Here is a 57,671-nt window from a genome sequence, read left to right on the forward strand (position 1 = left end):
CAAAACGCGCACCCTTTCAAGATCTTTATCCTGGGCTGGCAAATACGCAGGTGCAGCACTGTAGTAATAATCAGATATTTTTTGCCACTCCAGCGAGTCTAAGACCGGATCTTTGGGAAAGCGAGAAGAATCAACATCTTTCATGCGAAGATATTCCACCCCTTTGAAAGAATTGATGCCGAATAAGGGACCCATGGTAGGAAGCACACCAGCTATCCAGACATCCTTTGAAAGTAATGCAGGATCTGGTAAACCGTGGCATGATCTGCAGTACTTCTCTGCAAGTTGCTTACCTACTCTGGCATTCGATAAAAACTGTTCTTCGGGTGTTTTATTGTCGAATACAAAGTGCAGGACTAAAGCAGCATTGGCTATTGCCAATACCACCAGGATGAATCTGTTTCTAACTTTTTTATCTAATAGCACTTAAAAGTCATTACAATGAAAAATAGCCGGTCGTAAAATCACAACCGGCCATATAAAAATAATATCGATTTTACTTGAGCTGTAATGCATTCACGTCGATAATCACAATTACCTTTTTTGTTTTATCATTAAGGGTATACCGGGTAGTGTTTGCCAGTGAGATGCAGGCAGCAACCTTTTTGCCAGCAAAAGTTTTTAATGTAGGCTTATCTATCACCATGTTAAAGTTAGCGGTAGACTCACCAGCTCCCAAAGAAACACTTGCCGGGATGCTAAATGCAGATGTGGGTAAAAGTACCAGATTTGAACCACCTGCAATGATTTGATTTATGGTATCGGTTCTGCTGGTAATGTTAACTGTAAAGGCCTGTGTTTCTGCTTTTCCGGATTTGGAAACCCCAAGATAAATCAAGACCTTATTGGCCTGTTCATCATCCTTGAAATTTTTCGCAGCTCCATAATTAATGGTACCGGGCACTGCATAATTATTGTCTGTGGTACTGGCAGAAATTGATTGAGGTATAAAAACATTCTCAATACCAACCTCTTCCTCACTGATATCCTTCTCACAAGATAGAAAAGTTGCTATAATTAGCAGAACAAGTAAACTATTTAGTCGGTTAAACTGATTTTTCATATTCATATTTAAATAAAATTAATAACCCGGGTTTTGAACCAATGTGCCATTAGAATTCACAATCTCTGTTCTGGTGAATGGATAACGATAATTAGCAGCTGGATTAAATCTTCTGGTCGCAACGCTCACCTTCTGATAGGTCCAGACATTTGGGTTAGAAGAAACTTTAGTCACCTTAACACCAATAATGGGCTGATTTAATACCACTTCCCCGTCTTTCCACCTCAATAAATCCCAGTAACGATGGCCCTCAAATGCAAGCTCGATTCGTCTTTCGTGCTTTACGGCCGTTCTAAATCCATCCTTCGATGAAGATATGGCCAGACTTACTGCCGGCATCGCGGAACGGGTCCTAACCTCATTCATTGCCTGCCTGGCAGTTTTTGCATAGCCATTGGTGTTATCTGGACCATAAGCTTCATTCATCGCCTCTGCATAATTCAACAAAACCTCTGCATACCTAAACACTACCCAATTGTGTTGTGCGGTTTCATTTTGAACCAGATTTAAATTATCATTCAAGAATTTCTTCAAAAAATAACCTGTTTTACTACCATTGGCCTTGTTCATGTCATCAATACCCCCAGGTGAAAAATCCATAACCCGGTTGTTCCAGGTTGAACCATTTGTTGCCACCGTATTTGCCAGACGTGAATCGCGGTTGGCATAAGGATCTACAGGATTTGGTGTGCCGGTATATTCATAATCCGCAACCAGGTTATCTGATGGTGAAATGGCACCTACACCACCTGGTGTAGGGACAGGGAAGTTCTGTCTTTCAATGGTATTATTGGCCGGCCTTCTGATTGCGAAGATCGTTTCTGCACTGGTAAGCGGTGCTGCACCTCTAAAATAAGAACCATAAAACTGATTAAGCGCTAAGCCTAACCCTGGTGTAGTCATCAACTCATTACAGGCTGCTGCTGCCCTCCTCCATTTCTCTACATCGTTGGTGGGATTATTCAATGGACTTGCAGCATAAAGTAATACGCGGGCTTTCAATGCCAAGGCAACACCCAATGTAAATCTTCCATCATTTCCAGCAAAAGCTGATGTTTTCCAATTTACCTGTAAATTGGCCTTGTTCTCCTCGATCTCCTTTAGAATGTACTCTACTACCTGGTCATAAGTCGACCGGGGTATGTTAACTTTTCCTGACTGTTCAAGTGTCTGGTTAACAATGGGAACCCCTCCATACCTTTTGATCAGCTCTGCATAATAATATGCCTTTGCAATGTGTGATTCTGCTTTAAACCAGGCAATGTTCTGCTTATCTTGCGCAATTGCATTGGCATCGGCAACCGGATCCCTGCCAATCAAGATGTAACGATCGGCATCTTTTGCATAGTCGATAAAATTATTTGCAGCTCTGATACCTTCATAATATGTCTTGTAAATGCCTGATTCTGGATTTATAGTCTCGCTGATTAAAGCCTGATTATAATATAATGCGTTATAAGTAGGCAAATTATTCTGTGCCTCGTCACTTACAGTAGCGAAAAGATTATTGTCAATTTCCGTGAATCCATCTCTCAGCGGGGTGTAAAAAGCCCATGCAAAGCCATTAAGTCCACCTGCTCCAGATGCGATTGTTTCTGGTGTTTGCTGGGTATCTAATTTGGTATCCAGAAAATCTTTCTGACAAGAGTCCAACAACAGACACGTGATAATTGATATGGTGAAAATATATTTAAATTTCATATTCCTCATTTTAAATTAATGATTAAAAAGTAGCGATTAAACCAAACGTGTATGACTTGATTGGTGGGTATCCTGTCGTAAATTCAGGATCTATGTTGAAATCATCTTTTAATTTGCTCCAGGTAATAGGATTAACGGCATTCATAAAAAGTCTAAGTTTTTGCAGTTTTAGTTTAGAAACAACTTGATTGCTGAAATTGTAACCTAACTCTGCATTTCTGATGCGCAGAAAATCACCATCCTTTACCCAAAAAGAACTGGTAGCATAATTGTTCTGGTTTGCAGTAGTGGTCAGACGTGGGTAAGTAGCAGTAGCTCTGGTATCAATACCTTGCGCAGGATAGTATGCCCAGGCACCCTCGGCAATTGCATAAGCATTGGTATTGTTAACGAAAGCAATGTTCTGAGCTCTTAAATAAGAGTTTCCAATTAAATCCACCGAATTACCAGCAACTCCCTGGAACAAGACCGATAAGTCAAAACCTTTATAATCAATGGTACCACCAAATGAGAAATTGGTTGTAGGTAGAAATGAGTTTCCGATTTGGGTGACGTCCAGTGCATCGATCTTTCCATTACCATCCAAATCTTTATATTTCAAATCGCCTGGTTGTATCGCACCAAATAAAGGAGTCGAAAGACCTGCTCTAAGCGACCCATCTGGGTTAAAATCCTCCAGCTGGTAAAAGCCATCAGATACCAATCCGATAATCGAGCCAAATTGTCTTCCCGTTCTGGCGTTGTAATCAAATGCGGGAGCCAGTTCAGACTGAAAATCGATTTTATTTTTATTCAATGATAGCATACCGAACAGTTGGTAACCTACCTGGTTTACCTTACCATTGTATGATGCAGAGATCTCTAAACCTTTGTTTGTCATCTCACCGATATTAGCCAGGTAGGTGAAATTCCCAAAACTCCCTGGGAAAGAATTATCCTCTGTTAAAATATTTGTGCGTTTATCAATGTAAGCGTCAAGGGTAATGTTCAGGTTTTTGAAAAATGTTAAATCAGCACCTACGTTATACTTCATACTTTCCTCTGGTCCAACGTTTGGATTGGCTAAAAATAATTGTGTTAGGCCTCCATTTGCTGCAGGTGTTCCGTTCCCGATATAGTAGTTGCCACTGTTACCAAAAAACTGCTGGTATAGGTAACGTCCCCCTGAGGCGTATCTTTCAGGCGATATTGCCCTATCATTACCTGATTTACCGACTGAAGCTCGCAATTTAAACTCATTAATAGCTTTATTACCTTTCAGGAAATCTTCGTTAGAAACAATCCATGCACCAGAAACTGATGGATAAAAATGAAAGCGATTTCCATCTGCATAAGCATCAGAACCAAAGTAAGAAAACCCGAACTCAGCAACATAACGCTCATCAAAATTATAGTTAACCCTACCACTAATATTTTGATAATTTACTTCATAACCGAAAATGCCTTCACCAGTAGAGGTTGACTGATGATAATTAATTGCAGAATTTAAAGCACTTTTTCCAAAACTGGCCTTGTATCCGATAGTTGCCAATAACTGACGCCAATCCTGTTGTCCGGCACCACTTAATCTAGATGAGGCAAGTGTTGTATTTTGGTTTGTTGTAGTTGTTACTCCATTGATATATCTTGCGTAATCTCTTGTTTTATTATAGGTACTTAAATCATAACTATTAAACGAATAAGTTTGACTGGCATAAAGACCTTTGGCGATAAAATCCAGTTTCTCCTTCAAAGTAAAGTTTCCCTGCAAAAATCGCGAACGGTTAGACTGCCAGCCTAAATTATTAACCGAACCAACCGGATTGTTGGGAAAGAGTGGAGTACCAGATAATCTGAGTTGGCTTGCACCATCATATACAGGATAAATATTAGATGGATAATTATATAAATCTGTCCAAAGTCTTCCGGTAGAATAGCCCGTAGCATAATTTGGTGATCTTCTATCCTCCAACCTGCCGTTTAGGTCAACACTGGCTTCAAATATGTTACCCAGGTCAAAATCTAGATTTGCCCTTAAATTATAACGCCCGAAGCTTTGATTGGAAGTGCTATCTGTATTGTTAACGTTATACAAACCTTGTTTATTTAGATAATCGAAAACGATATTGTACTTAGATCGGTTATCACCACCAGAAAAAATCAAATTCGCATCGGTATATGGCGCACTGTCTTTTAATGTTTGATCAAACCAATCTACATTTGTACCAGTACCATTCTGATAGGCAGAGAGTTGAGCCGGAGAATATGCCGGCGTCCAAATCCGGCCATTGTCATTACTAATGGCCTGATTATAAAGGTTAGAGAAACCAAAAGAATTCAACGGTTTATTAATATCTATTGCACTTTGAGTAGACCTTCGTAGTTTAAATGTAATGGTAGACTTTCCCTCTACCCCACGCTTGGTAGTCACCCATATCACACCGTTTGCAGCTTTCATGCCAAATGTAGCCAGGGCCGCAGCGTCTTTGAGTACAGAAATGCTTTGTATCTCTGAGGCCGATAGATAGTTAAAGTATCTTGAGCTCACCTCAAGACCATCTACAAAGATAGCTTGTGTGTTATATCCGTTACCATTGGTAAAACCATAGGTTCCAATTCCCCGGATATTCAAGTTCGCCGCTTCAAAACCCGGCTCTCCCGAGGTTTGCTGTACATTTAAGCCAGGCAAAACTCCAAATAGCGAATTGGTGGAACTTAGAGATGGTGTTCTGTAGAGTACATCTGTAGTTACCGTTGATATTGCTGAAGTTGATGTCGCCTTATTATCGTTAAAATAACGGTTAGGAACATTTCCCTTTTTTAAGGAGTCAGCAGAGCTGTTTTGCTTATCTTTTTTATTTGCTACTTCCTGTGCCTTTGCATTTATGGTAATAATGGTTAAGGCAGAACAGATCGCAGCAAATAAAAATTTATTTAATTTATACATTTATCTTTCTTGGTTAAGTGAAATAATCAGATACAATTAATATCCGGGGTTTTGAATAACAGCATTTTTATTTACCTCCGCCTGCGGAAAAGGTTCTAAATGCATCTTATCATTCCAATATGCAGTATAGGTTTTTGCCATGTAATAATTAATCATCGTAGATGGTAAACTTTTATTACTGGCTGAGGTCATCTGAAACTGGAACTCTATGATATCACCACCGATAATGCCATTGCCGATAGCAGGAAGTCTCCAGTGTTTCACATCGAAGTATCGTTTATTTTCATCATAAAATTCCACTGCCCACTCTCGCTGAATGGCTGCTCTTAATCTAACCTTGTCCGTTTCCACAATAGAAGGTAATCCTGCCCTATTGTGAACGATATTTAGGTTAGATAACGCCAATGCAGTTTGACCGGCTTCATTATATGCTTCTGCGAGATTCAGGTATAGCTCTGCAGCCCTGAAAACAGGAAATTCATACCATAACCTACCACCAGCCATGTAAAAGAATTTGGTGGGCCAGGCCACCCCTTGCCCGTAATCGCTTGCATTGGGAAAGTTATTGGCTGTACCATAATTACTGGTATGTACACCCCATCCCGGAGTATTAAAGCCCCACCTACTGTCGTTGGGATTATTAGCTGCCTGAATACCGGGCCCGGCAAAATCTGCCCTAAAACGAGGTTCCATCTGACCAAAACGAGTAATATAGTCCGTAGCCACCCTTGGTGCGGCATCTCCGATTTTTGGCCAATTTTGTTCCGTACCATCTGCCTTCTGATAATTAGACAAGAAGTTTCCCAACAAACCCCCTCTTTGATTATTAAATTTGGTATCGGTCCAAAATCCGGACAGATTACGGAACCTGGCTGCCTCCATATCCTGATTTTGGTGCGCCAGAATAACCTCACGATTACCTGGTGTTGAGGTTGCGGTACCATAATCCGCAAGAGCATTCGCATTAGGGGCGTTCGTGCCTCCGCCGGTGTTAATGATATCATTACCATTTGCCTTCGCTTCTGTAAGTGCGGCATTGGTGGCAGCAATTGCATCCAACCATCTCTGCTCGCTGTAAGCGCCATAGCTGATCAGGTTGTTGTTTGCTCCCAAACTCAGATAGGGCGTCGAAGAATTGAATAGTGGTCGAGCGGCAAACATTAAAGTCTGTGCCTTGATTGCCATAACTGCACTCTTTGTCAATCTTCCTTTTTGAGCCGCCGGCCATGTGCTTGGCAAAGCTGCTGTCGCCTCATCACACAACTCAACAATATATTTAACGGTTTCATCCACTGATGCTCTAGGTGCGCTCAGGTCATCAGAGGCAGATAAAGCCCGTTTCACAAGAGGAATCCCTCCATATGCCTTTAAACCGTACATATACATATAAGCGATTAGGCCTTTTGTCTCACCTTTAACAGTTGCCTTTAAAGCTGCGTCCATATCAGGAACTTTATCAATATTTTCATTTACAATCCACTGTGACCTAACAATAGTATAGATGTTATTGTAATTTAATACTGTTAGGTTAGAGGTTGTACCACCATTTGAAATGGCATAAGTAGGATGCCAGCTCCATCCCCTACCTCTTTCTCCTCCAACGCTACCCAAGGTTCCGTATTGCAGGTTATATTCTCCATTATTGCCATACCCCAAGGCTCTCCTGTACCCACTGAACAAAGCGGCTTCTGCATTGAGTTTTGTGGAGAATACTTTTTCAAGATCCACATTGCCTGTAGTTAAGGGAACCTGAAGAAATTCTTTTTGGCAGGCGTGCAATACAAGCAATGCAAAACTTATTGCTAAAAAATATATTATCTTTTTCATGTTGTTAATTATTTAAAATTGAACGTTTAATCCAAAATTATAAACCCTAGTAATTGGGAAAAAATATCCCTGATTGTTACCATAACCACTATTATTAGTATCTGCAGTTTCTGGATCAAGACCAAATTCCTTTAGATCATTTTTGAGCGTAAAAAGATTGTTTCCATTTGCGAAAACCCTGATAGAGCTTACTTGTAGCGATCTTAAAATATTGATGTCCCGCAATGTATAGCCCAATTCTATGTTTTTAATCTTTATAAAATCAGATGATCTTAACCAAAAATCACTTTTTACAAAATTTGAATTACTCGTATTGGTATTGATTTCCATACGTGGATAGGTAATCTTTTCGCCGCTGGCGACTTTTTCCGGGGTCCATGCTCCATCTAACTGCCATTGGTATAGATTTCCGTAATCTTTAAAAAATACACCTACCATATTCTGTGGAATGTAAAAAGACCCTTTTGCCGTTCCATTCATCAATATACTGGCATCAAAACCTTTGTAAGAGACATTTATCCTGGTATTGAAGGCATATTGAGGAAGATTTGAATAACCGATACGACTTTGATCCAACTGATCAATGATGTTATCTCCATTTAAATCTTTATATCTGATATCCCCTAAAGTATTTCTGTTACTATTAAAGGAATTGAAAGGTCTGTTGGCCAACTCTTCCGGGGTATTAAAAAATCCATCACTAGTAAGTCCAAAGTACTGGCCTATGGGTGCGCCGGTTAAATTTTGCCATTCAAATGGATTGGGGGCTTCGGATCTAAAAATCACCTTGTTCTTGGCATAACTCACCGCACCATTGATGCTATAATTAAATTCACCAATATTGTTTCTATAGCCCAGTGAAATCTCATAACCTCTGTTCTCGGTAACACCGACATTTACAGGAGGGATATTATTACCAGCTACTCCAAAAGTTGCCGGAATTACGCCAAGTGTAGATAGAATATTGTCCCTTTTTTCTTTAAATAAATCAACTGTTAAAGATAATTTATCGGCAAAGAAACGAGCCTCCAAACCAAGGTCTGTTTTAATCGAACGTTCCCATGTTACTAAAGGGTTGCCTAAAGTAGCTTCATTCGTTACCGGGAATAAACTTGTCCTATCAACGCCGTTTGAAGTACCAAAATAATAATTACCCTGGTTTTGATTGAACGTACTTGGCAAAAACAAATATCTTCTGCCTAAGATCTGATCATTACCCACCTCGCCGTATGATCCTCTTATTTTTAGAAAAGTTACGTATTTGTTTTTTGGAAAAAATGCTTCGCTAGATGGAACCCAACCAGCAGAATAGGCAGGAAAGAAACCGAATCGATTACCATCGATGAAGTTCTCTGTTCCGTTATAACCAAGGTTAAATTCAGCCTGATATCTTTCCTTGTAATTATAGGTAATCCTGCTCACTAGTCCCATAATACCTGAAGGAGTGTTAAAGGCATCATCAGGCATACTATATCGATTTGCCTTACCCAATAACAAAGCTGTTATATTACTTCCGCCAATACTGGTTACATAGTCTAAGCCTAAATCAAAATAAAGCTTATTCCATGTGCCGGTAAAAGTATCACCGTTGAAGCTAACTGTAGGAATGCCACCACCAAAAAACTCCAGTTCATTAGGATTAAGTGGGTTTCTCCTTACCTCATATGAGGGAATGGTATTTCCGATAGTGATGAACTTATTATATGAATCATCGTAATTGGCAGTACCTCTCAAGGAAAGTCCTTTTATCAAATAATCCATCGAATGTTGAAGCTTAATACTAGAGCTTAACAGGGTTGTATTATAAATGCCCAAACCTGATTGCAACAGTATGGCCTGAGAGGTATTTTCATAGGTTTGTTTATCTCCCAGGGGATTTACCGGAGTTCTTCCCCCACGTCTACCCTGTACCTGAGAAATCAGTCTTCCATCTATTACCCCCGGCACCATGAATGTATTTCCCTCTTGAAGGTATTGCATCATTTGTTTATACCTGAATGTATTGTCGAAAGGATTGGTACCAAATGCAGGACCTTCTGTAGAACCAAACTGTCCCGCTATGTTGACCGATATGGTTGTATTTTTGATGGGGAAGATATCAAAATTAGATCTAAAGTTGGTACGGTTATATCTAGAGCCAGTATGTGAACCCTGCAAGCTAAAATCTTCCAAAATACTACCCTGGTCAAAATAACCGAATGAGGTGTAATACTTCACTTTCTCATTTCCTCCCCTAATGCCTAAATTATATTGTTGCTGTTTTCCAGTGTTATCGAACTGGTCTCTGTAGTAATCTTTGCTGCCATAATATAGTGCAGGTGATTGGTTTAGACTGGCCTTTTGTTCGGGAGTTAAAAAAGTCATGGCCGCCACTTCTGCAGGCGTATAATCTCTATTATTCTGAAACTTCCACAAGTCGTCATCGGTGAAAATCCTGGGATTGAAGCTTGGATTATTTTCATTTTCGTTGTATGCCTTTATCGCCCGGTTTCTTGCCAGTGCAAAATCATAGGAACTTGCCGACTCCATCAAGTTTGTAGCCTTCGTTCCCGCGAAATTTGCAGAAAAACTTATTGATGGCTTTCCCGATATGCCCCGTTTTGTGGTAACAATAATTACCCCATTTGCTCCTCTTATACCATACACTGCTGTACTTGATGCATCCTTGAGAATACTTAAGCTCTCAATCTCATTGGCATCCATGGCATTCAACTGTTCGTAACTTCTTTCAGCAGGTTGCTCTACTCCATCAATTACGATTAAGGGGTCTGAACTCCCTCCGTAGGTGGCAACACCCCTAACAAAAATTTTTGTTCCGTTACGCCCCGGTTCACCACTTGTCTGTAAACCACTGATTCCAGGTGCATTACCGACTAATGCATTGGTAATATTTCCTACTGCAGAGGCCACCAAATTCTTGGCATCAACGGTAGCTACCGCACCAGTGACGTTCACACGTTTTTGGACCCCAAATGCAGTAATCACAACCTGGGTTAACGATGTTGCACTTGGTGTTAGTTTAATGTTCAGATTCGTAGTGGCATTGCTAACCTTCACACTGTAGGTGTTATAGCCTACAAACATAAAACTTAGCGTCCCTCCACCATCAGGAACTGATAATGAAAACTTACCATCCGGACCGGTCACAACTCCAACACTGGTACCCTGTAAAAGTACACTTACTGATGGCATGGGCTGACCGGTTTCATCAACAACTGTCCCTCTCACGGGGAAGTTGACCGCTGCCATTTTAGAATTTGTGGATTCAAAAGGTGAGCTAATCCCTGCTTTTGCGATGGTAAAGGTCAGGGTCGTTAAAGTTAAAGTTGCCAATAGTACTGCACACTGCTGGCAAATTTTCTGCATGCTTCTAAAAAGAGCAAAAAACTTCATATTTTTAATATTTTAAGATTTAATATTTGGTTGGTTTCCAATAGCGCATTGGTGGCAAAATTGGGATGATTTTACATCAGATGAAAAATCGTAAGTATAGGGTGATAAGTAGAATGTAGATTTCAAAACATCAAGAGGCTCCTTTCATTTCTAAGTTTAATATTTGGTTATGTTTAAAATCGATAAGAACTGAATTTTTGTCTAATCGATTGAACTAAATTATGCATTGTGCAGGTTCTGATGAGGCTACATTTGTACTTAAATAAGACGTTATTTGTACCAAAAGACGTGTTTTTAATGCGCTGAAGTACTTTTAAGACGTTTTTCACCGTCCTGGTGATAATTTGTATTATCACTCACAATAAATCGTTGTTACAAAAACCTTAATTATTGCCGGTACTTTGGTCAAAGCCTTTTGGAGAGTTTATAATGCTGATAAATGACTGATAAAAATCTGCTTTAAAGCTTTTAAAGCTATAGATAGAATTGATATAGCCATCAAAATTAAGGCTAGGTGTTTTTTCTAAAATATCAAGTTGGTGATGACTTTATCAAATTAGAACCTTTACTTTATCCGGTATTAATTCGCAAAAACAACTAACCTGAATGCTAAAGATTTAACGGTATTTTGATAGACCACTTTTAATCCGTTTTAGATTAAGACTATGAGAGGTTATAGCAATATGCACTCTTTTTTAAATTCTATTTTTTTAAGACTCCAATAAGATCCAAAAATTATCAGCCGTAAGATTGCTGGGGTAATCAGTTTCTGAATTTCAATAGATTTTATGATGGTATCATCAGATTTTAAGGTAAATTTTATTTAAAAAAATGTAATTTTTGGTGCCTTTTGCGCTTCCTCGTCAGATATAGAATAGGTATAGGTTTTCAATAATTTGCCTTTACCACTAAAGACGAACATTTGGGTAGATGATGGTTTAATCTCTGATTTGACACTAGCTTTTTTACCAGCATCAACCACTATTGATAAACGATTTGGGTCTGACTGGTTCATTTTGGAATCCAAATTTAAAACATAACTGAAATTCTTGATTTTGCTTTTATTTAAAACCATAACTGCAACGCCCGTTTTGTCCCCCATTGGTATAACTTTCAGATCTGCCTGCCCGTTGCTGTAGCTTAGATAATGTTGTTTAAGATTTTGGGAAAGCATCTGGGTATGATAGTAATTAGAACGTGGAATAAATTTTCCATTCTTTAAATCGAACATGCTAAGATCGGTACCTTCCCTATCAGCTCCGCCCTCTAAAATGCTCCATGGACATATGGTAAAAGCTCCTTCTCGCATACCTAAATCATACATTTCAGCAAAGATTTGCCCATTGTGAAAATTGTAGGGTAAAAAATCCTCGCCTAAACGCTCATCCACAATCCAATGGGAGTTGAACTCTGTTATTGCCCAACCAATATGATTATTTTTATCCCTTGTGGCGTTTAACAAAGCTAATCGTTGTTTTAAGCTTTTTACATCTTTTTCAAAACCACTAATATCTTTAAATCTGTAGTTGTGAAATGCTACGATATCTAAGTAATGATATTTTTGATTGGGCACTTTTTTGGTTACATCTAAATCCCCTCCCAAAAGCCTGGTGAGGTAACTCTCTTTATATGAGGACAGATCGAAGCCCATAATTTTAGCTGTGGGATCGTAACTTTTAATTTGCGCAGCTATCTTGGTAAAGTAATCAAATACCTCTTCTGGAGATGCCAGCTGATTATGGTGATCCGGTTCGTTGCCAATACTCCAAAATTTGATATTTTTACCTAACTCGCCATTCAAATATTTTATAGCTTTTAACGCACCATCATTATCTTTTAGTTGCCTAGGCATTTGTACAATAGGCTCTGCACCAACCTCGCGCGCATAATCAATATATCTGACCACATCTTTATTTATGAAATTGCCATTTTCATAACCATTGCCCCCGATACGAATGGTTTGGTATTGAACAGCTTTGATATCTGCGGTAACTTTAAATATATCACCTCTTCCCCAGGCATTCTGACCGATTAAATACTTACTAATCTGTATTTGAGCTACTGAATTGCTTGAAACAAGACCACATCCGATTAGAATGATGATTTGCGCAATTTTAAAATTTAACTTTTGCATTATCGAGTAATATTAATTTCACCGTTTAACCTTATGTCTTCACTAGAAGAGCCAACTTTAATTTGATAAGTGCCTGGCTCGACATTCCAGTTCATGTTGGAATCTAATTTTTCCAACGCAGTGGGCTGAATCACAAATTCCACTTTTTTGGTTTCACCAGCCAAGAGACTAATTCTTTCAAACCCCCGTAAAACCGATTCATAGGTAGTTACGCTACTTACCAATTCTTTAATGTATAACTGCACCACTTCATCACCTTTAATTTTACCTGTATTACTTAGCTCAAAACTCACTGTGAAACTGCCCTGGTGAGTTTGCGTATCCGGAGTTATTTTTAGGTTTTTGTAGGCAAAAGTGGTGTAGCTTAACCCATAACCAAATGGATATAGAGCCCCTACAACGGCGGTGTTGCCATAACCATTCGGCCCATCACCTGGTTGGCCATTGTGCGAACCTTTTTTATATGGAAAGTTAAGTTCTATTTGTCCGGTACTTTTTGGAAAAGTAACTGAAAGTTTGCCACCAGGATTATATTCACCGAATAGCGCTTGGGCTATTGCTTTTCCAGCTTGTGCACCGGGAAACCATGCTTCTAAAATTGCATCAACATATTTGTTCTCCCAATTTATCGTTAATGGCTGTCCATTAATTAAAACCAATATGACAGGTTTTTTAGTAGCGACTAAAGCTTGTATCAAATTCAGCTGCCTGCCCGGTAAACCTAAGCCAGTTCTGGATAAGCTTTCGCCCACTCTTTTTTCATCTTCACCTACTACTGCAATTATAACATCAGCTTTCATTGCTTTTGCAACAGCCTCATCGATTGATGCCTGCTCATCAGCACTCAGTGTTGTAGATATAATTTCGCTTTCTGGCCAGGTTTTATCAACAATATCGCATCCTTTTGCAAAATCAACGGTAACATCCTTCCCCAAAAAAGTTTTAATACCCTGCAAAACAGAAACGGTCTGATTATTAGATGGGCCATATCTGCTCAATTGATAATTACTTACCGAAGCTAAGGGGCCAGTTATCAGCACATTTTTTAATTTAGACTTTTGAAGTGGCAAGATCTGATTTGCATTTTTTAACAGCACTAATGATTCTCTATTGAGCTGATCAGAGAATTCCTGATCAGCTTTTGTATGTACAATTTCATCTGCCGCGGCAGGATCTTTAACGTAAGGAGAGTCAAATAATCCAATCTGGAATTTTACGCGTAAAACATCTGCTACGCGACTATCTAGCATCTCGGTGCTAATTTTTCCTTCTTTTACCAACTCCCTTAAAGGCAATATATAATCAGCAGGCGATGTAAAGTTGGTTCTAACATTCAGACCTGCTAAAAATGCCAGTCTAACCGCATCTTTGGCATCTTTGGCCACATGATGTTTGGTAAATAAAAATTCTACAGCTTCACTATCTGAAACTACATAACCCTTAAAGCCATACTGCTTTCTCAACAATTCTGTTAAAAAATAGCTGCTTCCGGTAACCGGCAAACCATCCCAATCATTATAACTGCTCATTACCCCCATAGGTGCTGCTTCCTGTATTACCCTTTTGAAAGGATACAAATGAACTTCATGTAATTCCCGCGGTGCGATATGTGGGTCGGTTCTTGCGTTCCCATCTCTGCCACCTTTTGGCATACTATAGGCTGCAAAATGCTTTAAGGTAGATGCAATACCATTTTCCTGTATACCCAGAACCATCTGCTTGCCCATTTCTGCAATTAAAAATGGGTCCTCGCCATAGGTTTCTAAAACCCTGCCCCAACGTGGGTCGCGGGCTAAATCCAGAATTGGGGCATAAATATTTGTATAACCTAAAGCCTTTCCTTCCCGCCCTACCATCAACCCAGCTTTATAGACCATGTTTTTATTCCAGGTACTTCCCATATTTATTGGCGCGGGTAAGGGTGTTGCACGGTCGTGATTTAGCCCATGTATTCCTTCATTTGTAAAATCAACAGGAATACCCATTCTTGTTTCTTCAATAAACCATTTTTGGATGGTATTGATAGCATTGGCATGTTTGCTAAAAGGATAAGAATATTGTGATTTGACATTTGGGTGGAAGGGTAAGCTATTTAATTGTTCGTCAATGTTTGCAATGCCATCCTTCCATATTTCATTTTTCCATTTCGGTGTGGGTAATTCGTCTTGCAAAACCCTTTTGTAGCCATATAAAGTGGCTAGTTGATTGGTTTTTTCTTCAAGGGTCATCAAAGAAATCAAATTTGTAACTCTTTTTGAAATTGGCTGCTGTTGATCTTCATAAATATCCTTAACTCCATTTTTGTTAAAATCTATCCAGCCGTTTTTATAAATGGTTGATTTTTGCGCATGAGAAAATTGATAAATCAATAGTAAAATTGGGATAAAAAATAACTTGCTTCTGGCAACTGAAACTTTGTTCATTGAAGTATTGGTTTTAATTTAATTAAACAGCATGTATGTAAGCCTAATTTTTCACAAATATCTAAAGCCAAAGCTGGTAAGCAGATGTCATTTATACTTTTTAAAGGGTTCATTTATCCCTTCACCCAATTTTAACCTCTTTTTAAGGCACTGTAGTTTAATGTGATGCTTATTAAAATATATAAAGTAATAAGCAGTGGATGTGAATGTTAACAGAATTTAGCTTTTAGAGATACCTTATGGCTCTTTGTGAGCTTTAACGTATTCTGATGGGGTGAGCGCATAATGTTTTTTAAACTCTTTACTAAAATGCTTTCTATCACTAAACCCTACCATAAATGAAATTTCTGATACATTGAAAGATGTTGATTTTAGCAAATTTGCAGCTCTCTTTAACCGCATTTGCTTAATTAGGTCTGCCACAGGGAAATTAGTGAGGGTCTGAACCTTTTTGTAGAGAACTGTTCTACTCATGCCTATTTCATTTACAAGATAGTTCACATCAAATAAAGGGTCCTCCATATGCTTGTCTATAATTTCCATTAATTTATGGATGAACTTTTCTTCCGGCGTTGTGATCACCATTTTGGCTGGCTCTAAAACTATCCTTTGAGAAAACTTAGTTCTCAGGATATGCTGAGCCTTTAATAAATTTTTAATGTGCTGTGCTAGGATCTGGAAATTAAAAGGCTTGGAAATATAGGCATCAGCACCTATCGATAAACCATCCAGCTGGTTTTCGACAGCAGCCCTAGCTGTGAGTAAGATGAGCGGAATGTGATTGGTTGCATCGGTCGATTTTACCCTTTTACAAAAGGCCAAACCATCCAGTCCAGGCATCATAATATCGCTAACAATCAGATCAGGCATTTCATTTTCCAAAGCATCTAACGCAGTCTGACCATTAGAATATTGTACGATTCGGTAAATGTGCCGTAAACTGTCGCTGATAAAATCCCTTAGTTCATCATTGTCCTCTACCAGCATAACCTTATAATCAGATGTCTCTGGCTCTAAGAAGTTGTAGGTTTCAGTTTCCTCTGAAATTCCAGTGGCTCTTTTTGCTTCATCATTTTCGATGGTAACCTCTTTTAGGGCATCCATTTCTGGCATATTCTCATTTGCCTTGGGAAGCAAAACGGTAAATGTCGTTTGAGCAATGTTCGAAGTATCACTTTCGACCTTTATACTTCCTTGGTGCAGTTCAACTATATTTTTGGACAATGCTAAACCAATTCCACTGCCTATATTTTGCCTGCCTCTTCCATCTACCTGGAAAAAACTCGTGAATAACTTATCTTTGACTTCCTCAGGTATCCCAATACCGTTATCCGAAACCGAAATCTTTACAAATTCCGTGTTATCGGCTAAAAAACTAATTGTTAAGGAAATCTGACCGCCATCTGCGGTAAACTTAAAAGCATTAGAGAGCAAGTTGAAGATCACTTTTTCGAGTTGATTCTCATCAAATTTTAAAATGATCGGATTGCTGGGGGCTTTAAATTGATAATCGATGTTTCTTGAAAATGCTGAATTCTCAAAAAAATAAAAAATGTCTGCACAAAATTTCACAATATCATTATCCCTGCATTGAAGCTTCAAATGACCCTCTTCTGCTTTTCTAAAATCAAGCAATTCGGTCACCAACTTCATCAACCGATCTGCACTGTTCTTAATAAGACCCAATGATTTAGATATATTGCTGTTCTCTTTGTCATCAATTAACTTTTCTAATGGTCCAAGTATCAATGTTAAGGGTGTCCTGATTTCATGAGATATATTTGTGAAAAAATTAAGTTTCATTTTATAAAGCTCATCCTGCCTTTGATTGTGCAAATGCTCCATGTAGAGATCCCGTTTTAAATTAGCCCTGATTCTTAAAAAACGGTTTATGCTCATCAAAACTCCAACAGCACAGCCAAAATACAGGAGATAAGCCCACCATGATGCCCACCATGGTGCCAATACCCTAATTTTCAAGGTTCTGTAATCATCTCCCCAAACGCCATCATTATTAGAAGCCCTAACTTTGAAGGTATATGATCCAGGAGACAGATTAGCAAAATTAACGGTTCGCTGGGTACCAATTTCTTTCCATTCGGTATCTGTAACTAAGCCTTCCAGTTTATATGCATATTCGTTATTTTCCTGACTTATAAAATTTAATGCCGAAAAAGTAAAGCTCAAATTAGCATAGTCATGAGGCACTACTATAGTGTTTGATTCCACAATTGAGCTAGTCAGTGGAGAATTATTTTCAGAAATTGGTACTGCTTTGTTATTTAATAATACCTGTGTGATGGCAACCCTCGGCACTAAACTGTTTTTAATTATTTTCTCAGGATAAAAAGTAGAAATCCCATTCATCCCTCCAAATAAAAGTTCACCATTCTGCAGTTTAGCCGCTGCATTATTGGAAAACTGATTGCTTATCAGACCATCACCCGCCGAATAGCCTGTAATTTCCAAGCTGTTTCTTGTAAATGGGAGATTATTTGATCGGAAGGCAATTTTAAAAATCCCCAAATCAGTGCTGACCCATAAATGACCTTGATGATCTTCAACAATGGAATGAACTACATCATCTCCCAGACCTAAAGGCTTACTTATAGCATAAAATCTTCCTGATTTTTGATTATAATGATTTAGCCCCCCTCCTTCGGTGCCGATCCATAATCGTTGCTTACCATCAATAAATAGATTGGTGATATTGCTATTATTAATTTGATATGGCCTCTGCCTAATTTTTCTGAAGACTTTTGTGATTAAGCCCTGTTTTTTATCGAAGTAATTTAAACCATTTTGCGTCCCAATCCATAAATTGCCTTTCGGGTCTTTAACAAAAGCCGATATAAAATTATCGCTCAATGCTAAGCCCTTGGTTATGGTATCTTCCTTTCTGATAGAAACCTTTATGGTGCCATTTTTTAAAATATACCTAAGACCTCCACCATTGGTTCCGATCCATGCACCATCACCATCTGGTAAAATTGCATTAATTAGATTTTCACTTAGCTTTCCATCTTTTACCTGTATGTCATAGTTTTTAAAAGCTTTAGTATTTTTATTAAAAAGATATAAACCATCTAAAGATCCCACCCATAGGCTTTCCTTTCCATCGTCTGCTAAAGATTTAATTCCATTTTTTGTATTAATCTGATCTTTGGTTTTAATCGTATAATGTTCATTCTTTTTTTGATCTGAACTGATGTGCGTTAGCCCACCACCAAATGTTCCGATCCACCAAGATCCATCTGCATCTTCAGCTACAGCGTTGACCAATGAATGGTTTAGGCCAACACTACCACCAATACTTTCTCCAATATTTTTAAAATTAGCATTTCCTTTGTAGTAAAAATTAATCCCCCCGGCAAAAGTCCCGACCCAAACGCAGCCAGCTTTGTCTTTCAAAAAACTCCATATAGAATTATCGCTCAAACTATTAAGATTGGCTGGATCATGTCTATAATTAGAGAATTTATTTGCGTTGATATCTAAAATACTAATGCCGTTTCGTGTAGCAAACCATAAATGGTTGTCATCATACGCCAAAATATCTTTTACCCAGTTAGAGGTGATGGTGGTCGGATCGCTATTGTTTGACTGGTATCTAGTAACAAGATTTTCCTTTTCCTTAAAACTGAAAACCCCTCCGGTTTCTGTACCAAACCAATAGGTGCCGTATACATCCTGCCTTGTAACCAACACCCTCAATTCATTAACAGCTTTGAACGAATTTGGAATTGGCAACTGTTTGCCGGTTTTAACATTAAACTTTTGAAGACCAGCAATTGTACCTGCCCAAATGTTTTGCTTGTTATCTAAAAATAATGAAAATATTGGTCCGCTTGATAAAACCTGATCACTTACTGAGGAAAAAACATCTTCAAGTTTAAATGTTTTACGATTGAGTTTTCTTACACCACCAAATGTACCAACCCATAGGTTACCTTCTGCGTCTTCCGTGATGGAAGAGATGTAGTTTCTACCACCTTTTATCTCAAGAATATCAATACGCTTGAAGTTTTCTTTGTCTTTTTGATAGAGGTTTAATCCGTTTGCAGTAGCAATCCAAATGTTTTTCTTCTGGTCTTGATAGATTACATTTACCCGATTACTGCTTAAGCTTTGGGGATTGTTTTCGTCAAAAATGAACGATTTGAATTCATATCCATCATATCTGGTTAATCCCTTTAGATTACCAATCCACAAAAATCCCTTATCATCTTGCAGGAAGCTGGAAATTGTACTTTGTACCAGACCTTCCTTATATGAAATATGCTTAAAATTGAGTGTTTGCGCTTTTACAAAAACAGAAGTGAAAAGGAAAAACACAAAATAGCAATACCTATTAAAAGACATCAAAGTTAAATATTTGGTTATGGGAGGTTAAAGCAACACATTTAAAAACATAATTCAAAAACGTTTCGGTCAATTTAACGATACACTAGATTTACAGTAATTCACAAATAGAAAACCTAACCAGCTATCGGTGGCAGTGGTGGCTGAAATCTCCAGACCAATAAATCGAGCATTCAAAAAATCTTTAAGCCATAAAAAAAGTTTTTTTTTATGGCTTTTGCATAATGCTATTGGTTAAAGGAACAAATAACCCCCCTTATCAGCACATACCTATACCTATAACTTCTAGATATCTTTTGATGTTTGTTAAGTGATTTAAGACCTTGACCCAAATCAAACTAAAATTCCTCTGAGAGATAATTTTAGGAACTGCAACATCAGGGCCGCAATGCTTTTTACTTATTATATGCAATATAAAATATAGAACAATTAAAAATTATGAAAAATAACATCAACCAAATCAATTGTCTTTTGATATTCCTCGTTCTACTATTGGGCGTCAGATACGCCAATGCCCAAAACAAAACAAATGGTCAGACTGCTTTTGAGCAGAATAAAAAAATGGGTAGAGGTGTAAATATCATTGGATATGACCCAATCTGGAATGATATGGATAAAGCTAGAATGAAGAGTAAACATTTTAAGCAGATAAAAGAGGCAGGATTTAATCATGTAAGGATAAAAATCAGTCCTTTTCGTTTTGCCCAAGGCGATACGGGCTATACCATCAAACCTTCCTTTTTTAAAACCTTGGACTGGATTATTAAACATAGCTTAGACAATAAGCTTATGGCTATCATTGACTTCCATGAACACGGCGCCATGGAAAAAGATCCGACCGGAACAAAACCCATGCTTTTGGCTCAATGGAAACAAATTGCAGAATATTATAAAAACTATGGTAATGAAGTTGTTTTTGAAATAGCCAACGAACCAAATATGGACCCCAAATTATGGAATACAATCCACCAGGAAGCCTATCAAATCATCAGAAAATCCAACCCAAGTAGAACGCTATTGATTGGTACCGTTTATGGCAATCAAATTCAATATTTAAAGGACTTGGTTTTGCCTGAGCAGGATAGAAACATTATTGTTGCCATCCATTACTACAGCCCTATACAGTTTACCCATCAAGGTGCACCATGGTCTGTTAAAAACAAAAATCTAAGTGGCATCACCTGGACAAAGACAGAAGATCAACAAAAAGCGGTGCAGAAAGATTTTGATTTTGCAGCCAATTGGGCTAAAGAGCATTACCGACCTTTAACTCTTGGAGAATTTGGTGCTTATGAAAAGGCAGATATTGCATCCAGGGCATTATGGACAGATTATATCGCCCGACAGGCTGAATTGAGAGGATGGAGCTGGAGCTATTGGCAGTTCGACTCTGATTTTATATTGTATGACATTGATGAGGATAAATGGGTTGATCAAATAAAAAACGCATTGATTCCCCAATGATACCTGTGAAAGATCAAAAGACAGCTAATACCCTAAAATTAGCTGTCTAGAAAATTTATGCTATTCGTTTAAGCCCTTATAGAAATTGGTATAAGCACTTTTCTTAGCATATGTATTGGGTGCATACAAAGTGGCGGCTACAGCGGTCCCTTGCCAATTATCTGAATCGCCCACATTCCATAGCGTAATGCCCCAACGTTGGGCAGAAGGAACCAATGTCCTGTATAACTTGGGGATATTGTACCACCGGTAATCCTGATCGCCGACTGTACCACCGCTTAATCGGATGTCAAGCTCGGATATGTGTACCAAAAGACCCGTAGCGGCCATTTTATTGATACCATATTCAATACTATTGGTATTGCCTGTTACCGTCCTTGTATTAGAGGTGTGCATCTGTAGACCTACACCATCAATAATTGGTTTATTATTAGACTTGATAACCTTAAGCGCATTAACCATATTAAAAATAGCATCGGCTTTGGCATTTGAATATTCATGACCATAGTCATTGTAAAATAACTTGAGGTTAGTATCCCCCAGATCATCTGCAATTTGTCTCGCGTATAAAAATGCAAGCCTAACTGCATCATAGGCGCCAAGCTCTTTTGCCCATACATTTGTTTCGTTTGATCTGTAGGTTCCATTATCATTAAACGCTTCGTTAGCTACATCCCAAGATTTAACCAGAGGATTGCCATTCGAATCTTTCTGAGTATAATAAAAACTAAACACGTTATAGATGTGATTGTATAAAATCGATCGGTATATCTGCTTTCTGGTTTCGCCTGTTGCATTGCCTCCTGCGTTATTAACCCAGGCTGGCACCCCATTGTACCACATAATGGCATGTCCATGAACTCTATTGATTCCGTTATTTTTAGCAAAGTTAGTCACATCGGTTCCAAAGGTGTATGAATTTTGACTCGCCTGTATTTCACCAAACTTCATCTGGTTTTCCGCAGTGATACTATTATACTGCGTTTTGACCAAGTTTGTGTAGAGCGAATTGCCAAACCTGCCCTCATTTATAGCAACTCCAATTTCGAAGTCTGTATTGGCATTTTTCAGAATTGGATTGTAAGGATTATAGGGCGTATTGGACACCTTGTTGTTAAGTTTGATGGAAGGCATATCAACTTCCTGCTGATTGCCTGTCGCGGTTTTCTTGCATGAGGCGACACTTGCGGCGATGCAGAAAACTAAGATTAGTTTTTTCATAAAATAAAATTTAAATAAATACTTGGTTAGCATTAGCTGTCAATAGGGATTTACAGCCTTAGCTAAAGTTCTGCACATTTACGCATACTATAGGACTGTGAACATTCCTTTAAAGGGGTTATTTTGTCCTAACAGCATTTAATTTAAATTCATCAAAGCAGCTCAATACACCACCAGACGGGTAATATCGGTACAAATCACTACGTAAATAAGCACATTTATCCCCTACCTAAAAACTCTCCTGTAATTATTTTTGTGTGGAATTGATTCAACACAGATCAAATCAACTTAACCAATAATTTAAATGTTATGAACCACCCACAAATAGCGATGTTAAAAATTTCATTCAAAGCTAGCTGGCTAGCAATGATACTTGCTATTATCTCTTTGCAAGCCTGCTCAAAAAATACAAACACAGCTACGCCCATTCCTCCAGTTGTAGTTTTACCTCCCCCTGTAAGTACGGAGGTGCCGCAAATTAATATCAACGCTACCACTGCAAAGGAAATAATTTTGGATATGGGTACAGGTTTTAATCTTGGAAACACCTTCGAAAGTAATTTTGCGTCAAATCCACCGATTCTTGCAAGCGTAAAACCAATCATAGACACCTACTATAATGCAGGGATGAGGCACATTAGAATTCCGGTAACCTGGATGCAAGGCTATACCAACAATATTGCTGATGGAAATGGTATGATCAATCCCACCCATCCCAGATTACTGGAGCTGAAAGCAATTATTGAATATGCACTGGCAAAAAAAATGTATGTAGAAATCAATGCACACCATGAACACTGGTTGAAGGATTTTTATGATGGCTCTGCAGGATTTGACAATAAATTTAAAACCTTATGGACAGGCATAGCCAACTATTTCAAGGACCAGCCAAAACAACTGATTTTTGATGTCCTGAACGAGCCAGAAGGAAAAATGGGACAATGGTCAAGCCCTGGTAATCCATTGCCAACCGACCCAAGCGCAATTGCCTTAACGCGTCAAATTTTAAAAGTTGACTATGATGCAATTAGAGCAACAGGCGGAAATAATTCCACAAGAATTATAATGATTGAGCCAAATGGACAAGGCAATCAGGGACAGATTGAAGAAGTATTTAGCGCAAAGGCTAACTTGCCAGGTGGTGGTAACGATGCATATATAGCCATACAGGTACATAGCTACGATCCCTGGGCTTTTTGCGGGCAAACAGGTGCCAATTCTGCATTTCCCGGAAATAGTACATTCACTTCGGCAATTCAAAAGGTAGCAAGTCATTCGGCAATTATCGATGTGCCTGTTAATTATGGTGAATTTGGTGTAGGCAGAACCAGTGGAAATGAAAGAAATACGGATCTGGTACGTGGATATTACAGATTAATGAAGCAAACTATAATAGCTCAAAAAATGTCTTGTACGGTTTGGGATGATAAAGGCTGGTTCGGCTTGACTTCTTTGACTGGTTCAACACCTACTTTCAGTAATAATATTGTACCATTTATGATGAACCCTTAATCTCAAATTATTCAACGAGTTTTAACCAGTCAACAGCCATTAACTCAAAGCAAGAGTGAACAGAATCCAAGTCAAAAACAGCCTGGATCAAGCGGTTTTTAAAACAAACCAAATAAACATTATTAGCAATTTTACCAACTTCCTGGCGGCGGACATTAAATTAATTGGGTGCAGAAAAAAACAAATCCAATGCCTTAAAAACATCATTTGCTAATTTGGCACTGGATTTATCTGTAGTGATGATATGGATTTTAATTTTATTAGACAGGCTTGCTTATACAAAAACATCCTGCCTTGACCGGCTTACCAGTTGTTAACCGTTACCTCATCGTATGAGATCCACCCATCTGATCCCGATTCATATCCATCATTAGCCGCACCACCTCTAAAAGTATCGCACATCAACTGGGTCACTGTTCTGTTAGCCCCTGAAGCCCAGTTGATATTTGTCCTTTCAACCCTTTTGTAAGTGGCTAGTTTGTTATCCGTTTCCCATACGTCAAAAATATATTTTCCATTTGCGGTACCTTCGGAGTTCATGTTGATCTGCATGTACACCGTATACCATACACCCGACTGGATTTCACCAGACCCTGCCGGATATTCGCTTGAGGATGCCTCACCACCGAAATCTCCGGTCATCGACTGGAAATAGGCATAAGGCTTGAACTTAAACTTGCCACTTTGTGTACCTACATTAGTCCACATCAGTCTATAACTACCACCTGCACCAGATCTTGCTTTAGCTCCTTCGCCACCTGCAGCAACTTGGCCAACCCCAAAACCGAAGCCAGCTTTACCTCCTTTTTGGAAATTGAAACCAGAACTGAATTTGATGTTGAATTTAACTTCATAGTTGGCAGCATTCGGAATATCAGAATAGGCAACAAGTCCGCCTTGCCAATTAACCATATTGGCCAGCAGCTTTACCACGAAATTACCGTTCTCGATTTTGCATCGGCTGGTTGACCAGTTGCCAGACTTAGCATTTCCCGTACCACCGTGATCACTAACAAATTCTGTACTGACATAAGGGCCGTTTGGTCTTGAACCATAGGATTGCACAAAAACGGCGTTCGAAGCGCTTGGAGACTGCTGAGCTTGGATATCTACCTTTCTTGTAGCCTGTAGATCCTGACGCTCTGCTGAATCTTTTTCACAAGAAAATAATAGGGTTGAACAAACTGCTGCACATAGCAGTTTTTTGAATCGAAGATTTAAATAATTCATAAAATTTCAAATATTGGTTAGCGGTATTTAATTCCTAAGTTGAAAACTGTTAATGAACATTTCATATGTTTGTTCAATAACAAAAGACCAATTTAAGATTGCTAAACAATCAATGTGAACTATATCGGTACCGAAAAGCAATTACATTGGTGCATAAATATTTTTAAATCCCATATCGAAAGCAAACTAATAAATATTTGATATCCTGTTGAAACAAAAACAGTTTTAATTCCTGTACTTAGCTCATATTTCTATTCCAGCTTTTTCAACTTAAGGTTGTCCAAGAAGATATAACCAGTATTATCAGTCTTCCAGTCATCGCTGTTACCTCCTCTAAATGTGTCATTGGAAAGCTTATTGATAAATCTCTTGGCATCGTTGGCCGTCCATCTGATGGGTTGCTCAAGAACTACGTCCTCATCAATACTAACTTTTACCCTGCCGTCCTTTTGATCTGCATTATTGCTTTTGACATAAATCTTTATATGATACCACTTATCTTTTACAATACTTCCCTGTTTTGGGTAGAAGGCATTGGGCACCATGTTGTCTCCGCAGTTCCCCTTCATGTCAAAATAATACATGTATGGCTTAAACTTTGTAATCCCTTTGTCTGTATACCACATTACCCTAGCGCTACCTCCATTTCCGTCATCAGCCTTATCACATCCGGTGTTACCATCGCCAACCCGTAACCCAAAACCCACTTTCCCGCCTCTGCCAAAATCAAAGTCCTTGTCAAATTTTACATCGTAAGAAACCTCATAGGCTGTTGCTTCCTCAATCCATGATTTCGCCACTAAACCTCCGCTACCAGAGAGTAAATTCGGCAGAAGAGATACCCTAAAAGCACCACCCACAATGTCTGTACGTGATGGCGCCCAGTCTATTATTGATCCAAAATCCTTTACTGCACTGTCATATGAATAAGAGCCCGGTCTATTCTTGTTCCAGTTTAAATCCAGTTTAGATTTTGCCCTTCCATTATCTTGTTTTGACTGTGCTACCACCTGGTTTTCATATAGACATATAGCGATTAAAAGCAATCCTATCCTACTTAACATTCTATGCGTTTTTTTCATTTATCCTGGGTTTTTAAATAATTAATCTTCTTCGGTCTCTTCCTCTGTTTTTGCGAAACCTGTCGGGGTATAACCAAACTCCTCTTTAAAACACTTCCTAAAGTAGGTTACGTTTTGAAATCCCACCATGTAGGAAACCTCATTGATATACATTTTGTGCTGCTTAAGCAATTGAGCAGCTCTTTTTAACCGAATGTAACGAATAAACTCGACTGGACTTTTGCTGGTCAGCACTTTTAGCTTTCTATAAAGATTGCCTCTGCTCATTCCGATGTAGCTGCTCAAATCCTCTACGTTCAGCGATTCTTCGGCTATATTATCCTCAATATACTTCATTACACTTGCCAAAAACTTGTCATCAAAGGTTGATATGGTGGTATTGGTAGGTTGAAGGGTGATCTCCTTTTGATATCTTAGTTTCATTTTCTGACGATTCTCTAGCAGATTCCATACCTTAGCCTCGAGCAAATCGAAATTAAAAGGCTTAGTCACATATTCATCAGCCCCATTCTCCAAACCCTCTAGTTTAAAGATCATTGGACTTCTGGCTGTCAACAAAACCACGGGGATGTGACTGGTTATGATATTGGATTTCAGTTTGTTGCATAACTCTATCCCATCCATTACGGGCATCATTACATCGCTAATGATAATATCCGGCATACGTTCTAACGCTTCCTTTAGGCCTGTAGAACCATCAAAGCCTTTGATGATATCAAAATCATCCTCAAAACTATCGGCTAAGAAATCGATGACGTCCGGATTATCTTCTACCAGCAACATGGTAAACCGCTCATTATGATTGGCCATCTTTATGGCTTTTTTTCGTTCCCTGAAACTACTTTGCTGTTTTATGGCAATTGATTTGTAATTGCTGATATCCTCTGAAACAAGGTATTCGTTATCGAGTTCATCAGCCCCCAGATAGGTAGCTCCCAAAGGAATTTTAACTGAAAATTTAGTATATCCTCTATTTTCGATACTGGCTTCTTTGCTTTCAACCTCAATTCTTCCATGGTGCAGTTCGATGAGCTCTTTAGCGAAGGCCAATCCTACACCTGTTCCTTTAATGTGGTTATTTGAAACATCCATAGGCTTAAAAGGCTGAAATAGATCTGGTAAACGATCTTGGGATATACCAACACCATTGTCGATTATTTCGATAGCTGCGTTTTTCCCTATCTCATCTTCTCTAACTAAAACTTCAATTTTACCGTAATCTGGGGTATATTTTACCGCATTTGAGATGATATTGTAAAGAATTTTTTCCAGCTTATCCCTATCAAACCATAATTCAAGCTTATCTTTTTTAGCATTAAAAGTCAGCTCCAGGTTTTTCGATTTAGCTAGGCCTCCAAATACAATCACGATTTCCTTGGTAAACCTTACCAAATTCCCCTTAGCGGCTTTTAACGGTACGGCATGCCCATCGAGCTTTCTCAAATCAAGCAATTGATCTACTAGATTGAGTAACCTCTGCCCACTTCTATTCATCAGATCCAGATAATTCGAAGTCTTGGTATTGCCCTCATGCATCTTAAGTAACTTCTGCAAAGGACCCATGATAATTGTTATTGGCGTTTTGATCTCATGGGAAATGTTAATGATAAAACTTAACTTCTTTTGAGAGAGTTCCTGCTCCTTTTGGTATAGTTCTGTCTCATAGCGAATGGTATTCTTCAATCTTTCGGTATATTTTGTATAATGATTAAAAAGATAAAGCAAAACCAAACCAAGTAAGGTATACATCAGGTAAGCCCAATTTGTCTTCCACCAGGGAGGAAGTACGGTGATTTTGAGTTGACGGGGTAAATTGTTCCAGATTCCACTATTATTAGCCGCCTTTACCAGAAATGTATATTCTCCAGGTTCAAGACCAGTGTAAGTTACCTCCCTCTGGTTTTTTACGTAATGCCAATTATCCATGCTAAGGCCATCTAATTTATAGGCATAACTATTTCTTTCGGGAAAAATATAATTTAATGCTGCATATTTTATCGTAAAATAACTTTCGTCATATTGCAGGACGATTTCCTTTTGAAAATCAACCATCTTTTGATTAACACTATCATTCAAATCAACCTTTTCTCTGTTAAGAATTTTAAAATCGGTAAATATGATATTCGGAATTTCCCTATTATAGGCGATCTTTTCTGGCATAAAGCTACTTAACCCATTTATCCCACCAAAAAAGATCTCGCCGTTTTTATTTTTAAATGACGAGCCACTTATGAACTGATTGCTCTGCAAACCATCTAAAACCGTATAATTAGTCACCTCGATGTCTTTATCTGCCAGAGGGAATTTGTTGTTTTTAAGTAGGATTTTAAAAATACCCTTGTTGGTACTGACCCAAAGCGCACCCTGGCTATCTTCCTCTATGGCATGGATAGTATTGTTGGCAAGTCCGTTCTGCGAATTGATGGGGTAAAACCTTTTGGTCTTCTCATCAAAAAAATTGATGCCTCCGCCGTTTGTGCCGATCCACAACCTATTCTTAGAATCGTTAAATAAGCAGGATACAGAGTTATTGCTCAAACTGTGTAGATCTTTTTTATCAAATGCGTAAGAGCTGATTCTCCCTGTGGTGAGCTCTATCCTGCTCAGTCCAGATAGCAGGTAGCCTGCCCATAAATTATTTCCCTGCAACAACAGACAAGAGATATTATTTGAGACCAGCTTCTTGTTTGCCAAGGTATAGGATTTGACCACTATGTTGTTTTTGATCAGGTGCAAACCATTGTAGTTTGTAGCAACCCATAAACCGTACTTCGAATTCAAAAACTTGTAATCATGGTTGAATTCTACATTGAGACCCTTTTGAATATCCTTAAATTCTTTAAATTTTTTACTGTTTTTGTCAAACACCAAAATTCCTGCAGAACTTCCTATCCAAAGTTTGTTGCTGTCCAGTAGATCTACTGCAACATCTTTTATAAAATGATACAGGACGTTGTCGTTATCATATTTATACACCTCAACGTTATCTACAGCTTTATTCCAGCAATTTAATCCCCCACCATCTGTTGCTATCCAGAATTTTTTGTTTCCATCACCAAGAATTGCATTTACTTCTTTATTGGAAAATGGCTCTTGATCACCCTGTGCTATGCCCTTATTAGAGAAAATCTTCGAGAAGTTATAAATCAGGTTGATACCACCTGAATAAGTGCCAAGCCAGATATTGCCTGAACGGTCTCGAAATATACACTTTACAGATGGATGACTCAGGGAATTTTCCAAACTCAATTTTGGTGCATAACTATGACCGGTAATTTTACCAGAGGCAAGATTGAGGATATTCAAACCCATTTTTGTTGCCATCCATATATGCTGGTCATCCTTAATAAAAATATCCCTCACTGTATTACTGAGAATCCCATTACTTTTATTGTAACTTAAAATGGTATTTTCCTTTTGATGATAGGAAAAAACTCCATCGTTTTCCGTAGCGAACCAAAAGTCATTGTTCTTGGTCTGTTTGATTGATTGTATCCATGAGCTGCTTAGACGTGCCTGCAAGTTTCTTGGCCCCTGTACCGCCTTTTGTTTGCTAACATCGTAAATTTTGAAGCCTTTGGCCAGGCCTATCCACAAAAGCCCTTTATCATCTTCGTAAATACTTTGTACCCGTTTGTTGATATTAGTAATGTTCAGGTCAACATCTTCAACGCGATTTTTTTTTCTATTTAAACGTTTCAGGCCCTGTGCAGTTCCAAGCCAAATATTTCCTGCTCTATCCTGAGTAACACAATAAACAAAATATCGCTGGTTTGCAGCATCGGGTATGTGATTGAAACTATCATCGCTAGGATTATAAAAATTCAGGCCATCATCTGTACCAATCCATACATTACCATCTTTGTCTATGAAAACCACATTAACCCTATTGTGGCTAATGGATTTACTGTCTCTTTCATTATGGGTAAAGACCGTAAAATCGTAACCATTGAATTTATTAAGTCCACCTAATGTACCCACCCAAATAATTCCATTTTTATCTTGGGCAATAGAATTTACCGTATTTTGGGATAATCCGTTATCTATAGAAATATGCCTGAATTCCAGAACCTGGGCATGAGCATTTTGCACGAAAAACAATAATAGGATTAAAGATTGTATAAATCTGTTCATTGGGATGATTTGGATAATACCGGTTAGAGTTACAAAATAACAAAAAGCATTAAGTATAACTTCCTAATTTTTAAGTTTCCCTGATTTTAACTTGGTAAGCCCTTTTAAGGATATGGTGAAGTATCTAAATCTCATTTCCAGATTTTTGAGAGGGTCCTGCATTGATTAACAAGTATTTGTTTGGTATTTAGCATCAGGATTGATTAGTAAAATGGGATTTTAACCTGAATGGTTTGACCCCTGTTTACGGATGATGGCATTAATGTTACTTGTGTTTTGCCTGCAATTTTCCAATTTACATTTGTCAGCTTCTGTGTAGGATCGGCAATAGAGGCTAGCCAATGATCCTCTTTTCTTTCCAGAATATAAATCCCTGGGTTTTCAAAACTTAAAGTAGGAAAAGACTTGGCTTTTATAATGGTGGGCTGGTAAACCACCATCATCAAGATTGCATCAGTTTTTCCGGCAATAACTTGAGCTTTTTTATCATTTTCAATTATCACAAAATCAGGTTTGAATGCTTTAAAACCTTCTAAATCTAAGTTTGGAACTACTAGGTAAGCATAACTACCATTTTTTGCGGAAAGATCATGCGTAAGCTCCATTGTAAATACCTCTCCCGTAGTTGGCTTTTCTTTATCATAAACAAAAGCGATATCCCCCCAGCTTCCGGATTATTTTTTCGATGAAAGCGTGAGATCAGCTGGCTGCAGGTTATAATAGCCGATTTTGTCGTGATAAGCCCAATTGATCATTTTGGAATGGTAGATAGTATCTTTTAGTTCCCTCAACCTTCCATCATGAAAAAAAACTGGACCTCTTAACTTTACCTGATTAATAGTGGTAAAAACTGGTAATTTTAGTTCACTTGCGACTTCTGCTCCCAGGCATATCAGATTTTCTTTGTAATAAAAATAAGCTTTGTTAGCACTTAGCGAGTCACGATTTAGCTTAAATGCCGTTACCCCATTGTTTTCACTTACCGCTCCGCCTGTAAAATCACCCTTATTTCTAAAACCAGCATAACCTAAAACTTTCAGGGGATCTTTCGTCTGGAAGTTAGTTACTCCTGGTAGTTTTTTCCAATTAAGATAAGGAAACATCCCTTCATATTCATCGCCTCTCACATGCAGAAAATAATTACCATCGCCTACAAAATATCCTTTCAGGTTTTCTTTGTTTACTACCTCGGTGGCTTGAACGCGATCAGAAGACAGTTTTACCGTAAAAAACCAGTTTGGAGACCTGTGAACTGTCATATCAGAACGCCAAAAATGTTTAGTACCGATTAATTGTGGCAAATAACTTTGTGAATAATTTCTGGTAATAAAAGCTTCATATTGAGCTGAATATTTTGGGTCCACAATGCTCATATCGAGCATGGAGTAGGCCGTGGCTAAGGCTTTACTTTTGTCCACGCTTTTGAAAAAATGCCTACCCAATGAATTGATATCAAAATATCCTTTCCACGTTATCCAACTGTAACCTTCCAACATTAAATCTCTCAATAAGGACAAACGATCATTATCAATTTCCAACGGAGTATCAACACATACCCTAGCCCAAAAACTAAGCGTATTTACAAAAGATAACCCATAGTTACCAAACTGCTGTTGAGGTCCATGCTGGTGAAAACTGTAATCTGCCTGAATACCTTCTGAACCAGAAACTTTAAGCTCTGAAAATATCGTATCCCTTGCCATTTTAGCCAAACTTTCATCCTGAGTAAGAATTGCCTTGAATAAAACATTTCCCGCAAGCCATACCTTGTTCTGTCCTGTCATTTTGATCCTAGAATGGTTTAATACTAAAACGCCTTTCTTCATTTCATCAGCAGTTAGCTCATCCCTTAACATAATAAAAACCGGTCCCAATGTTTTTGGTACTCCAATCTCATTATACCACCAGTTCTTACAGATCAAATTTGCATCAAACCAGAATTTTAATGCCCGATGTAACAGGACATTCAGTTTTTGCTGTTTATAATAAACAGATTGCCTATTTGAGTACAATCCGGTTAACAATAATATTCGCTCGGTGTGTATTTTCGGATCCCAAGCAGACTCCCGACGGTCATCATAATTTAGATCACTCCATTGCCCAGTATTTAAGTTGAAAGTAAGCATAAGTTGATCTACCCGATAAGGTAGCAGTTCCTTTTTCTGGTAAACTTCTTTGGTTACCATATCTACCGCATCAGGATCTTGTTGAAGTTTAGCGATAATGCTATCCAGTTTAATGTATGTTGACCCATCTTTTTGATAATAATCGGAGATATTTTTATCCAAAGTTTCAATGAATGACTGTGCATAGCAATCACATACAAGAAATATAAAAAATGACGTAGTCATTAATTTGATGTATCTCATTTATCTAAACTTAATAGCGTTCTTTGAGGTGATTATCCTGGCTTCTGATTAATGCTTCCAAATAATAATAATCGGCGTAAATTATAGGAGCGTCAATTTCACTATTATATGGCTTATGGCCAGTACTATGAAGCAGTAAAAAGCCTTTATCTTCATTTTTATTCGCCTTATAACGCTTGCTCAAACTTTTCAAAATTTGCTGTGCTTTTTGTTTGTAATAGTCATCCTGGGTATGTACTGCCAGTTCAAATAAAGCAGAGGCAGTTATCGCAGCAGCCGACACATCTTTAGGAGATAGAGGAATGGCCGGATCATCATAGTCCCAATAAGGAACCATATCTTTAGGTATTTTTGGATTATTGAGTATAAACTTTGCAATATGCCTAGCCAGATTTAAATAAGCAGTATCGCCAGTTTCTCTAAAACACATGGTAAAACCGTAAAGTCCCCACGCCTGACCCCTAGCCCATGATGATTCATCGGCAAAACCTTGATGGGTTGTCTTTTTAATTACAGAACCGTCTTTTGGATCATAATCAATGACATGGTAGCTACTGTAATCTTTTCGAAAGGCGTTTTTTAAAGTTAAATCTGCATGTTTAACAGCAATTTTATAAAACGAAGAATCCCCCGTTATTTTACTGGCCTCAAAAAGCAGCTCAAGGTTCATCATATTATCTATGATTACCGGATAGGTGAACTGCGGAAGATGTTCCCAGGATTGAATCAATCCAGGTACTTGATGAAATCTTGTAGAAAGAGATTTGGCTGCATTAACAAGCACTGTTCGGTAGCTACTATCGTTTGTAAGTTTATAACCATGACCGAAACTTCCATAAATCATGAATCCCAAATCATGGGTACCTTTATTGTATTGCTGACCTTTTAGGTAATTGGTAAATCTTTGCGCCTCAATCTTCCATCTATCATCTCCGGTAAATTCGTATAAATACCATAACATCCCAGGAAAAAATCCACTAGTCCAATTTCCAGCATCTGTCATTTTTAGCCGACCATTCTCTATGGTCCTAGGGGAAACCAGTTTACCAGCAGATATTTGATCAATTTCATTCAGCATTAAGCTTAGCTGCCCTTGAGCAAACTGAAATTCGTCCTTTACATTAACTTTTTGAGATTTGGCTTTTAAGCAGCTTACTACTATTAACACTACGATGATGAAGAATTTTTGCATTTAAAATTTGGGTAAAATGTTCATGTTTAAATTTTATACCGAAAGAGATCTAAACAGTCAATCAAGTTGCTAAAATAAGCTCGCCAGCTCATTGGTTTAGATCACATTTGTACCATTAATACATTACAATTGAACACCAAAAGAACTTTTAAACATAAAGTGGACAAATCAATTCATTTGACCCCTTGTCGCCAATTTACTAACCTGCAGACTAGCAAAACTTTACAGTAATTTTATTTCCGGCGAGATGGGGTCAAACTACTCTGGTTTATCCATGTATTAACGACTACAAATTCGTTTTTGCAAATCTCGAACCTCTCCAAAATCACCAAAGTGTAGAAACTTTCCCCAGCAGTACGTGGAGTAAAATACACACCTTGTACAAACAAACATTTGTTTCAAAAAAACCCATTTCGCAGCAAACTATAGCATTAACCCAAAAAAGTATATTTTTTACTCTTCTATTTTGCCGGATGATTATACAATTAACGCTACTATTCATTACATGAAGGCAATTTTTTATTGCGCCATAATTTATACTAAATTTTATTTACCCCTAATTACTAGCATGTTATATAATAATTGGTTTGATTTTTGTATTATTTGTCATAAGCGAATGCTGCTAAATAAATAATTAATTTTTTAAACCTTTAAATTTAAAACTTATGGCTTTCAAAGCTAGATTAAATTTTTCGGGCAAGGAGTACGATGTACTTCACTGTGCCTATGCGTTAAACCGTGATGTAGATGCAAAAGGAAGACCTTCTTCCGGAGTTTATGGCGGTACCATCGATATTGAGATCGAATCAACCGAAGACACTTCAATTATCGAAGCGATGGTAAATAACCAGTACAAACCTATAACAGGAACACTTCTGATCAAGAAAACAGAGGAAGATGCCAAAATGAAAGAAATAGAGTTTCAGGACGGTTACATTGTGAAATATTCCGAAGGAATCAACATTGTGGGCGATCATCCGATGACACTCAAATTCCAAATTTCTGCACGCAAGCTTAAATTAGGAAACGCAGAACACCTTAACGACTGGCCAAAAGCCTAAACTAGGTCTTACAAGTGTGAGGCATAACATTTAAGTATGCCAACAATTACTATTTATCTTTCAACTTTAAAAAAATTATCATGGCATTTAAAACCCGTTTAAACTTAGGATCAAAAGAATTTGATGTCCTACAATGCAGCTTTTCATTAAACAGAGATGTTGACGCCAAAGGCCGTCCCTCTTCAGGTGTTTACGGTGGGACAATCCACATCGAAATTGAATCAACCGAAGATACATCGGTAATTGAGTCGATGGTTAACAATCAATATAAGCCACAGTCCGGTACCATCATCTTTAAGAAAGGTGAAGAAGATGCGAAAATGAAAGAGCTGACTTTTGAAGATGGCTATATCGTTCAGTACAATGAGGGTATTGCAGTAAACGATAACACACCGATGACCTTAAGCTTTGTGGTATCGGCACGTAAATTAAAGCTTGGTAATGCAGAGCATGAAAATGATTGGCCAAAAGCTTAACACAATCAACCCTGAGGAAAACATGCCTTTACTTCCTTAACAAAAAGCAAACAGGCAGGCTTTTATGCCGCCTGTTTGTTCAATGAAAGTCTTATTACCATTATCATCTGTAACAAAAAGCGAAAACAGCAAAATTGTTTACAGGCTTTTGACTAAAAAAACCTCTTATGGAGAACAGACTTATTGCCGAAATCAATATCGAAGATAAAGCCATTACTCACTTTGATTCCTTCGTCCTCAAACAAAAGTTTAACGATCACCATTATTTTGAGCTTCGGTTCAAGCATGATCAGCTAGCACTCCCGGGCCTTATACGCCTTGACGATAGTAGGAATTTTGTTGGCAAAACGCTTACGGCATCTTTTGGTCATCAGACTGATAAGATGCAGGAATTTGCTGGCTTGGTTACAAAAGTAGAACTGGCACAAGACCATGGCTATCATGGGGTGCTGATCGTGAGCGGCTATAGCCCGACCATTTTAATTGATCGTGGGCCCGACCTCGGATCATACCTGGCCAAAGACCTGAATGAAATTGTAAAGCTGGCCACCAAAGATACACCAGCAAACGATCTGAAGATCGTGAGCAATGCTATTCGCAAGACACCGATAGATTACCTGATCCAATATAAAGAAAGCGATTTTGAGTTTTTAAACCGCCTATCAGGTGAGTACCATGAGTGGTTTTATTACGATGGAATACAGCTTAACTTCGGCAAGCCCGATAATCAAAAAGAAGTAGCATTGTTTTATGGTCGTGATGTACAGAGCTTGCAATATTCCATGGAAGTTGCACCAATAAAACATAAACGCTTTGCCTACAATCCTAAGCAGGATGAAATGCTGGAGAACGAAAGCAGTGGAGCTGCCAATGGAAGTCCTGATCTGGCACACGCAATACAGGCCTCGAATTCCATGTACAGTAAAACTTTTAATCAGCCGTCCATGATCAGGGTGGATAACAGCAACGACATTAAGAGCCATGTGGAAAACGAAGAAAAAGCTAATATCTCTGAACTTTTAAAGATCAGTGCCAAAGGGGATAATGCCGAATTGAGTATTGGCAGCATTGCCGAAATCACGATGAGCATCAGGCAGGAAATTGCTTTTGTGAACGAAAGCCTCGGTAAATTCTTGATCACTGGTATCAATCACCATATAGATGTTGGAGGAAAATATCATAATACCTTTGAAGGACTGATAGCGACAACCGAACGCATCCTGGTTAAGAATTACGAAAAGCCAGCGCCCGATATGCAGCTAGCTGATGTACTGGACAATGACGACCCACAGGGCCAAGGCCGGATCAAAGTAAAATTTAAATGGGAATGCCTCACTAATGACCCCAGCGAATGGTTAAGGGTCGTCAGCCCTAATGCTGGCAATGGCGATACAGGTAAGAACCGTGGCTTCCATGTGATACCAGAAAAAGGAGACCAGGTTGTGATTGCCTTTGAAGAAGGCAATGTTGCCCGTCCTGTGGTGATGGGCAGTGTTTACCATGGCAAGAGCGGCGATAGCAGCGGTTTTAAGAATAGTAATACCAAAGGACTGACTTCGCGAAAAGGCAGTGCCCTGACTTTTGATGACCTGAACCATGCCCTTAACATGGGTACCAATGCAGCAAACTTTATCAATATCAAAAACGGCCAGGCGTTGTTAACCGCACAGGCTGGTAGTAAAATTGTAATCCATACAGGCTTAAGTACAATTACAATGGATAAAGAGGGTCATGTATCTATTACTGGAAAATCCTTGAGCATTGATTTTACTGAAAGCATCGATATCCAGTCGCCGAAAATAACCATGGGTAATCTCGCCCCGGCTGAAGGAGCAACACCCGAACAGACGGATGCCGCAACCAAAACCATAGATATAAAGGGAGAAACCATTACCGTGGAAGGAAAAGATCTCATCGATGCCCAGGCCAAGGCCATGAACCTTGCCGCTTCTGAAAATGATTTCACGATTGATGGACAAAAGAACCTGACAATAGGCGCAGCAGCAACCGCTTCCTTAAATGGTGGCAAGGTCGAAATCAATAAAAGCTAGCCATGTTGTATAAAAAAAACTATCCAATAAATTTTGGATTAAAAGAAGGCATATCGGCAACTTACCGGATAGAACAACAGATCAGTTATACGGTTGATGATTACGAATATTATAATGAAATAAAAACCGATGTGCAGCTCGCCCTAGAAAAAAAGACAGAAACAAATAATCTGTTTTCCATCCAGATATTAAAGCAATGGCAGCTTAAAAATGATGGCACAGATGCAGTTGACTTGAGTATGGCCAGACTAAGGAAGAAACTTGTAATTGAGACGGATATACAGGGCAAGATGCTACAGGTAACAAACGTGCCCCAGATCATGGATGAATGGGTAAAAATAAGGCCCGAGCTTGCACAAAAATATGCAGATAACGCACGAAGCAAAGAATTGATCAATGAAGCTATTTTATTACTGTATTCGGATGATGGACTAAGCAGGGCGATACGATCATCATATCTTTACCACGCCCTATTGCCAGGACTGGTGGGAATAAGTTTTAGCAAAAGCAACAATTATTCATTTAGCGCCCACCGTGAAATACCCAATGCCTTTGGTCCTACGGGATTGCCGTTTAAAACAACAGTTACGCTGGCAGATTACGACGAGGAACTGCACAGTTGCACCATAAAAATAGATGGTGAAATAGACAGAGAAAATTTTGATAAAGATAGCGTGACTGAAATGTTCAGCCAACTACTGGACATCTATAACCTTGATGGCCATGTAGAGGGCTTTCACTTAGAAAGTTATACGTACGATAGAAATAGTTTGCCCATACAGTCTTCTCAATTAACGCAATATGCGATTGAAGGGGTGCTGATGTACCGGAGCAGTTGCATCCTTACACCATTAAACGATTAGTCATGGCAAAAAAATATGTTCCAGATGGGGCCTATCTGGTATGCGATAAAGGGCTGGGATATGGAAAGCTAAAGGTAACCAACCATAAGAATGTAAGCCTCTACGGCAAACAGTCGGCCACTGAAGGTGATAAGATACCCATGGTAAACATTCCATGCCTTGGCATCTGTTCCATCACCAAAACCAAATGCCAGCCCGTACCATTACTGTGGCAAGGAGTGCAGGAGAGCATCACTATTGGGCCTTACCGCAAGCTCCTCGAAGATTCAAAGCTGCCATGCGGTCTTGGTGGCAAAATCGGCATCCATTTCAGTGTAGCCGAAGCCCTGGCCGCTATTGATGCAAATGTATCGGCAATGAAAAGCAGAGCGGTTAAAAGCCTTGGCGCAAAAGTTGATGATTGGTTCCAGAAAGGTTTTAATGCGCAGGAAAAAGCTAACAATAAAATTGGTGGTATTTACGGCAAATACGAAAATTTTAAACTCGGAATAAATGAAGGTATTTACGGTGGCGTTAAAGGCATTGGCGAAGGGTTGCTGTTTCTCGGCGAAATGGGTGATAAAGCAAAGGGAGCAGCCTTACATGCAGTAACCCACCCAACCGAAACTGCGGGTAAAATAAAAGATGCCGCCGTAGCCACCAAAAACGCTGTAAGTGATGCTGCCGGCTGGGTTACCACCGACGGAAATGTAGAAAAAGTAGTAAAAGATTTTGGGCAGGCACACGTAAATGCCTATAATTGGGTAACCACACCTGGTAACGTAGAAAAGGCAGCCGGCACCGCCCTGAATAAAACTGGCGAAGCTTTGAAAGATGCCACAGATTGGGCGGCAAAACAAAGTCCGCGCGATTGGGGCAGATATACCGGACGTGGTGGTTTTGAGGCCGCGCTAATGTTTACGGGCGTTGGTGAAGCGAAAGCCGTGGTAAGTGGTGCAGAAGCAGCAAATGTAATGGCCAAAACTGGTGAAGTAGCCAATGTATTATCCAAAACTGCTGAAACAGCCAGATTAGCAAGAGTAGCAGAAGAAACTAATGCTGCTGCAAAAGCTGCTGAAGCAGCCAGCGCGGTAGAAAGAGCAAAGAATGCCAGAACTCTTGGCGAGGTGGTCTCTACTACGAAAAAGGCACAATTTGAAACCGTTATTTTGGAAGATGGTTCAAAAGTAAAACGATTAAAACCAAATCAAGATTATGAAGTTAATGGGTATAAATATAAAACAGATAAAAACGGTCGCATAAATGAAGTTGAAGGAGAATTAAAATTAGAAAAAGGAGGTAGAAACCCATACGCGCAAAGAACTGTGGGTAAGGCAGATGGCAGGTTGACGGAAGATCAGGGTGGTCATTTAATAGGCGATCAGTTTGGAGGCCCTGGTGGAAAAGAAAATTTGGTACCAATGGATGGGGCAGTAAATAATTATCACAAGGGAGAATGGGGCCAAATGGAGAAAAACTGGGCTGAACAATTAAAAAACGGAAAGTCTGTCAAGGTTAAAATCGAGCCGATATATTCAGACAATACAATACGACCATCAGCGTTCAAAATAACAGAGACAATAGACGGAATTACAGAAAAATTAACTATTTTTAATTAACATTTAAAGCCCATGGATATTACAAATAATCTTATAAATCAGATAATACAAATTTCAAATTCTAATATCTCATCAGATAATTGGGATAGCTTTACTATAAATATTTTTGCGATAAATAAAATGATATCCATTAAAGCGTTTTATGAGGAAAATGGAGAAATAGTTTCATTTGATCCTGAAGCCAACGGAGAAGATATTACTCTTAAAGTTAAAAAGTTAAGGGAGGAAATGTACAAGTTATCGCCTGATAAAGGGGCTTGGTATACCAGTATCATATCAGTTACCAATGACGGGAAATTTAACATCGATTTTGACTATGACGAAAAACCCGAATTTAAATATGAGCCTAGCCCAGATAAGTTCATTGATGACTTAAATACGTTCCCCCGTGAGAAAGATTTAATACCAGATTGGTTAAATAATATCATTGCATTGAAATAATTTGCAATTCTCTATAACAGGCAAATCAGAAATTTTCTATGACTGTTGATGAAATATACGAAAAGATTGGGTATTCGATAACTAATGCTATTAAAGTTGATAATTGGAATAAAGCACAACTTGCCTTAGAAGTTGTTGGTGACAGCGTTGATTTCAAAGGTTATCTAAATGAAAATGAAAAATTTGATGCACCAGGTGGATTTTCGTTGGCGAAATCAATATTAAATCTTCATGAAATAACCACTGAAGGTGGCAACAACAAATGGAACAGAGCAATATTCACCTTGTTCTCAACAGGCAAATTCGATATGGAATTTATTTGGGATCAGGAATTACAGGATGAAGTAGAGAGATTGAGTAAAGAATAAGATCACTGGTTGTTAAAGTTAAAGGAATCAATAAATTTAATTAGGATTTCTTTAACTTTTAACTTGGAGCATCTTCATTAGATACAATCTTCGAGAATATTTAGCCAATTACTAAGTCTAAGAGAGTGTAAAATAAACTGTGTCAAAAGTTAAAATTACTAACTTTAGATACAGTTTATTATGACGAGAGAAGAACAGCTCGATTATGAGCTAATGAAACAAAAAGCCCTTGAGCAATTGCGTTCGGGCAAATCCTTGTATGGCAAAGATGGTGCTTTCGCTCCTTTGCTTAAGAGTTTTCTTGATTCTGCCCTTGAGGCAGAAATGGAAACCCACCTTGACGAGAATGAGCGTTTTTCAGGTAACCGGAAAAATGGTAAGACCTCGAAGGACATCAAAACTTCCGCTGGTACAATTTCCATTCAGACCCCACGAGATCGAAACGCTACCTTCGAGCCCGAAATTATCCGCAAAAGAGAAACCATTTTAGCAGAAAGTCTTGAAGGTAAGATTATTGGCATGTATGGATTAGGCATGAGCCTGCGTGATATCTCCAAGCACATCAAGGATATGTATGATACTGATATCAGTCACGCAACACTTTCCGCTATTACGGATAAGATTATACCCGAGGTAAAGGAATGGCAATCCAGGCCACTTGAGGAGCTCGACACAATCGTTTGGCTTGACGCCATGCATTACAAAGTAAAAGAAGATCACCGAATGGTATCGCATGCAGTATACAATATTCTTGGGATAAACCGCCATGAACATAAGGAACTTTTGGGGATGTATGTATCCCAGAGTGAGGGTGCCAACTTTTGGCTGAGTGTGCTTACCGATCTACAGAACCGGGGAGTAAAAGATATACTAATTGCCTGCATCGATAACCTGAACGGATTTCCACAGGCGATTAATGCTGTCTACCCGCAAACGGAGATACAAACCTGCATCGTTCACCAGATACGCAACAGCCTCAAATATGTTGCCTCAAAAGATCAGAAAGCTTTCATGAAGGACTTGAAACCTGTTTATCAGGCAGAAACCCTTGAGCTGGCAGAGCTGAGACTAGAGGAGCTTGATGAAAAATGGGGCAGGAAATATGAAAAAGTTCTGGAATCCTGGCGAAGAAACTGGTCTAACTTACCAGCTATTTTCGCTATGATGCTGCCATCAGAAAACTCATTTACACCACAAATACCATTGAGGGATTCCATCGACAGGTAAGAAAGGTCACCAAAACTAAGGGTGCATTTACTTCAGATATGGCGCTGCTTAAACTCATCTATCTGGCGCAAAAGAATATCAGCCAGAAATGGACTATGCCTCTGAGCAATTGGGCTACAACTGCTCAAAAACTGGCCATTTGGTTTCCTGATAGAATGATACTAGATTTGAATTAGATTTTTTGAGAAGCATTATTTTAGATTGACACAGTTTATTTCACATACCCAAGTCTAAAGCCTCATCTACTTTTTTCTTTGAAAAGTTTGATTGGTATATCATTGTTGTTTGAATGCTCTCGTGTCGATATAACTCTTAAACTACCCTGGGATGTACTCCCAATTCTTCTGCACGCTGTGCGAAACTATGCCTTGTTACATGTGTTGATGACTTCTTTTTAATGTTCAGCATAGCAAAAACTTTCTTCATCTTGGTATTTTGATAATTTACAACATGAGCAATTCTTTTTTGCAATTTGAATAAATTGTTTAGGCTATCTATAAATTTCAATTCTGGAAAAATTAAATCATGCTTTCGTTCGTCCTTTTTGTATTGCTCTAAAATTGGATATATCTTTTGCGGTATTTTAAGAGAACAAGGTTCATTGTTTTTTGACATGGTGTAAAACAACCTGTCATTCTGAATATCTCTCCATTTTAACAGAAGCACGTCCGTTATCCGCATTCCTGCAAAATAGTATGCAGTTAACCAGATATTTCTTGCATGGTTTAAAATAGGGTCATTTGATAAATCCAAATTTTCAAGTTCTACGATTTCTGTATCTATCAACCCAATTTTTGAAGATTTAGGAAACTTGATTGAAATCTTCCCCTCTTCCCCAAATGGATAATTTTTGACATCCGTTACAACTGCTTTAATAGCTCTATTGTAAAGCGTTCTCATAAGCAACAAATGGTTTACGACCGTACGCTCGCTAATAAACTTTGGCTCTTCCGACTTTTTATGATTTTTATTTTTACAGGTTCTTAAATAACGTTGGTATTTTTCCAATAGGCCAACGGTAATTTCAGAAAAACGAAGGAATCCATCCCTTAATGTGTATCTTTCTCTCAGCTGTAAATTTACTTGAACCAATTACGGCAAATAAAAAAATGTCTCACATAACGAAAGATTTGCTAACAAATCAATCCGGATGGCTTTCTCCAGAATATAATATGGCGTGCTGGGTGTTAAGCTGTTTACAGTTAAAGAAATATTGTACAGAATTAATGCGATTACCAATCGGGTCTCCAGTTTGCAAGTATCTCTTTAGAGAGTTTTTTCTTCTCATATATCTCACCGAAATGGCGTTCCAAAATAATGGAATCACCTTTTACAACTCCTTTTTGGTTACTGATAAATAAATTGCAATTTCCAATCGTAGATGTCCTAGTCTGGATTTCGCCGTTTTCTTTGACGACATAATAGCCCATTTTTGCTTTTAAGGGATTGAAATCGTCCCGCTTCAAATTGGCGGTATCACTTTTGGATATGATAAACAGGCCCAGTTTCCCACCTCCGTAAAATTTAAGATAGTTAGTGTAGGGATAATCCGTGTCACTATCTTTTTCATAATATGTATATTTTTCTAGCGACTTATTGTAAAAAAAGTTTGTTTTAATCTTAAATACCGAAGAGGTATCGATGAGATTGTAATGATTATTAGTTCTATCCAACTTTGGAATAGCTTTCCGATGTAAACCATAACTGGTTTTAACTCCTGTGTAGCAGCAGGCACTGAAAAATAAAACAATACTTGCACCAAAAAATATTTTTTTTAACATAATAAAGATTGATTTAGTGTTTTGAACTGCATAAAACCACCCAGTTCCAGGATTTATTCTCAAAACACATTTGCCGTTTTTCAATTAAACACTTGTAGTTAAACCAATATTAATGGCATTCCATATTCGATTGCTGAATTTAAAGTATTTTATTATAAAAATACTGTTATCAAAACAAACAATATATGTATGCATGTTATTGAAAAATTCAATTTAATATTTGAAGAGAAACTGGCTTTCGGTAAATTATTACTGTAGCATCAAATATCCCAAGCAGCAGTATGCTCAACCGGCCTCCACGCTTTCAACTATGAATCAAATTGAATGTGAAAAGGATTAATCGAAAGTATCGATGATGCTAAGAAAGGAAAATATTATCAATGATTTTCTCAACACCAGCCTGGTCCTTTTATTATTTAATATTAGGCATAATTTGAAGTTAGGATCGATGGAAGAAATAAACTACATATATCCGTGTGTAACGTTCATGAGCATAACTAGCTCCTAACTAAAAATCAAAATAGGCTAAGTTGAACTCTCCTTCTGTTATTTCAGAAGCGTATAATGTAGTCTCATTTAAGCATTTAAAACGAAACCTACCGGTTATCCGTTTAGCTGATTTGTCGAGGCTAATGATTTCCAATTCGCCTTCATAACCTGCTTTTGTTTTATATTCACCCTTAAAATCATTTTTACTATAATATCCAAATTGTAGCGTACGCATATTCAATGCGTATCTTCCCGGGGTTATCATAGCAGCACTTGTGTAAATACCAAAACCTATTTCTTCTCTAGATTTAGTATTTCTCGCCTTTATAAATATTTCCTTGTCACCATTAGTAAGATGCGCTTCGGCCTCACTCAGTTTCAAATCATCGCTATAAGGATTCCAAACAGTACCATTAAGCTTACATTTAAAGTTTGCATTGATTTCATTATTATCTTTTTTACAAGATCCAATGGTCACTGATAGTGCTGATATCAAAATTAGAATTGATATTTTCATAAGAGATTTTAGAATTCCGTTAATATTTAATACTACAATATTAAACTTTTGATAGAACTAGTTCATTCACGTTTAATTTTGTTTGTTGCTACTGATCTAGGATTTCTGTCGACTTGTAAACATTGACTTTCCTATAACACTTCTTTTAAATTTAGTTATCCAAATAAATCACAAGATTTTAAATAATAAAACTACTAATATTCCTTTTATCAAACGGAGCTTTTTCGGTTAGGATAAAATTAAAGATGAAGGCTGTTTTTTCCTTAAAATTAACATTTTTATAAGGAACGGGGTTTTCCTAAAAAAAAACGTTCGAGTTCTGATAGACAATAAGTTTTGAGCGTAAATAATTTGTCTCAAAAAACGAAAGAAAAACCTTTTAAAATTTAACTGATAACGATATCCACACAATTTAATTATATTAGGTAAAAATAAAATAACATGCGTCTCTCTGCAATATTGATATTATTAATTTTCTTTTTCAATTCCGCTACTTACGCTAATAGGATCGATGGTTTGTTAACTGATTCCGATGTAAATGATTTCGTTAAGTCGGAAAATCCCCAATTTGTGAAAGATAAATTCGGAAAATTTGAAATACAACCAACGGATTCTCTTTTAAAAAATCTTGCATGTGACGGCATATTTACTAACTGGAATATAAAAAATTGGGAAAAGGTAGATGTAACCAATGATGGTTTAACAGACTTGGTTTTTATCGCATATTGGTATAATTATATAACCTATGCTTTCATAGATAAAGGGAATAATAAGTTTCAACTTATCAGATTTTCTAAAAATTCATTTGAAAACTGTGAGCTTATAAAGCCAATAAGAATTGGCACAAAAAACTATTTAAGACTCTTTCGCAAAACCCAACAACCTGACCTGACAAATAAAATTCCTTTTTCCTACAGGGATGTTATAATTACTGATACACTAGTTTTTAAATATAACAGTTTCGTTGAGTTGGAAACACCTGGGAATGATATTGTAAAATCTATCAAAATGAATACTTCAGGTTGTTTTGGTAGTTGTCCAATATTTAATTTGACACTATATCCTAGTGGTAAAGGTGATTTCGAGGGAATTGAATTTACCAAAACCAAAGGTAAATCTTCAAGAATTTTATCGATGGATATATTTAAAGAATTAAGTGACTTGGCAAACTACATAAATATAAAAAAGTTAAATGATCAATTTCAGGTTCCATGGACAGACGACCAAACAGCCACGTTAACCATAACCTTCAAGAATGGTCTAAAAAAAACTATCAGAGATTATGGCATGCAAGGAAAATTCGGATTGAGCGCTTTGTATTCAAAAATGACGTCTCTTGCTGTAAATTGGTGATAGATAGAAATTAATAGTTAGCAAAACGAATGAAACAGTCTCAAAAAACGAAGAAATAAAAATTTTCAATTAGAATAAGCCTTGAAACAAATCCAATGTTAACAATATAATGCTCAAACTCACCGAAAACGGAAAGAAATGTAACAAATTCTATTCATATTCTATAAACTGATTTCAAACTTGTGTTTATCTATTGATACTGTATTTATTAATTATTAGTTGAGAAAATGTTATTGACCTAAATACAAGGTTTTATTTTATTTTAACAAAAAATGAGTATGTTTAAATGAAATTTGATAGCCCAATAATCGTTTATTAACGACAATTACTCTTACAAAATCGGAATTGAAATCATGAAATTAGATTAAAATCTAAATTTCTTAAGGTTTCATGAATTTATTAAATCATCACCTATAAAAAAGTAAAGAAATGAGACTGTTTTTATTTTGTGCTATTTTTTGTATGGCCACCCCTTTCTACACAAAGGCACAAACAACTGCCGATATTGTTCAAACGCTTGAACAGAAATATAATTGGTCAAGAGCTAAAGTTATAGAGGAAAGTGTTACTATTAATGGGCCATCAGAGATGTTCACCAGGATTATGTCTGATAAGCGCTCTTTTGATATTTCAACTTTTTCTTATTTAAGTTCGTATCTAGGCAAGTATTTTGACAAGGTTTATGGCACTAATATATTAAGCTCAGCAGAAAAAACATCCGTAAATACCACAGCTGAACAAAAAGCTGCATGTGCTAAAGAAATCTCCAAAATCTCGGGCAAATTGCATATCACATTAAATGCTCAGGGTGTTAAACTAACAGATAATAGCTACGAACTGAGCATGACAACTATAACCACTATAGGAGAATTCCTAAATCCTGAAAGAGGCGTTGGGGTCTCGTCAGGATGGAGACCTATTGCGAATAAAATTGCTATCACAATTAATACACTAAATAAATCTGGGCAACCTATAGTTAAGTGGAATAAGGATTTCACTACGTGTATAATAGATCTGCCCATAGTAGGTGACACCAATTATTCCAGTATAATCTTAGATGGTTTAAAGAAGGGCGGAAAAATTTAACTATTAAATAATGAGGGAATAATGGTAAGATACGCCGAAGCCTTAATTCCTTTTAATTGCTTCACGTTTCGTTTCACCCATGATTATCGTAATAATATCTTTATTCGACTTCTTTCCGAAAATCAATTCCAAACTTTCCTCGGTTTCGCCGAAAAAACGATTTTCACTTTCTGGAAGTGGAACAGAGCTATTTCCATTTTTTGGATAGACAACTAATTTCCCACTCTCTAATTTTACTTCAAGAACTAAATGTGATTCTAATATTTCATAAGTACCAACATATTTAACAAGTTTAATAGGTTCCAAATGAATAGCTTTTTTCTTTATGGGAAGATAATAAGGCTGTCCATAAAGTATGGAGATAATTCCCTTAGCTATCATGTCTAAACCTGGCACCTCGTAGTTGGATAGTAATATTACCGCCACATCTTCATCTGGAATCCTGGAAAAATTACTTCTAAATCCCCAGACTGCTCCGCTATGGGAAACCCTACGTTTCCCTTGTAGAGAATCAATTATCCATCCATATCCATAAGTTTTGGTATAGGGCTTATATGCACGTTCCAAAGATTCTTTACTGATGAAATTACAATTTTGCAAGATTTCATGCCATTTATATAAATCGAAAACATTGGAGTAGATCGCTCCTGCGGAATAAGTGCCTGCTGAGTCCATTATGGGTGTTTCCTTGCTATAGTTTTTTCCAGTTTCAGCCCAGTAACCCTTTGCCTTGTCGTTTTTTCTGAGGCTGCCAAAATCGAATCCGGTGTTTTTTAACATATATGGTGTAAAGATGTACTTTCTGATTGCTTGTTCATATGTCATATTTGTAAGCTTGGAGATGATGTTTCCTAATAAATAATACCCTCGATTACTATAGTTAAATGTTATTCCAGGTTCAGAACTGAGTTCAGTTCCATTCAGTTCTGCTAACAATAGTTGTTCTCTGGTCAAGACCGTCCTATCATATTTCTCCCTCTTTTCCTCTATATTTCGATCGTTAATGCCCGAAGTATGGTTCAATAGATTTGCAATCGAAATACGACTGCCATATTGATACCCTGGATAAAACCTGATAATTTTATCATCAAGGGAAAGTTTTTTTTCTTCAACGAGTTTTAGAATCATTGCTGAGGTGAAAGTTTTAGTTACAGATGCAATACTAAATATTGTACTATCTGTATTCAACGTTTTTGAGGCTTGGTCTGAATACCCATAACCCTTAGCTAACAGGATCTTGCCTTTCACCGCCACCAACACGGAGCCATTAAATTCTTGAATATTTGTATAAGCACCGACGAGCGAATCAACTTTGGAAGCAAGTTTACTTTGGGAAAAAACAGGCAAAACGAATCCTATTGACAATAGTGTTGTCATTAATTTTTTAAAGTTCATATATGGTTTATGTTATTCTGATATTTTTATTAAGATAGTGATTTCAACAGGTTTTCAATTTCGGAAATATATGATGGGCCAATGGGAATTTCAGTTTCATTCAGCCACACGCTCCTTTTATCCACCTTAGTTACTTTATCTCTGGCAACTATAAACGAACGGTGTACCCGAATGAATGAATTTATCGGAAGCAAGGATTCAGCTTCTGAGACGGTAAGACGTGAGGTTATAGATGTTTGGCCATCTAAATGCAGCTTCATATAATTACCACTGCTTTCGGCATAGCGCAGATCAGTCAAATCAATTTTAATCTGTTCAAAGCCACTTTTTATAAATATGCTAGGCAAGGATTTTGATTTTAATTCCCTATTGTTACCTTTCAACTGATGCAACTCATAGGCTTTATTACAAGCTTTTAACAGACGTGCAAATGAAAACGGTTTTAAAAGGTAGTCAACAGCATCCAGTTCAAAGCTTTGAACCGCATGTTCACTGTAGGCGGTAGTAAAGATTATCATCGGCGGTTTTGGCAGTGATTTTATAAACTCTATACCAGAAAGACCAGGCATTTTGATATCTAAAAAAATTAATTGAATTTCATTTTCGCTCAGGTAACCAATCGCTTCAATTGCCTTGGTGAAGCAGGCTGTTAGTTTTACAAAAGGCATTTCTTCCAATAAGTTTTTTACAACCTCCAGAGCAATAGGTTCATCATCAATAGCTATAGCTTGCAGTTCTTTCATGACTTAGGGGCTTTTGTGTCAATAACTAATTTGATGATAAATTCTTTTTCGGTTGATGAGTGATTTAACTCATGTTGCCCCTCATAAAACATCATCAGTCGTTCCGTAACGTTTTTTAGGCCAATACCAGCATGTTTCCTTTCTGGATCATTTGCATCTACTTTATGCAGACTGTTCCTAACGTTAAGAGTAATGCGTTTACCATCACAAGACAGCGAAATATTTATCCAAGACTTTTTGTTTAAATCAATCCCATGTTTAAATGCATTTTCCACAAAAGGGATTAGCAACATTGGAATGATTTCATGATCATAGTTATCAATAGTAAATTCTTCGCTGATGTCGATTTCCTCCGAATCCTGAATGCGCAATTTTTGAAGGGCTATATAATTCTTGAGATAACTGATCTCGTTGCTTAGGGGAATGAAGTCAAGATGATTGTCATCGAGCATAAACCGCATCATATCACCTAGCATTTGTATGCCGTTAGCAGTTCTTTTGGAGCCATCGATCAGGGCCGTGCCATATAACGTGTTCAATACATTAAACAAAAAATGCGGATTGATTTGTGAACGCAAAAATTGTAGATCAGCGGTCGTTTTCGATAATGCAATTTTGGTACCTCGCAATTCCAAAATTTTATCTTTTTTCTGTTGGTAGAGCATCCAGGTGATTGGTGTAACTAGTAAAAGTTGAATAGACCAATTTATTGGCCACACATTAATATTTATTCCAAGATGAAACAGAAATCCCATGAAAGGAAATGAGCATAAGAAGGTACAAATTGAAAGCGTCAAAATCAACCTAACAATATTGTTGGAGGTATTTAAAAGCCGAGGGAAAAGCCAGTAGATATTGGTGATGTATATGATAATAGCAGAAGGTATAAAGACAAAATACGCACCATAATTGGCATCGTCTTTAATAAGATTAAGAGATAATACAAGTGCAGGAAACAATAAGAAGATACATAAGGACGAGGATATTTGATTGGCAATTAGTACCCGGTAATTGCTCTTTGAGCCGGAATTTTCTATACGGTGAATAACCAGTTCTCGCAAGGTGGCAAAAATTCCGTAAGCAGCTAAACAGATTAGTGCCCTGTCAAAACCTGCCCACAAATCAGTTAATGGGTACTCGTTATATCCAAGTAAAGCAAATATTCTGAAATCAGCATAGTTGTTCCAGGCCGGCCGCGCATAATAGGTTGCAAAATTTACACCAATTGCTAGAAAATAAGCCAGTAATAACACCTGAATTAAAACCCAGGCATAAATGAAAAATGAGCCGTTAGTGTTTCGCCGGATTTGAGGGATGGTAATCTTATTAAGCCAGAAATAACTAAACATAAACAATAGGACTACACCGATTCGCGGTAGCAAAAGGTAGGCTGAATAATTAAAATGAACGTTGGGATGAGATTTAAGATATTCATTAAATCCAGAAATATAGACAGGTATGAAACCTAATTGCTGTAAAGTGTAATTGATAATAGTCATCAAACCGAATAGGGCAATGAGCAATTGCTCGTGTTTTCTTATTTTGACTTTCATTGTCTGAATATTTGATACAATGATACGCCATTGAATAATATACTTTCTATAAGTGTGACGAATACCATTTCTATGGGATGGAGACCTTAAGTAGGTTATGAAAAACAAATAGCATCATACTGAAGTGGTATTTTGGAAGTATATTTTCTGAATTTCAGAAAAGCATATTGATCCCAAATCAAAATTTATTATTCCGACGGCCATCTAATGTAAAAGCCGCAATAATTTATGCATTAAGTACTAAATATAAATTTATCTTTCATATTATTTTTTATTAAAAAACGGTGGATTTTTTAATGAGACTAAAGACTTTCATTTAATGTTATTAGTCTCAAAAAACGAACAATTTTGAAAGGGGTAATAGTCGAATTTGCTGTCAGGATATAAATTAAGATTTTCTTAAATAATTTATGGAATAGCAAATTTTAAACATCATCTATACATAAAGAAACATTTGCTTTTGCTTGCACTTTTACAAGGTTTAATCGCTCTTATGAGTATGCGTGCCTACTCTCAATAGCAATTAAAAAGTCTTCCTCCTAGTGTTGCAACGAAGATCCCATCTGGTCCTTGGTGCCTTATTGTAATAAATAATATCCCAATTTGAAACTGAGAGATAGACCTACCAATTGGGGAGCCTGGGTATATTTATTCCTAAGTATGATAATACTAAAATTCCAAGTCAATTTTTTAATGTGATAGTAATAACAGGTAATAAGTAGGATATGAAAACGAGAATACAAGTCATAATAATAATTTGTGTTAATATATTATTAACAATTAATTATACTAGTCTTTGGTCACAAACTGTAAAAGACTCTTCAGCTGATATAAGTATCATTAAGAGGAACATAAGCATTTATAATGTAATTAAACAAAATAATGGAACAAATCTTATAACAAGAGATTTAATACTAAATCCTAAATTTATAACGAATTTAGACTTGCTATCAAAAAATGAATCTGAAAAAACTTTCCCTAATATTGTTGCTGATTATATATTAATTATTACTCCAAAAGCAGGAATCAAGTTTTTAACTTTAGAACAGATATTCAATCGTTATAAAATTGATAAAAAATTGTGGACGTATCAAATTTTAATTAATAATACTGAAACAGAAGATTCTAAAAATCTCTTATCCGATGAAACTTCCATATCCAAACTGGTTGTAAATGAAAAGAGAAAATACATTAATATAGTTACTAACCTTAATAAAGGATCTTTAGAATTTAAGGAAAGAGCAATTAAGTCTAAAGAAGAATTTCTTAAAAAAGCAAAGAGTCTTAATTTGAAAGATAAGTGAAATTTATATCTAACTTGGATAAACCAGAATGGATTGACCACGTCCTGCCAGAAATAAATTTGCCATAAAGTGTTACTTGTCAATTGATTAGTAACTTGACGGAAAGGGGTTAATCAGATTGGTTTATCCAACACAATATTTTACAGGCGATTTTAATGGAAATACATTTAAGCCAGATACCGCAAAGCAAAAATGGGTGATATTTACATTAATATGCTAGAAAACATCTCATCTTATTTGCAGTAGTAAGCATCGAAGTGCCCTTTAAAATCAATATTCTGTTCCGGCCATTTCACATTAACTTGGCCGATCACCTTATCCCCTGTAATGGAACTGATGGTGATAATGGTTTGTTCTGAAGAGAATAATGAACCATTCTGACCGCTTGGATCGCCCGGATCATTAACTAGGATATAGGTATCATTACCCGAAAAAGTGCCAGTCTTTTTGGGGACCGTCAGGCGTATCGAAAAATCGCTCAATGGTGAACTACAGGTTTTGGATCCATCTCCTGCTATGTATATACTGAACAAGTCTTCGGGGCGGTAGTTGTTCATACCAAATTTTGTATAGCGCTCCTGTATAACTTTTGCCGTAAAAGACGATCCGTATAACTTACCTGTAATTACCGGCGGCATATCTATTTCAGGTCGGGGTTGATCTTCCTTTTTCTTACAGCAAGTGAATATACTGATCAGTAAGATTAGACTAAAGAATCGTTTTAGGAGCTGATAAAAAGTCATTGTTATTGGTTTGAATAAAAGTATAGGGAATAGATAGGATTAATTAATACATCATTGAAAGACCAGAATGTGCTATGATTTCATCCTGACCGAACCCAGACAAACTTCACCTTCTTCGATTCCGGTAACCCATATATTTAAAAATTTAATCCGGTCTTTAGTCAGCGTTTCTAGGTATATCGATTCGCACATGGGTGACACCGAACCATAGGTTCCGCTGTGAGGGTATTTTGCGGCCAGTTCTGCATCACGAAGTTGGATCCAGAGCCGCTGGGCATTCCTGAATTTTTTAATGAAAGTAGTTTCCCTGGAATAGCTTTTCAGGATCTTTTGGTATACGACATTTAGTTCCGCATCTGCCTTTTTAAAATCCGAATAGGCCTTGATATTCATGGCGGTTTGCGACTGTGCAAAACTCGGAGCGATAAAGAGCATAGTCATGACGACAAAAGCCAATAGGAAAATCTGGGATTGGTACAGCTTTTTCATGGGTTCGATTATGGATATTTGCAATCTAAACCATCGAAAGATTCTTTTGTTTGAGCAACTTGTTCATCGTGCTTGGACACATTAGTACATTTGACCAGTTCTCGCCAATTTACAAATATAAAGCAAATCAAAAACTCACAACAAATCTATTGCGGGTGAGGCGGGGGTCAATTTATCCATCACGTCCTATATTTTAAATTAAGGAAGTCATCCATCCCTAATGTATATTTTTCTTTTAGCTGTAAGTTCGTAGGCGCTAGTTAAGACAGATAGAAAAATGTCTTAGAAAACGAACTTTTAATTTGCCATTATATTTTATCATTTACTCACTATCAAAAACTAATAATTGAGTTTGATTAATGAAATGAGTTTATGATAATACAGGAAAAAAGCGGAGTACAGCAGGATAATCGTAGGCAACTCTGCTAACTATAATATTCTTAAGTCCTACCTCCTGAAACCTTTTAAATAATCAGGGAATTTTGATGATATCCTAATCATGACCAATAGCTATAATTAGGGCTTTTTACAGCATCTCTCTTTTTGGTATGATAACCTTAAAACCATATAGAATTAATATCTAGACTTTACCTTTCGGCATCAATTAATAAATCTCATATCTAAATTATTATCATGAAAAAATTATTATTTTATCTTGTAATTTTAACTGCGCTCTCGTGCAAAAAAGATGCAGAAACAAGTTCTATCGATGAGCCTACCACGCTAAATTCGCAATTGACTATTGAAAATGCTCGAAAGATTTTGAACAATGAAAAGAACCAAAACAAAATACATTTGGTTAATCCCTCAGAGGCAATTACTGAAAAAATTAAAACGAAGGTATCTTGGGCTAATGCAGTGCAATATGCTTTGAATGGAGTAGATGTCGTAGAAGTGCCTTATAAAATGGATACATTGGTGGTCAGAGATTATGCGGCTTCATCTTTGACTCGAAAGTCTAATAGAACTTTAAGCGATTTTGTTCAATCAACACTTATAATTTATAAGAAAAGAACAGATTCGATTGTTACTATGGAAGTATTGAAATATATTCCTGGTGAAGAATCTTTTAATAATCCCTTTTACAAAATTCACAGTTTATCATTAAATAATCTAGGTGAGTGGACAGGATATATCGAATATTCGCATACCAATGGTGAACTTTTTTATTTAAGCAAAGTAAACAATGGGACAATTGTTAACGTTAAGGCGGCGGCAGTGAGAAAATCGTCTAACAGAGGAGAAATGAACACTCAGTCAGGACCCTGTGTGGTCTGTATCCCTAAAACTGTTAGGATTTGTGCTGGACCTTATCCAGGTTCCCCATTGGAAGTCTGTTATGACTATCCAACTGGTGAGGAATGCATAGACTATTGTCCAGGTGTTCCAACAATACCTCCCGGAGGTACGGTTCCAGTAGACAGTGGTGTGGCTCCTGACGGTTCTGTAGCATATACAATAGAGTTACAAGCATTCGAAGTTGGATATAAAGCTCAGATGAAGCCTGGAGAACTTGTTATTTTTAATAACATGACACGTATAAATCAACTACGATATTTGGTAAATGCACAAGGAGCTATAGAGTTAGCCAATGAATTATTTCCTGGAAATCAAACCAATACAAAAGCAGATTCTTTCAGACATGCTTACTTCAGCTTATGGAATACTTACAGTATAAATAGAGACCTTGCGAAACAATTAGGTGATGCGCATGAAGAAGGCACGCCTGCTAACCCAATGGATGAAATGGCTAAATCTATGGATTTATGGAACAATTACGCTGGGAGAAGTTTATTTTCTAGCATTAGCTCCTCTTCTTTAAATCGAAGGGATGAATTTAAAAATCTCGTTCTTTCATTGATGAATGCAGGAGAATTAAAATATATGAAATTAGTGGGTTTGGAGTATCAATTGGTATATACTAATGAATAAAATTATGAGAAAAAATGCTTATTTATTGTTAATAGCGTTCACACTTTTTTTTGCATGTAAGAAGTCAAAAGTTCAAAATGTAAATCTGAAAAATTCTTTTAATTCTCAAATTCTTTCATTGAAAAACAATGATAAATCTGATAGCTTAAAATTAGATTTATGTTCTTTCATACCATTAAAATGGGACAGTTTGATTGTAGTAACAGGATATGCGACTCCTAGGACGTTAAAAGCTTTTAATTTCGAAAATCAAAATGTTGTAGGGCAATTTATTGATATGGTTCCTGAAAACTCTGTTACCTTGCTTTACATCAAAGGGAACAGTATTGTCGGATATAGTGACCTGCCTTCACCATCACTAGATTTCGGAAGAATAAGCAAGCATTATAAGTTAGGTTTTACTATAATGCATGAAAGCGAATGCGGTAATCTGATGATTAAAAAATATATTGAAAATGGAAAGACATATTTTAGATTTGATAATCAACCTTAAAAATAGCAATTCATGCATTCGCTAACTTCTAAAGTCAGGATTGGTCCGCAATAGAAAAAGTTGATAATTATTTTTCCCTATAAAAAAATGTTCTGAGAAAAATAATCTAATATCATCTGAAACCGTTAGCACGTATAATCACCAAATCAAATTGTCTTAAAAAAATAAAATGTATATTAAAAATAGTGTTTAAACAACATTTTCCAAGGGTTTAAACACTATTTTTGCCTTGTAATTGAATCCCTAGACTTGATCATCTCCCTGATCTTTTTCCTATCTTCATCACCCCCAGATACGTCAACAATCCAATTCCCACTCTTATCCTTACTAAGCCTTTTTCTAAAATTCCTCAAAAGTACCTTAGCGGAATCTGCTTGAGACTCATTTCTGTTTAAAGTCCCCTTACTACCATTAAGCTTTAAATAAATATCAAAATTATAATTATCTTTAGCATACTTTAAGAGTTGAGAAGTTTCTCATAACTTAGTATCAAGGCTATCATTTTTGGCTTGTAGTTTGTCAATTAAAGCAACAATCTGACCTCCAGAAACCTCTTTATTATTAATTAAAATACTAATATTATTAGTGATTGTTTTTGTAGAGTCAGTGTATTTTTCAATTTTTTTATCAAACTTATCACCCTTTAGTTTTCAATTAATTATAGAATCCTGCCTGTTTATAGAATCTCTTAATCAATTGTTGTCGTAAGAAATGAATGCTGTCTTTTAATGCTTGCTTTTTGTTCTCCTCGGCATTTCCCTTCACATCAGCTAGCTTTTCTTGAAAATCGATCCTCATGTGGTAATTATATTTTTATGATCACTTTCAGACATATATACGTTACATTCATAGCCTGTCTTGAGCAGACGAGATACAGCGACAATGATAGCAATAATCGCAGCCCCCCCATCCAGTTAAGATCCAGTCTTTGAAATTAAAATTTGTATTAGCTATAAATCTGATTAAGCATGAAAAGTATAACTATTTTTCAAATAGATACAAAGGCTTATTAAATGCGTGATATCAATAGACAAAAATGGCTTTTGCTCACCTAATTAAGGGCTGACACATGATAATTTGCATATTCCGCTCTATAGTTTACCACCATTCCACTATAAACCTTACCAGTAATTCCGCTGCATAGTTTACCAGTTTTCCGGAGGAAATATTACCAGGTATTCCATTTCAAATCTTACCGGGTATTCCGGAGCAAAGTTTACCATTTGTAACGATTCAAGGGTCTTAAACGCCTGACATTCCGGCACAAAGCTTACCACTTAATCCACAGCAAAGTTTACCATTAAGAGTGATTTACTACCGTTTCCTATAGTTTTGATTAGGATCAAACTATATAGAGATGGCAAATAAACTACTCAGTATGCAAAAAGTAAGACAGATACTCCTGCTTCTTAAACGTGGTTACTCTGAGCGTGAGATCGCCAGGCAGACAGGGGTTTCCCGACCGACCATTCATCTGTACTCGAAGTTGCTTAAGGCTACCGGTACCGATTACGATGTGCTTTTTAATATGGGAGACAATGATTTAAATACCCTTGTCCATTCCCAAAAGGAACAAAAGGATGAGCCCATCGATCTAAGAAAGTTTCATTTTCAGCAACAGGTGGGTTATTTTCTTCTTGAACTTAAACGTGTTGGTGTTACCAGGTTCTTGTTA

Annotated in this window: 40 protein-coding genes and 2 pseudogenes (2 of these 42 only partly in view); 17 read left to right on the plus strand and 25 right to left on the minus strand. The window is 37.3% G+C overall.

The genetic code is table 11. The features are described 5' to 3' along the window. The 9 genes from D7004_RS03780 to D7004_RS03820 all read right to left on the minus strand — a co-directional run. Window positions 1-381, minus strand: the beginning of a protein-coding gene (locus D7004_RS03780) for an FG-GAP repeat domain-containing protein (protein ID WP_148042745.1). It extends 1,134 nt beyond the left edge of the window; 381 of the gene's 1,515 nt are visible here — the first part of the coding sequence; the start codon lies at window positions 379-381; its stop codon lies off the left edge, out of view. Between the two features lie 115 nt (window positions 382-496). Beyond that, on the minus strand, window positions 497-1,063 hold the full coding sequence (locus D7004_RS03785) for a DUF1735 domain-containing protein (RefSeq protein ID WP_167459401.1): 567 nt from the start codon (window positions 1,061-1,063) through the stop codon (window positions 497-499). Between the two features lie 18 nt (window positions 1,064-1,081). Then, window positions 1,082-2,764 (minus strand): RagB/SusD family nutrient uptake outer membrane protein, encoded by a 1,683-nt coding sequence (locus D7004_RS03790; RefSeq protein WP_244214233.1) that lies wholly within the window; start codon window positions 2,762-2,764, stop codon window positions 1,082-1,084. 22 nt (window positions 2,765-2,786) lie between these two features. Further along, window positions 2,787-5,690 (minus strand): SusC/RagA family TonB-linked outer membrane protein, encoded by a 2,904-nt coding sequence (locus D7004_RS03795; protein ID WP_123204539.1) that lies wholly within the window; start codon window positions 5,688-5,690, stop codon window positions 2,787-2,789. Window positions 5,691-5,726: 36 nt separating this feature from the next. After that, window positions 5,727-7,517 (minus strand): RagB/SusD family nutrient uptake outer membrane protein, encoded by a 1,791-nt coding sequence (locus D7004_RS03800; RefSeq protein ID WP_123204540.1) that lies wholly within the window; start codon window positions 7,515-7,517, stop codon window positions 5,727-5,729. A gap of 12 nt (window positions 7,518-7,529) precedes the next feature. Beyond that, on the minus strand, window positions 7,530-10,910 hold the full coding sequence (locus tag D7004_RS03805) for a SusC/RagA family TonB-linked outer membrane protein (RefSeq protein ID WP_123204541.1): 3,381 nt from the start codon (window positions 10,908-10,910) through the stop codon (window positions 7,530-7,532). Between the two features lie 823 nt (window positions 10,911-11,733). Further along, window positions 11,734-13,044 carry a glycoside hydrolase family protein gene (locus tag D7004_RS03810; protein ID WP_123204542.1) on the minus strand — a complete coding sequence of 437 codons (1,311 nt, stop codon included), beginning with the start codon at window positions 13,042-13,044 and terminating at the stop codon, window positions 11,734-11,736. Beyond that, window positions 13,044-15,467 carry a glycoside hydrolase family 3 N-terminal domain-containing protein gene (locus tag D7004_RS03815; protein WP_123204543.1) on the minus strand — a complete coding sequence of 808 codons (2,424 nt, stop codon included), beginning with the start codon at window positions 15,465-15,467 and terminating at the stop codon, window positions 13,044-13,046. The genes D7004_RS03810 and D7004_RS03815 overlap by 1 nt, the downstream gene beginning before the upstream one ends. A gap of 237 nt (window positions 15,468-15,704) precedes the next feature. Beyond that, the gene (locus D7004_RS03820) at window positions 15,705-19,829 is read right to left on the minus strand and encodes a hybrid sensor histidine kinase/response regulator transcription factor (RefSeq protein ID WP_123204544.1); all 4,125 of its coding nucleotides are present in this window, start codon (window positions 19,827-19,829) and stop codon (window positions 15,705-15,707) included. A 438-nt stretch (window positions 19,830-20,267) separates the two neighbouring features. On the opposite strand from D7004_RS03820, the gene D7004_RS03825 reads away from it, so the two are divergent. Further along, window positions 20,268-21,293 (plus strand): glycoside hydrolase family 5 protein, encoded by a 1,026-nt coding sequence (locus tag D7004_RS03825; protein ID WP_123204545.1) that lies wholly within the window; start codon window positions 20,268-20,270, stop codon window positions 21,291-21,293. Window positions 21,294-21,353: 60 nt separating this feature from the next. Here D7004_RS03825 and D7004_RS03830 read toward each other — a convergent pair whose 3' ends face one another. Beyond that, window positions 21,354-22,514: an endo-1,4-beta-xylanase gene (locus D7004_RS03830; protein ID WP_167459402.1), complete on the minus strand. Its 1,161-nt coding sequence runs from the start codon at window positions 22,512-22,514 to the stop codon at window positions 21,354-21,356. Window positions 22,515-22,823: 309 nt separating this feature from the next. Here D7004_RS03830 and D7004_RS03835 point away from each other — a divergent pair, with 309 nt between their 5' ends. Further along, complete coding sequence (locus D7004_RS03835) at window positions 22,824-24,026, plus strand: glycoside hydrolase family 5 protein (protein ID WP_123204547.1); 1,203 nt, start codon at window positions 22,824-22,826, stop codon at window positions 24,024-24,026. Between the two features lie 303 nt (window positions 24,027-24,329). On the opposite strand, the gene D7004_RS03840 is transcribed toward D7004_RS03835, so the two are convergent. The 6 genes from D7004_RS03840 to D7004_RS03865 all read right to left on the minus strand — a co-directional run bounded on the left by D7004_RS03840 (window position 24,330) and on the right by D7004_RS03865 (window position 34,033). After that, complete coding sequence (locus D7004_RS03840) at window positions 24,330-24,938, minus strand: polysaccharide lyase (RefSeq protein WP_148042746.1); 609 nt, start codon at window positions 24,936-24,938, stop codon at window positions 24,330-24,332. Between the two features lie 569 nt (window positions 24,939-25,507). Next, window positions 25,508-26,338: a polysaccharide lyase gene (locus tag D7004_RS03845; RefSeq protein ID WP_123204549.1), complete on the minus strand. Its 831-nt coding sequence runs from the start codon at window positions 26,336-26,338 to the stop codon at window positions 25,508-25,510. A gap of 21 nt (window positions 26,339-26,359) precedes the next feature. Continuing rightward, complete coding sequence (locus D7004_RS03850) at window positions 26,360-30,472, minus strand: hybrid sensor histidine kinase/response regulator transcription factor (protein WP_123204550.1); 4,113 nt, start codon at window positions 30,470-30,472, stop codon at window positions 26,360-26,362. Between the two features lie 203 nt (window positions 30,473-30,675). Beyond that, on the minus strand, window positions 30,676-31,077 hold the full coding sequence (locus D7004_RS20935; RefSeq protein WP_123204551.1) for a polysaccharide lyase beta-sandwich domain-containing protein: 402 nt from the start codon (window positions 31,075-31,077) through the stop codon (window positions 30,676-30,678). 69 nt (window positions 31,078-31,146) lie between these two features. Further along, complete coding sequence (locus D7004_RS03860; RefSeq protein WP_123204552.1) at window positions 31,147-32,841, minus strand: polysaccharide lyase family 8 super-sandwich domain-containing protein; 1,695 nt, start codon at window positions 32,839-32,841, stop codon at window positions 31,147-31,149. A 10-nt stretch (window positions 32,842-32,851) separates the two neighbouring features. Continuing rightward, a complete protein-coding gene (locus D7004_RS03865) occupies window positions 32,852-34,033 on the minus strand; it encodes a glycoside hydrolase family 88 protein (RefSeq protein ID WP_123204553.1) in 1,182 nt (393 codons plus the stop codon). Between the two features lie 665 nt (window positions 34,034-34,698). Between D7004_RS03865 and tssD (D7004_RS03870) the strand changes: the two genes are divergently transcribed. From tssD (D7004_RS03870) to D7004_RS03905, 8 genes and pseudogenes are all read left to right on the plus strand, one after another. Next, the gene (tssD, locus tag D7004_RS03870; protein ID WP_123204554.1) at window positions 34,699-35,094 is read left to right on the plus strand and encodes a type VI secretion system tube protein TssD; all 396 of its coding nucleotides are present in this window, start codon (window positions 34,699-34,701) and stop codon (window positions 35,092-35,094) included. A gap of 80 nt (window positions 35,095-35,174) precedes the next feature. Continuing rightward, on the plus strand, window positions 35,175-35,570 hold the full coding sequence (gene tssD / locus D7004_RS03875; RefSeq protein ID WP_123204555.1) for a type VI secretion system tube protein TssD: 396 nt from the start codon (window positions 35,175-35,177) through the stop codon (window positions 35,568-35,570). Window positions 35,571-35,737: 167 nt separating this feature from the next. Next, window positions 35,738-37,621, plus strand: coding sequence for a type VI secretion system Vgr family protein (locus D7004_RS03880; protein ID WP_123204556.1), 1,884 nt, complete (start codon window positions 35,738-35,740; stop codon window positions 37,619-37,621). Between the two features lie 2 nt (window positions 37,622-37,623). Further along, a complete protein-coding gene (locus tag D7004_RS03885) occupies window positions 37,624-38,484 on the plus strand; it encodes a hypothetical protein (protein ID WP_123204557.1) in 861 nt (286 codons plus the stop codon). A 2-nt stretch (window positions 38,485-38,486) separates the two neighbouring features. Further along, the gene (locus D7004_RS03890) at window positions 38,487-40,082 is read left to right on the plus strand and encodes a DNA/RNA non-specific endonuclease (protein WP_123204558.1); all 1,596 of its coding nucleotides are present in this window, start codon (window positions 38,487-38,489) and stop codon (window positions 40,080-40,082) included. Between the two features lie 12 nt (window positions 40,083-40,094). Next, window positions 40,095-40,523 carry an immunity protein YezG family protein gene (locus tag D7004_RS03895; protein ID WP_123204559.1) on the plus strand — a complete coding sequence of 143 codons (429 nt, stop codon included), beginning with the start codon at window positions 40,095-40,097 and terminating at the stop codon, window positions 40,521-40,523. Between the two features lie 38 nt (window positions 40,524-40,561). Further along, window positions 40,562-40,891 (plus strand): hypothetical protein, encoded by a 330-nt coding sequence (locus tag D7004_RS03900; protein WP_123204560.1) that lies wholly within the window; start codon window positions 40,562-40,564, stop codon window positions 40,889-40,891. A 180-nt stretch (window positions 40,892-41,071) separates the two neighbouring features. Continuing rightward, window positions 41,072-42,294, plus strand: a pseudogene (locus tag D7004_RS03905) (IS256 family transposase). A 136-nt stretch (window positions 42,295-42,430) separates the two neighbouring features. Here the strand turns inward: D7004_RS03905 and D7004_RS03910 are convergent. Further along, entirely contained in the window at window positions 42,431-43,210 is a 780-nt protein-coding gene (locus D7004_RS03910; RefSeq protein ID WP_123204561.1) for a tyrosine-type recombinase/integrase, read from the minus strand. A gap of 17 nt (window positions 43,211-43,227) precedes the next feature. Here D7004_RS03910 and D7004_RS21220 point away from each other — a divergent pair. Then, a pseudogene (locus tag D7004_RS21220) lies at window positions 43,228-43,332 on the plus strand (DUF6734 family protein); the annotation flags it as partial. A gap of 18 nt (window positions 43,333-43,350) precedes the next feature. Here the strand turns inward: D7004_RS21220 and D7004_RS03915 are convergent. Next, on the minus strand, window positions 43,351-43,983 hold the full coding sequence (locus tag D7004_RS03915) for a hypothetical protein (RefSeq protein ID WP_123204562.1): 633 nt from the start codon (window positions 43,981-43,983) through the stop codon (window positions 43,351-43,353). A gap of 424 nt (window positions 43,984-44,407) precedes the next feature. Then, window positions 44,408-44,905 (minus strand): DUF6252 family protein, encoded by a 498-nt coding sequence (locus D7004_RS03920; protein ID WP_148042748.1) that lies wholly within the window; start codon window positions 44,903-44,905, stop codon window positions 44,408-44,410. Between the two features lie 570 nt (window positions 44,906-45,475). On the opposite strand from D7004_RS03920, the gene D7004_RS03925 reads away from it, so the two are divergent. After that, window positions 45,476-46,258, plus strand: coding sequence for a DUF6438 domain-containing protein (locus tag D7004_RS03925; protein WP_148042749.1), 783 nt, complete (start codon window positions 45,476-45,478; stop codon window positions 46,256-46,258). Window positions 46,259-46,687: 429 nt separating this feature from the next. Next, window positions 46,688-47,344, plus strand: a complete 657-nt coding sequence (locus tag D7004_RS03930; protein ID WP_148042750.1) for a hypothetical protein — start codon at window positions 46,688-46,690, stop codon at window positions 47,342-47,344. Window positions 47,345-47,386: 42 nt separating this feature from the next. On the opposite strand, the gene D7004_RS03935 is transcribed toward D7004_RS03930, so the two are convergent. Genes D7004_RS03935 through D7004_RS03945 form a run of 3 tightly spaced genes read right to left on the minus strand, consistent with a single transcriptional unit; the run spans window position 47,387 to window position 51,035 of the window. Then, window positions 47,387-48,739: a serine hydrolase domain-containing protein gene (locus D7004_RS03935; protein ID WP_123204566.1), complete on the minus strand. Its 1,353-nt coding sequence runs from the start codon at window positions 48,737-48,739 to the stop codon at window positions 47,387-47,389. 29 nt (window positions 48,740-48,768) lie between these two features. After that, window positions 48,769-49,482 (minus strand): LytR/AlgR family response regulator transcription factor, encoded by a 714-nt coding sequence (locus D7004_RS03940; protein ID WP_244214234.1) that lies wholly within the window; start codon window positions 49,480-49,482, stop codon window positions 48,769-48,771. Beyond that, window positions 49,479-51,035 carry a sensor histidine kinase gene (locus tag D7004_RS03945; protein WP_123204567.1) on the minus strand — a complete coding sequence of 519 codons (1,557 nt, stop codon included), beginning with the start codon at window positions 51,033-51,035 and terminating at the stop codon, window positions 49,479-49,481. Before D7004_RS03945 ends, D7004_RS03940 begins: the two co-directional genes overlap by 4 nt. 725 nt (window positions 51,036-51,760) lie before the next feature. Between D7004_RS03945 and D7004_RS03950 the strand changes: the two genes are divergently transcribed. Continuing rightward, window positions 51,761-52,339, plus strand: a complete 579-nt coding sequence (locus tag D7004_RS03950; protein ID WP_123204568.1) for a hypothetical protein — start codon at window positions 51,761-51,763, stop codon at window positions 52,337-52,339. Between the two features lie 233 nt (window positions 52,340-52,572). Here D7004_RS03950 and D7004_RS03955 read toward each other — a convergent pair whose 3' ends face one another. Then, window positions 52,573-52,977, minus strand: coding sequence for a hypothetical protein (locus D7004_RS03955; protein WP_123204569.1), 405 nt, complete (start codon window positions 52,975-52,977; stop codon window positions 52,573-52,575). A gap of 177 nt (window positions 52,978-53,154) precedes the next feature. Next, window positions 53,155-53,571 (minus strand): lysozyme inhibitor LprI family protein, encoded by a 417-nt coding sequence (locus D7004_RS03960; protein WP_208646783.1) that lies wholly within the window; start codon window positions 53,569-53,571, stop codon window positions 53,155-53,157. Between the two features lie 633 nt (window positions 53,572-54,204). On the opposite strand from D7004_RS03960, the gene D7004_RS03965 reads away from it, so the two are divergent. After that, window positions 54,205-55,503, plus strand: a complete 1,299-nt coding sequence (locus D7004_RS03965; protein ID WP_123204570.1) for a DUF6973 domain-containing protein — start codon at window positions 54,205-54,207, stop codon at window positions 55,501-55,503. Beyond that, window positions 55,496-55,996 (plus strand): hypothetical protein, encoded by a 501-nt coding sequence (locus D7004_RS03970; protein WP_123204571.1) that lies wholly within the window; start codon window positions 55,496-55,498, stop codon window positions 55,994-55,996. Before D7004_RS03965 ends, D7004_RS03970 begins: the two co-directional genes overlap by 8 nt. Window positions 55,997-56,650: 654 nt before the next feature. Here the strand turns inward: D7004_RS03970 and D7004_RS20540 are convergent. Then, window positions 56,651-56,794, minus strand: coding sequence for a hypothetical protein (locus D7004_RS20540; RefSeq protein WP_167459403.1), 144 nt, complete (start codon window positions 56,792-56,794; stop codon window positions 56,651-56,653). Between the two features lie 559 nt (window positions 56,795-57,353). Here D7004_RS20540 and istA point away from each other — a divergent pair. Next, window positions 57,354-57,671 carry the beginning of an IS21 family transposase gene (gene istA, locus D7004_RS03975; protein WP_208646784.1) on the plus strand. Its footprint extends 1,257 nt past the window's final position, so the window shows 318 of its 1,575 coding nt (coding positions 1-318); its start codon is at window positions 57,354-57,356; its stop codon lies off the right edge, out of view.

The organism is Pedobacter jejuensis (assembly GCF_003725795.1).
In the GTDB taxonomy this organism is placed as follows: domain Bacteria; phylum Bacteroidota; class Bacteroidia; order Sphingobacteriales; family Sphingobacteriaceae; genus Pedobacter; species Pedobacter jejuensis.

Excerpts from the sequence above, each read along its gene's own strand:
- D7004_RS03785 (WP_167459401.1), bottom strand. The coding sequence starts at position 1,063 with ATGAAAAATCAGTTTAACCGACTAAATAGTTTACTTGTTCTGCTAATT.
- D7004_RS03790 (WP_244214233.1), bottom strand. The coding sequence starts at position 2,764 with ATGAAATTTAAATATATTTTCACCATATCAATTATCACGTGTCTGTTG.
- D7004_RS03795 (WP_123204539.1), bottom strand. The coding sequence starts at position 5,690 with ATGTATAAATTAAATAAATTTTTATTTGCTGCGATCTGTTCTGCCTTA.
- D7004_RS03800 (WP_123204540.1), bottom strand. The coding sequence starts at position 7,517 with ATGAAAAAGATAATATATTTTTTAGCAATAAGTTTTGCATTGCTTGTA.
- D7004_RS03805 (WP_123204541.1), bottom strand. The coding sequence starts at position 10,910 with ATGAAGTTTTTTGCTCTTTTTAGAAGCATGCAGAAAATTTGCCAGCAG.
- D7004_RS03810 (WP_123204542.1), bottom strand. The coding sequence starts at position 13,044 with ATGCAAAAGTTAAATTTTAAAATTGCGCAAATCATCATTCTAATCGGA.
- D7004_RS03815 (WP_123204543.1), bottom strand. The coding sequence starts at position 15,467 with ATGAACAAAGTTTCAGTTGCCAGAAGCAAGTTATTTTTTATCCCAATT.
- D7004_RS03820 (WP_123204544.1), bottom strand. The coding sequence starts at position 19,829 with ATGTCTTTTAATAGGTATTGCTATTTTGTGTTTTTCCTTTTCACTTCT.
- D7004_RS03825 (WP_123204545.1), top strand. The coding sequence starts at position 20,268 with ATGAAAAATAACATCAACCAAATCAATTGTCTTTTGATATTCCTCGTT.
- D7004_RS03830 (WP_167459402.1), bottom strand. The coding sequence starts at position 22,514 with ATGAAAAAACTAATCTTAGTTTTCTGCATCGCCGCAAGTGTCGCCTCA.
- D7004_RS03835 (WP_123204547.1), top strand. The coding sequence starts at position 22,824 with ATGAACCACCCACAAATAGCGATGTTAAAAATTTCATTCAAAGCTAGC.
- D7004_RS03840 (WP_148042746.1), bottom strand. The coding sequence starts at position 24,938 with ATGGTTAATTGGCAAGGCGGACTTGTTGCCTATTCTGATATTCCGAAT.
- D7004_RS03845 (WP_123204549.1), bottom strand. The coding sequence starts at position 26,338 with ATGAAAAAAACGCATAGAATGTTAAGTAGGATAGGATTGCTTTTAATC.
- D7004_RS03850 (WP_123204550.1), bottom strand. The coding sequence starts at position 30,472 with ATGAACAGATTTATACAATCTTTAATCCTATTATTGTTTTTCGTGCAA.
- D7004_RS20935 (WP_123204551.1), bottom strand. The coding sequence starts at position 31,077 with ATGGAGCTTACGCATGATCTTTCCGCAAAAAATGGTAGTTATGCTTAC.
- D7004_RS03860 (WP_123204552.1), bottom strand. The coding sequence starts at position 32,841 with ATGAGATACATCAAATTAATGACTACGTCATTTTTTATATTTCTTGTA.
- D7004_RS03865 (WP_123204553.1), bottom strand. The coding sequence starts at position 34,033 with ATGCAAAAATTCTTCATCATCGTAGTGTTAATAGTAGTAAGCTGCTTA.
- tssD (WP_123204554.1), top strand. The coding sequence starts at position 34,699 with ATGGCTTTCAAAGCTAGATTAAATTTTTCGGGCAAGGAGTACGATGTA.
- tssD (WP_123204555.1), top strand. The coding sequence starts at position 35,175 with ATGGCATTTAAAACCCGTTTAAACTTAGGATCAAAAGAATTTGATGTC.
- D7004_RS03880 (WP_123204556.1), top strand. The coding sequence starts at position 35,738 with ATGGAGAACAGACTTATTGCCGAAATCAATATCGAAGATAAAGCCATT.
- D7004_RS03885 (WP_123204557.1), top strand. The coding sequence starts at position 37,624 with ATGTTGTATAAAAAAAACTATCCAATAAATTTTGGATTAAAAGAAGGC.
- D7004_RS03890 (WP_123204558.1), top strand. The coding sequence starts at position 38,487 with ATGGCAAAAAAATATGTTCCAGATGGGGCCTATCTGGTATGCGATAAA.
- D7004_RS03895 (WP_123204559.1), top strand. The coding sequence starts at position 40,095 with ATGGATATTACAAATAATCTTATAAATCAGATAATACAAATTTCAAAT.
- D7004_RS03900 (WP_123204560.1), top strand. The coding sequence starts at position 40,562 with ATGACTGTTGATGAAATATACGAAAAGATTGGGTATTCGATAACTAAT.
- D7004_RS03920 (WP_148042748.1), bottom strand. The coding sequence starts at position 44,905 with ATGAAAATATCAATTCTAATTTTGATATCAGCACTATCAGTGACCATT.
- D7004_RS03930 (WP_148042750.1), top strand. The coding sequence starts at position 46,688 with ATGAGACTGTTTTTATTTTGTGCTATTTTTTGTATGGCCACCCCTTTC.
- D7004_RS03935 (WP_123204566.1), bottom strand. The coding sequence starts at position 48,739 with ATGAACTTTAAAAAATTAATGACAACACTATTGTCAATAGGATTCGTT.
- D7004_RS03940 (WP_244214234.1), bottom strand. The coding sequence starts at position 49,482 with ATGAAAGAACTGCAAGCTATAGCTATTGATGATGAACCTATTGCTCTG.
- D7004_RS03945 (WP_123204567.1), bottom strand. The coding sequence starts at position 51,035 with ATGAAAGTCAAAATAAGAAAACACGAGCAATTGCTCATTGCCCTATTC.
- D7004_RS03950 (WP_123204568.1), top strand. The coding sequence starts at position 51,761 with ATGAAAACGAGAATACAAGTCATAATAATAATTTGTGTTAATATATTA.
- D7004_RS03955 (WP_123204569.1), bottom strand. The coding sequence starts at position 52,977 with ATGCCGCCGGTAATTACAGGTAAGTTATACGGATCGTCTTTTACGGCA.
- D7004_RS03960 (WP_208646783.1), bottom strand. The coding sequence starts at position 53,571 with ATGAAAAAGCTGTACCAATCCCAGATTTTCCTATTGGCTTTTGTCGTC.
- D7004_RS03965 (WP_123204570.1), top strand. The coding sequence starts at position 54,205 with ATGAAAAAATTATTATTTTATCTTGTAATTTTAACTGCGCTCTCGTGC.
- D7004_RS03970 (WP_123204571.1), top strand. The coding sequence starts at position 55,496 with ATGAATAAAATTATGAGAAAAAATGCTTATTTATTGTTAATAGCGTTC.
- D7004_RS20540 (WP_167459403.1), bottom strand. The coding sequence starts at position 56,794 with ATGAGGATCGATTTTCAAGAAAAGCTAGCTGATGTGAAGGGAAATGCC.